The organism is Devosia sp. Root635 (genome assembly GCF_001427605.1).
Classification (GTDB): Bacteria; Pseudomonadota; Alphaproteobacteria; order Rhizobiales; family Devosiaceae; genus Devosia.
This window is the reverse complement of the sequence record NZ_LMGZ01000006.1, coordinates 1-57,671: the sequence shown is the minus strand read 5'-3', so window position 1 is coordinate 57,671 and position 57,671 is coordinate 1. Positions and strand designations below refer to the sequence as shown.

Sequence of the window (57,671 nt, the reverse complement as noted above, 5' to 3'; positions counted from 1 at the left end):
AATCCTCTTCGCGGATGGTGATGGCCTGGATGGCGGCAGTGCCGCCGGGCTTGAGGCGATCATGCACGGTCTGGAAATAACTGGGCCAATTGTCTTCGCCCACCGCCTCGATCATCTCGATGGAGCCGATATGGTCGAACTGGCCTTCGGTGTGGCGATAATCCTCGAAAACCAGGGTGGCAAATTTATCGAGACCCTGGCGGGCCAGGCGTTCGAGGCCGAATTTGAGCTGCTCGGCCGAGAGGGTGATGCCGCGCAGATGGGCCTTGTAGTCGCGGGCGACGGTTTCGGCGAAGCCGCCCCAGCCGCAGCCGATCTCGAGGACCGACGAGCCTTCGGTGACGCCGGCCATGTCGGCGACGCGGCGATATTTGGCGAGCTGGGCTTCCTCGAGACTCTGGTCGCCCGAGGTGAAGACCGCCGAGGAATAGGTCATGGAGGGATCGAGCCACTGGCCGTAGAAGTCGTTGCCGAGATCGTAGTGCTCGGCGATGTTCTTCTTGGAGCCTTCCAGCGTGTTGCGGCGCGACAGGTGGTAATGCAGGTCGGTCGCGGCGCGGCGGAAGAAGCCGGGATTGGCGTGCTCGAACATGTCGCGATTCTGCAGAAAGAAGCGGAACAGGGCGGTGAGGTCGTCGGCCTCGATATCGCCGGCCATATAGGCCGAGGCGAAGCCGACCGTACCGCGCTGCATGGCCTCGCTCAGGACGCGGAAATTGTTGAGCCGCAGCACGGCATGTTCACCGGTCGACGGATTGCCGACGGTGCGCGTGCGACCGTTGGGGAAGATGACTGTGAGGGCGCCATGCTGTGGCCTGCCAATCAGGGCGACGCCGATACGTTCGACTACCCAGGAGGCAAAACTGGTCCACGGCGTTGCGCCGGTACTGGTATTCTCTACTACGGACTTCGTCATTGGGCCGCTTCGTCCAAATTTATTAAACCTGGCGGCGACGCTTGCTCCGCCGCCTCAATTCAAGCGTTGGCGGCATGTCCCTGAGCTCAAAAACGGTGCTTCCGGACCACGCCTGAAGCCAGTTTATCCGCCATAAGAGGATATGCAAGCAGCAGTTTTCGGTGGCACGAGCTGGTTCGTCAGCCCTTGGGGCGGGCCAGATCGGTAAGGCGGAGCTGCACCTGCTCGCGGCCCTGGTAGTGATCGATGGAGAGTGCGCCGGCGAAGTGGAACGCCGAATCGCCATCGCGCAGCAGGGCATCGCCAATGGCGGTGCTGGCAGCGCGGAAGGCGATGGCCTTAAGGCGGGCGCCGTCCTCGGAGGTGAGGGTGAAGCTCACATGGCCGCCCTTGCCGACGACCTGGGCAAAGCGGGCGCGATGGGCGGGAAAGGCGAAGACCGGGCCGGGATTGCCTGATCCATAGGGCCCTGCCCGCTCCAGATCATGCACCAGATCGAGGCTGGCGCCGCGCGCTGTCAGAGCCGCGTCGATGGAGAGAGCCGTGGCAGCACGGGCGGCGGCGACATCGACCGAGAGGGCCCCGGCGAGGAAGGAGCGGAACGGGCCGAGCTGGCCCGGCAGAATCGTGACGCCGGCCGCCATAGCGTGGCCGCCACCCTTGGCGACGAGGCCAAGCTCCACGGCTTCGATAACGGCGCGACCGAGATCGACGCCGGGCATGGAGCGGCCCGAGCCGGTGCCGGTGCCATCGGGGCCAAGGGCGATGGCGAAGGTGGGCCGCTCGAATCGCTCGCGCAGGCGGGCGGCGATGAGGCCGGCCACGCCGGGATGCCAATTGGCCGAGGCGAGAACGAGGACCGGCGGTCCCTCACCGCTGCCGATTTCCATTTCGGCGACGGCGGCGGCTTCTTCCACCGCCTCGACCTCGATGCGCTGGCGTTCCGAATTGAGCTCGTCGAGCCGGGCGGCAATGGCGAGGGCGTGGTGTTCATCGTCCACGGTCAGCAGTTCGGTGCCCATGGCGGCATTGCCGATGCGGCCGCCGGCATTGATGCGCGGGCCGATGAGAAAGCCGAGATGGTAGGGATTGAGCGGGCCGCTGAGCCGGGCGGCGAGCGCCAAAGCCGCGATGCCCTTGTTGTCGCCACGGCGGGCGACTTCGAGGCCGCGGACGACGAAGGCGCGGTTGAGGCCGGTGAGCGGGACGACATCACAGATGGTGGCGAGGGCGACCAGGTCGAGCAGTTTCAGCAGATCGGGCAGACCGGTATCGCCGCGGTTACGCAAAGCGCGGTTGACGGCGACCAGCACCATGAAGGTGACGCCGGCAGCGCAGAGGTAGCCGAGGCCGGAAATGTCGTCGGGCCGGTTCGGATTGACCAATGCGGTGGCATCGGGGAGTTCGTGGTCGGACAGGTGGTGGTCGATGACCAGCACGTCGGCGCCCCGGCTGCGCGCATGGGCGATGGGAGCATCGCTGGTGGTGCCGCAATCGAGCGTGATGATGAGGCTGGCCCCGGAATCGATCAGCTTGTCCATGGCCGCGATATTGGGGCCGTAGCCCTCGAAGATGCGGTCGGGAATATGGACCTGCGGCTCGATGCCGAAGTGCCTGAGATAGCGGACCATGAGGGCGCAGGAACAGGCGCCGTCAACATCGTAGTCACCGAAGAGGGCGATGGCTTCGTTGTCGGTGATGGCTTTGGCGAGGCGCTCGGCCAAGCCATCCATGGCGATCAAAGTCGAGGGATCGGGCATGAGGCCGCGAATGGTGGGCTCGAGCCAGGTGGCGGCTTCATCGATGCTCACGCCGCGGGCGGCGATGATACGAGAGAGGATTTCGGAAATGCCCGAGCGCTGGGACATGGCGGTGGCGGTGCGGGTGGTCGTCGCGTCGAGCCGGTCAATCCAGGCGCGGCCGGTGACCGAGCGGGTGACGTCAAGGAAAGGGCGCGGCGCATCGAGCATGGGGGAGAGGTAGGCGATTTACGCAGTGGTGGGAAGGGCCGTGCCACGCCCTCCTTCGACAGGCTCAGGATGAGGGTGGTTCGAGGCGCTGAAGAAGCGCACCTCACCATGAGGGCTACTTTGAACTCAGCGCTACCAGTAGCCCTCATGGTGAGGCGGGAGCGTCGCGACCCTCGAACCACGAGGGCGTGACACTACCGCGCGTGCTGCGCCTTGATCCAGCGGACGGTCTGGCTCCAGCTGCGCATGACGATGGTGCTGGTTTCGACGGAGCGGCGGCGGAGGCGGATGCCTTCGAGCAAGGTGCCGTCGGTGACGCCGGTGGCGGCGACGAGCACGTCGCCGGCGGCCAGTTCTGACACGTCGTAGATGCGATTGGGATCGGTGATGCCCATGGCGATGGCGCGTTCGCGCTTGGGCGGGGTATCGAGGATGAGCTTGCCCTGCATCTGGCCGCCGATGCAGCGCAGGGCCGCTGCCGCGAGGACGCCTTCGGGGGCGCCGCCGGAGCCGAGATAGATGTCGATGCCGGTATCCTCGGTGTTGACGGCGTGCATGACGCCGGCAATGTCGCCGTCGCTGATCAGCTTGACGGCAACGCCGGTGGTGCGCAACTCCTCGATGAGGGCGGCGTGGCGGGGGCGATCGAGCACGATAGCGGTGATTTCGCTCAGCGGCACGCCCTTGGCCTTGGCCAATGCCTTGACGTTTTCGGTGGCGGTCCAGTCGATATGCACGGTGCCGGGGGCGTATTCGGCGCCGATGGCGATCTTGTGCATATAGACGTTGCGGGCAACGTTGAGCAGGCCACCGCGCTCGGCCATGGCCAGAACGACGATGGAATCCGGCTGGTTCTTGGCGCAGAGAGTGACGCCCTCGAGCGGATCGACGGCGATATCGACCTCGGGCCCCTGCCCGGCCCCGACGGCTTGGCCGATATAGAGGTTATCGCACTCGTTTTCTTCGCCCTCGCCGATGACGATGCGGCCGGAAATGGCGACGCGGTCGAGTTCGGCCTTCATGGCGAGGACTGCGGCTTCGTCGGCCGCCTGTTCATTGCCCTTGCCGCGCCATTCGGCAGCGGCGATGGCGGCGCGCTCGGTAACGCGCACCAGTTCCAGCGCCAGGCTGCGATGCAGGTTGGCGGGGGTTTTCTCGCCCTCGGCCTTCGATAATCTCATATTTCCTCCCGGAGCCCGGCTTGCCCCGGAGGGGTATCAGAGCGTTTCGATCCGGATCAATTGCGGTTCACCGACGATAAACCCGTCGGCGGCGATCTGCGCAAGCGATTCACGCACGGACGATTCCAAAGTCTGCTGGGTGATCATCACCACGGTCCGGGTGGGCGAGCCATCCGGCGCCACGGCTTTGGCGCCCAAATCGGACCGCTGGATGACGGAATCGATGGAAATGCTGCGCTCGCCCATGCGGGTAGCGATGGCCGCCAGAGCGCCGGGCACATCCTTGGCGTTGAGGCGGATATAGTAGCCGCCATCGTGAGCGCGCAGCGGCGCCTGCTTGTAAGGCAGCAATTCGTCGCTGGGCACGCCGAGCGGGGGAACGCGGGTGCCGCGGGCGATATCGAGGATATCCGACAGCACCGAGGAGGCCGTGGGCGGACCGCCAGCGCCGGGGCCGGCCAGCAGTAGTTCATGCACGTGGTCGGTTTCGAGCGCCACGGCATTCATCACGCCATCGACGCCGGCAATCGCCGAAGCCCTGGGCACGAAGGTCGGGTGTACGCGCTGCTCGATGCCCTGATCGGTGCGCTGGGCAATGCCCAGCAGCTTGATCTTGTAGCCGAGCTCGGCGGCGACCTTGATATCGTGCTGGGTGATGCGGGAAATGCCTTCGACGCGGATCTCGTCGGGCGCGATCTCGTAGCCGAAGCAGAGCGTGGCAAGGATGGAGAGCTTATGGGCGGTGTCGAAGCCTTCGACGTCGAAGGTGGGGTCGGCTTCGGCATAGCCGAGGGCCTGTGCATCCTTGAGGCAGTCGGCAAAGGAAATGTCCTCGTTGCCCATGCGGGTGAGGATGTAGTTGCAGGTGCCGTTCATGATGCCGAAGACCTTGGCGATGCGGGCCGAGCCCAGGCCCTCGCGCAGGGTCTTGATGACGGGGATGCCGCCGGCCACGGCGGCCTCGAAGCCGAGCTGGGCACCGGATTCCTCGGCGAGACGGGCGAGCGTGACGCCGTGCTTGGCGAGCAGCGCCTTGTTGGCGGTGACGACGGGGCGGCCGATTTCGAGGGCGGCTTTCACGGCAGCAAGGGCCGGGCCGTCTTCGCCGCCGATGAGTTCGACGAACAGATCGATGCCGTCGGACTTGGCAAGGGCCACCGGATCGTCGAACCAGTCGAGCCCGGAAATATCAATGCCGCGGTCGCGGGAACGCGAGCGCGCGGCAACGGCCGTCACCACCAGTTGGCGGCCCAGTTTTCGCGTGAGGTCGGCGGCGTCCTTTTGCAGGATGCGGACCAGGGTGGCGCCGACATTGCCGAGACCGGCAACACCGACGCGCAGGGGCGCCTGGGTTTCGCCATCACCGAAATCGGCCATGGCCTTGAGAATGCGGGCGCGGGTATCGGAGCGCGGTTCGCGGCCCTCGCGCAAGTCGAAGACGAAGAGCGGATCGCCGGCGACGGTGCGGCCGAACCGGGTCGGCGTCCAGCCACGGGCGGAGATGAAGGTTTCGACGGCTTGGCGGAAGGAAGCAATATCACTCATGGTGGCGCCATGTGCATAGGAATATGCCTAGCCGTCAATAGGAGTTTGATACGATGGCGGAGAGATCGCAGTACCCGATCTGTTCCTCCCCCTGGCAGGGGGAGGAACAGATCGGCGGTTTGGCAGCAGGTTGCCCCTACCAACCGCTATTTTCCGGCGGCCCTGGCGGCGTCGGCGATCAGCTTGATGTATTGAGGAAAGCCCCACTTGATCGAGAGTGCGGTGGGCGGGGAGACTGAATTGATCAGTTCGGCGCCGACGACGTGGGCGACGGCGCCGGATTTGACCTGGAGCTGCAGGGCGACGAGCGAATTGGCGAAGAAGGCGGCGTCGGTTTCCGGCGTTTCGAAATAGGAGATCAGGATGTCGCTGGTGAGCCGGTCGAAGGTTTCGTAGCTCAGTGAATAGAAGAAGCTTTCACCCTGGGCCAGTTCGGTGACGCTGGGAGCGAGGACCATGCCGAGATCCTCAAGGAAGCTCATGCGCGGGTCGAGCCCGGCATAGACGGCGACTTCGCCATTATATTCGGCAATGCCGGCAAAGGTGGTGCCCTGGACCTCGGGATATTTGGCGGTTTCGGCGACCATGAACTGTTCGAGGTCGGCGACCAGCGCCTCGGCTTCGGCAGGCTTGCCGATGGCCTTGCCCGTAGTGGTGATCACCTCCTGCCACGACGTGCTCCACGGCACTTCGGGATAGACGACGACCGGGGCGATGCCGCTCAGCACGTTGTATTCGTCCTCGGTCATGCCGGAATAGACGGCGATGATGAGGTCGGGTTGCAGGGCGGCGACGGCCTCGATCGGCACGTCATTGCCGGCCGGCAGGATGGTCGGGAAGGTGCCGCCAAGGGCCGCCACGGCGTCCTTGTCCCAGCCCAGGGCGCCGTTTTCATCGCCGCCATAGGCGAAATGGGGAATGCCGACCGGGATTTCGCCAAGGGCCAGCACGGCATCCTGGCTGGCCCAGCCCCAGGTGACGATGCGCTGCGGCTTGGCGGGGATGGTGGTTTCGCCGAAGGCGTGGGGAATCGTGACCGGGAAGGTCTGGGCGTGAACTGATGTGGCGAAAGCGGCGGTTGCCAGGATGGCGGCGGCTATGACGGATCTGACGAGATGATTCATGATTGTCTTCCAGGCATTTGGAACATCAGGGCTTTTCGGCGGCTTCGGCAGCGGCGCCGACGGCGGCCACCAGGTCGGGCAAGGCCCAGCGCAGGGACAGCGGCGTGACCGCACCGCCCACGGCCATGGTGGTGGAGGCACCATCGACCAGCACGAGGGCGCCCCTTTCGACCTGCGGCGCGCGGGCAGCGAAGGGTTGGGCGAAAAACGCTTCGGCCGCTTCGGGACTATCCATGAAGGCGACGAGAATGTCGGCATCGAGTGAGGCGAGGTTTTCGTAGCTCAGCAGGTAGTTGAACGCGGCGGGATCGCTGTTGTCGAGTTCGGGCGCCGGTAGCAGGCCGAAGGACAGCAGGAGCTTGGTGCGCGGATCGATGGCCTTGCGGATGGAGATGGAGCCTTCGCCGCTATCGACGAAGTTGATGACGGTCTTGCCGGCAATGGCGGGGTATTTGGCAACCTCATCGGCGATGAACTGCTCGGTATCGGCGATGAGCTGGGTGGCCTCGCCGGGCTTGCCAAGGGCCTCGCCGGTCAGGCGGACCACGTCCTGCCAGCTGGCGGTCCAGCGGATTTCGGGAAAGACGACGGTGGGCGCGATCTGGCTCAGGCGCGCATATTCGTCTTCGGTAATACCCGAATAGACGGCGATGATGACATCGGGGTCGAGCGCGGCGATGGCTTCGAAATTCGGGGCGCCGGCGCCATCGCCGAGAATTTCCGGCATGGGCTGGCCGCTCTGCTCGATCGCCGCGCGGGTCCAGGCCAGGAGGCCCTCCCCGTCGCCACCATAGGTCATCGACGGGATGCCGACGGGCACGACGCCCAGCGCCAGCACCGCATCCTGCGTGCCCCAGCCCCAGGTGACGACACGCTGCGGCGCGGCCTCGATGATGGTGGCGCCATAGGCATGGTCGACGGTGACGGGGAAGGCCTGGGCGAAAGCGGCGGTGGCGGTGAAGGCCACGGGGAGGACGAGGGCAAGCAGGCGGGTGATCATGACGGCACTCAGTGGATGGAGATGGCTCTCCATACAAAAGATGAGTTATCCTGTCATGTATTTATTTGAAGCGAAAAGACACCGGTGCGATAACAGTCGTCAAGCCTCGACACCCCCTCCCCAGCTCTGCCAAGGCCCTGCGGGCCAGGCGACGCTACCCTCCCCTCAAGGGGGAGGGTGAGCAGGAGCCGAGGATATCGCGCTCTAATAAGCGCTCGACCGATCAAGCCGGAGGATGACGCCCTACCCGACCAGAGGCACGACGTTCCCTGAGCCGGTCTTGGAGCCGAGGAGTTTCTTGATGTTGCGGGCGGCCTGGCGGATGCGCTGTTCGTTTTCGACGAAGGCGAGGCGGATATACTGATCGCCATATTCGCCGAAGCCGACGCCAGGGGCGACGCCGACGCCGGTTTCCTTGATCAGGAGCTTGGCGAATTCGAGCGAGCCGAGATGGGCGAACTGGGCCGGAATCGGGGCCCAGGCGAACATGGTGGCCTTTGGCACGGGAATGTCCCAGCCGGAGCGTGCAAAGCTCTCGACCATCACGTCGCGGCGCATCTTGTAGACCTTGCGGACCTCGTCGATGACATCGTCGCTGCCGTTGAGTGCGGCGGCGGCGGCGACCTGGATGGGGGTGAAGGCGCCGTAGTCGAGGTAGGATTTGACGCGGGCCAAAGCCGCGATCAGGCGCTCGTTGCCGACGGCAAAACCGACGCGCCAGCCGGGCATGGAATAGGTCTTGGACATGGAGGTGAATTCCACCGAGATATCCATGGCGCCGGGCACCTGCAAAACGGAGGGCGGCGGGTCATTCTCGTCGAAATAAATCTCGGAATAGGCGAGATCGGAGAGGATGAAGATGTCGTGCTCGCGGCAGTACTTGACCACCTCGGTATAAAAATCGAGCGAGGCCGTGTAGGCGGTCGGGTTGGCCGGGTAGTTCAGCACCAGCGCGATCGGCTTGGGGATCGAGTGGCGCACGGCGCGATCGAGCGAGCGCATGAAATCTTCATTCGGATCGGCGGGCATGGAGCGGACGACGCCGCCAGACATGATGAAGCCGAAGGAATGGATGGGATAGGTCGGGTTGGGCACCAGCACCACGTCGCCTGGAGCGGTGATGGCCGAGGCCATGTTGGCGAAGCCTTCCTTGGAGCCGAGCGTGGCCACGACCTGGGTATCGGGATTGAGCTTCACGCCGAAGCGGCGGCCGTAATAGCTGGCCTGGGCCTTGCGCAGGCCGGGAATGCCGCGCGAGGTGGAATAGCGGTGGGTGCGGCCGTCCTTGACCGTTTCCTGCAGCTTTTCGACGATGTGGGCCGGCGTGGGCATGTCGGGATTGCCCATGCCCAGATCGATGACATCGACGCCTTCGGCGCGGGCCTTGGCCTTTAGCGGGTCGATATGGGCAAAGACGTAAGGGGGAAGACGGCGGATTTTGTGGAAGTCGTCGCTCATGATTTCCTCGGCGGTCCCAACAAGGACCTGAACTGGCCGCGACGCGCTCAGAGCGCCACGCCTCTCATTGAGGCGGTGATTATCGCGGAATTATGGTTGTGAACGGGTTAAGTGACCCCGGTTTCGGGTCTGTCTCGTGTTCGGCTCTTCCCGGCCCCAGCAAGGCCATGCGGGAAGAGCTAGCGGGCGTTTGCCGCCGCCGCGAAGGCAAAAGCAGCCACTGCACCCGCGGCGAGCAATGCTCCAACCTCAGCAACAGTGTAGAGAGACTGCATGTCCCTTGCCCTTCAGATGCGATTTTTGTAAGGAAATCAGCTATCGACAGTCCGTTCATAAATCCTCCACAGGGTATTGTAAATGGTCCGAGGGACGCCAACCTTCGGCTCCAGACGGCATATGGTGAGGTAAGACTTTGAAGCGCATTGCCCTTGTCACGATCGGCACGCAAGGCGACGTTCAACCCTATCTGGCCCTTGCGATTGCGCTCAAGGAGCGCGGATATTCGGTTGTCCTGGGGGCCTCCGAAGAGTTCCAGGGCATGGTGGAAGGCTATGGAATCGAGTTCCACACGCTGGGCCCGTCGATCCAGTCGTTCCTGACGCAGCAGCGATTCGAGAATGCGATGAGCCAGTCCATGCTCATCAACGGGCCGAGCCTGTTGCGGCAGGGCCAGCAGATTGTCGATACGGCGGCGCGCCACGCCTGGCATATGTGCCAGGGCGCCGACATGCTGATCCTGAACATGAATACCAGCTTCGGCATCGACATTGCCGAGGCGCTGCATATTCCGGCCATCATGGTGGCCTTGCAGCCGCTGAACTCGACCAGCGAATTCCCGCTCTGCATCTATTACGGCGCCGATTTCGGCCCGGCCTTCAACAAGCTGACCTATACGGCGATGACCGTGCAGCAAATCTATTACAACCTGCCGCGCAACAAGCTGCGCCGCGAGCTGATGGGGCTGGATGCGCGCAAGAAGGGCGGCTTCTTCCGCAATACCGATGGCACATCGCTGACGACGCTCTATGCGTATTCGCCGATCGTGTCGCCGCGGCCGCGCGACTGGCCGAAAAGCGCGCTGGTGACAGGCTATTGGCAATTGCATGACCGGAGCGACTGGCAGCCGTCGGCCGAATTCCAGCAATTCCTCTCCGAGGGCGAGGCGCCGGTTTATATCGGGTTCGGCTCGATGCCGTTCGGGGCGGAGCGCAATACCAAGATTTTGAAGGAAGCCGTGGCCATGTGGGGTGGCCGCGCCGTGGTGGCCCGCGGCTGGGGCGGCATCAATCCGCAGGATCTGCCCGACAGCATCTTTGCCATCGAGAAGGCGCCGCACGACAAGCTGTTCAAATATGTCTCGGCCGTGGTCCATCATGGCGGCGCGGGCACGACATCGGCGGGGCTGCATCTGGGCCGGCCGACATTCGTGGTGCCGCAGACGGTGGACCAGCCCTATTGGGGCCGCCGCGTCTATGAGCTGGGCTGCGGACCCAAGCCGGTGCGCCTGCGCAAGCTGACCTCGGAAATCCTGGCCGGGGCGCTGGCGGACCTTTCCACCAACGAGGATTATCGCCGCAATGCCGCCGATGTGGCCGAGAAGCTGCATGCCGAGGACGGGGCGGAAAAGGCGATCAAGGTGATCGAGCGGGTGATGAGCAATTACGTGCCCCGCATGCCCAAGGCGAAGAAGGCGCGGAAGACGAAGAAGCCGGCGCTGAAGCTGGTGGGGTGAGACCTATTGGAGGCACGCCCTCGTGGTTCGAGGGTCGCTGCGCTCCCGCCTCACCATGAGGGCTACTGGTACACCGCATCAAGAGTAGCCCTCATGGTGAGGTGCGAGCTCTTCGCGAGCCTCGAACCACGAGGGCGTGCCTCCAATCCTATTCGTCGTTGCAGACCACTTCGAGATTGTTGCCGTCAGGATCGATGACGAAGGCGGCGTAGTAGGTCGGCGTGTAGTCGCGCAGGCCGGGGGCGCCGTTGTCCTTGCCGCCATGGGTGAGGGCGGCGGCGTGGAAGGCGTCCACTGCCTTGCGGTCATCGGTCTTGAAGGCCAGGTGGAGGTTGGAGCTGCCCTTGTCGTCGGCGCCGATCCAGAAATCGGGATAGGCGCGGCCCAGGCCGGCGGCGCCGGGATATTCCATCATCACGGAATAGCCAAGCGGTGCTAGTACCGCCTTGTAGAAGGCCATCAGGTTATCGAATTGCGTGGTGCGAAGGCCGACATGGTCCAGCATGGAATCTCTCCGGGTTCAGTTGCCCGGATGTCGTGCCACGCGCTGCTGACAGGGCGTGGCATGAGCCTTCAGCCGCTGCCGGGGCAAACAAAAGGGGAGGCTTTCGCCTCCCCTTTTCGTCTTGGCGATGGGCCCTGCCCTATTCGGCCGGAACCGCATCGGCGATGTCGAGCGAGTCGATGCTTTCGCCGGCGTCGTAGACGGACTGGTCGAGAATGCCCTGGCGCTTGGCGACGATGGTCGGGATCAGCGCCTGGCCGGCCACGTTGACGGCGGTGCGGCCCATGTCGAGGATCGGATCGACGGCGAGCAGCAGGCCGACGCCTTCGAGCGGCAGGCCGAGGGTGGAGAGCGTCAGCGTCAGCATGACGGTGGCGCCGGTGAGACCCGCAGTGGCGGACGAACCGATGACCGACACGAAGGCGATCAGCAGGTAGTGCTCGATGCCGAGCGGCACGCCGAAGAACTGAGCCACGAAGATGGCCGAGATCGCCGGGTAGATGGCGGCGCAACCGTCCATCTTGGTGGTGGCGCCGAGCGGCACGGCGAAGGCGGCATATTCACGCGGCACGCCCAGGTTCTTCTCCGTGATACGCTCGGTGACCGGCAGGGTGCCGATGGAGCTCCGCGAGACGAAGGCGAGCTGGATGGCCGGCCAGGCGCTCTGGAAGTAGCGGATGGGATTGAGCCCATTGCTCTGCAGCAGCACCGGATAGACCACGAAGAGAACCAAAGCCAGGCCGATATAGATGGCCGCCGAGTACCAGCCGAGCTGGGCCAGGGCATCCCAGCCATAGACGGCCACGGCATTGCCGAGCAGGCCGATGGTGCCGATGGGCGTGAGGCGAATGACCCACCACAGGATCTTGTGGACGATCTTGAGGAAGGAGCGGTTGAAGGCCAGGAACGTATCGGCGGCGGGGCCGACCTTGAGGGCGGCAATGCCGACCACGATGGAGATCACCAGGATCTGCAGCACGTTGAAGTTGAGGCTGGTGCTGGCGCCGCTATCGGTGACGCGGGTCGATGCCTGGAGGCCGAAGATGTTGGCGGGGATCAGGCCCTTGAGGAAATCGAGCCAGGAACCCGACGACGAAGGGGCGCGGGCCGCGGTTTCGGCGACGGCGGTATTGAGACCCGGCTGGATGATGAGGCCGAGGGCAATACCGATGGCCACGGCGATGAGCGCGGTGATGGCGAACCAGAGCAGGGTCTGCCAGACCAGCTTGGCCGCGTTCTGGAGTTCGCGGAGATTGGCGATCGAGGCCACGATGGCGGTGAAGACCAGCACCGGCACCAGAGCGCGCAGCAGCGACACGAAGGCGGAGCCGACGGTGGAGAGGGTCTGGACCAGCCAGTTGGCGCCGCCAGCGGCGTCAGGACCCATCTGGCGGGCGATGTAGCCCAGGATGAGGCCGATGACCATGGCTGCCAGGACCTGGAAGCCGAACGAGCGATAAAGCGGCTTCGGTGCGCGTGGCGCCCGAGCAGCAGAAACAGTGGTGGGTGACATGTGTTGACCTGCAATTAGCCGAGACGCCCGCCCAACAATTGGGCTGCACGCCTCGAAATTAAGCACGATTCTACTCGTTTGAACGATAATTTGCTGCGCAAGGCTTTTCGATTCCGCGCCGGGCCGGAAAAATTCCTGCCGAGGCGAAGCCATTCGCGGCAATGGCTATGCGGATCGGTCAGCTTCGGTCGAAAAGCAGCGTGGCGAGTCCGGCGACGAGAGCGGGCAACAGCAGCGCTGCGGCGAAGCCCAGGACGCGCGTGGCGAGCCCGGTATCGAACCAGGCCAGCGCCAGCAGGGCAAGGCCGGCCAGGCCATAGGCCAGGCCCGTGACGCGATGGACTATGCGCCAGGCGCGGTCGGAGCGCAGAGGCCAGGGCATCCGCAAGCCGGCATAGGTGTGCCGCTCGGCCTCGAAGAGGATGATGCCGAGCACGACCAGCACCACGCCAAGGGCAAAGGCGGTGACGCGGATGAAATCGAGATCGGAGCCTATGCCCGCCAGCAGCAGGCCGAGCTGGGTTGCGGCCACCACGCTCATCAGCGCGGTCAAAGCCGGATCGAGGATGTGCTGGGACTTGGCGTAGTGGTTTTTGGTCAGCAGGCGCCCGAGCAGGAAGAAGGTGGCCATGAGCAGGAGCTGGGCGACAGGCGCGACGAAGATGGTTTCGCGCGGCCAGAGCCAGTCGGCGGTATTGCCGGACCAGTGGGCGAGATAGATGAAGTCATCCGGAATGCGGAGGGCCCCTACGCCTGATATGGCCAGCGTGACCGTCAGCAGCAGGAGATGGAAACGGGTGACGAGGGTCTGCATGGGACGCATCCGGAAGCTGGCCACTTATAGGCGGCGATCGCTCGTTGGAAGACCACGCATAACTGGATCGTCACCCTCGGGCCTGACCCGAGGGCACTGTACTTACTGAGCGCTCCGCAAGTGCCCGAGGGTGACGGCCGGCGGCTTGGCGCGATCAGAACAGAAAAGGGCCGGTTTCCCGGCCCTTTGCAAATCGATCCGAAGCTTAGCGCTTGGAGAACTGGAACGAACGACGGGCCTTGGCCTTGCCGTACTTCTTGCGTTCGACGACGCGGCTGTCGCGGGTCAGGAAGCCGCCCTTCTTGAGGATGGGGCGCAGGGCCGGCTCGAAATAGTTCAGAGCCTTGGAGATGCCGTGACGCACGGCACCGGCCTGACCGGACAGGCCACCACCAGCGACGGTAACGACGACGTCATACTGGTCGGTGCGCTCGGTGGCGACGATCGGCTGCTTGACGATGAGCTGCAGAACGGGGCGCGCGAAGTAGGTGGCGAATTCACGACCGTTGACGACGACCTTGCCCTTGCCCGGCTTGATCCAGACGCGGGCGACGGCGTTCTTGCGCTTGCCGGTAGCATAGGCACGGCCCTGGGCGTCGAGCTTCTGCTCGTGCACCGGAGCGGTGTTGACGGCCGGAGCGACGGTGGTGGTGCCCAGGTCTTCGAGGGAGTTGATGGTTTCGGCCATATTACTTCACCCGCGCATTCTTGGAGTTCATCGCAGCGACGTCCAGCTTGGCCGGGTTCTGCGCTTCGTGGGGATGCTCGGCGCCCGAGTAGACGCGGAGGTTCTTGAGCTGGGCGCGGGTCAGCGGGCCGCCCGGCATCATGCGGCGGACGGCGTTCTCGAGCACGCGCTCGGGGAAACGGCCCTCCAGGATCTGACGGGCAGACCGGTCCTTGATGCCGCCGGGGAAGCCGGTGTGCCAGTAGAACTTGTGCTGGTCCAGCTTACGGCCGGTGAGCTTCACCTTGTCGGCATTGATGACAACGATGTTGTCGCCCATGTCCATGTGCGGGGTGAAGGTCGGCTTGTGCTTGCCGCGCAGACGCGAAGCGATGATCGAAGCGACGCGGCCCACCACGAGGCCATCGGCGTCGATCAGTATCCACTTCTTTTCAATCTCGCTCGGTTTTGCCGAGTAAGTGCTCATGCTAGAATTCCCTAGATTTCCTGGGGCTTGAAGCCTTCATCCAAGGAGGAAAGCAGCCCGTTCGGCCGCTCCACTAGAGCAGGATTCGATATGGGTCAAGCACCTTTAAAAGAACGTTGTATTTCAATGGCTTACGGATGCGGTATTATATTACCGCGCCGTGCCCAGTGAATGTGTCTTGGTGAGGTCGGCGAGATAGGCGCAGACGCTGGAAGCGAGGATGAAGGCCAGGCCCTGGTGGCTGACGGCCAGGTCGATCTGCACCATGGAGAGCAGCGTGGCGATGCCCAGCCCCACCTGCCCCAGCACCAGGATAGCGATGAGGACCAGCCAGCGATGCACACCGCCCAGCCCTGCCCTGCGGGCCTGCAGGAACAGCAGGACGGCGATCACGGCCGTAATGAAATAGGCCAGCATGCGGTGGTTGAACTGCACGGTCAGGCCATGCTCGAACATGGCGCGCCAGCCCGGTTCGTAGGCGCCCAGGCCATCGGGGATGAATTTGCCTTCCATCAGCGGCCAGGTGTTGTAGCCCATGCCGGCGTCGATGCCGGCCACGAAGCCGCCGGCGGCGATCTGGATCACCAGAAGCACGAGCAACAGGGCGATGGAGACCACGTTGAAGCGGGTGACTGTGCCCTCGGTGGGTTGCGGCCGCATGCGGCGGGCAACCCAGACCAGGGCCAGCAGCAGCAACAGGGCGGCGGTGAGGTGCGTGGCGAGGCGGTATTGCGACACTGAGGTCAGTTCGGTCAGGCCCGAAGAGACCATCCACCAGCCCAGAAAGCCCTGGAAGCCGCCGAGCAGGAACAGGCAGGCCAGCGGCACGGCCATGTCGCGGGTCAGGCGCTTTTGCAGCAGAAAGACCACGAAGGGAATGGCGAAGGCGAAGCCGATCATGCGGCCGAGGAATCGGTGCATCCACTCCCACCAGAAAATGCCCTTGAAGTCCTCCAGGGTCATCCAGTGATTGTAGACGTCATATTGCGGGATCAGCTTGTAGCCGGCGAATTCGGCCAGCCAGTCGGCTTCGTTGAGGGGCGGAATGATGCCGGAAATCGGGCGCCAGGTGGTGATGGAGAGGCCCGAACCGGTCAGCCGCGTCATGCCACCGACCATGACCATGCACAGCACCATGAGCGCGATAGCATAGAGCCAGATACGCACCGGACGCAGGCGGTCGCCGGCAATGGTGGTCTGGCTCAGTGCGGCATTTTGGACTGTTTTCACGGCGGTTTCCCGGTGTCGGTGGATGCGCGGGAGTGGTATGCCCGGCGAGACCTCCCTGCAATAGGCGCGATGCCGCACATGACCCAGCGTAACCGCAAAGCACTCGGAATCCTGCTGATCCTCGGCTCCATCGTGGCGTGGCTGTCGATCTTTACCTCGGTCTACCTGGCGTTTCCGCCCGGCCTGCCGATCTGGATCCTGATGCCCTATTTCATCGTGGCGGGCATGGGGTGGCTGTACCCGGCGATGTGGATCATCAGGTGGATGGCGAAGCCGGACGCTTAGGGGCACGCCCTCGTGGTTCGAGGCGCTGAAGAAGCGCACCTCACCATGAGGGCTACTGGAACACCGCGCCAGCAGTAGCCCTCATGGTGAGGCGGGAGCGCAGCGACCCTCGAACCACGAGGGCGTGGCACTTTATCCAGTCAATTTGCCCATAGCGGAGAAGATTGCTCCGGTAGCGAAAACATCGACATAGCGTCGGGACTGGAAGTATCCGTTTAAGGAAATACGCGGCAAAGCGTGTGGGACCTTGGCATGGCGGGCGTAGAGACCGCCGGGGCGGGTGGTGACGGCGGATTTGAAGCCGAGTTCGCGGGCGAGGTCGAATTCGCGCTGGCCGGCGGAGAGCGGGCCGCCAAGCGGGTAGGAGAAATGCGCCGGGCGCTGGCCGAACTGGGCCAGGAGAATATCGGCGGACTGAGCCATTTCGTTGCGCGCCTGTTCGGCGGGCAGCTTGGCCAGCTCGTAGTGATGCACGGTGTGGGCGCCGATAGTGCAGAGCGGGTCGCCGGCGAACAGGCGCAATTCCTGCCAATCCATGATCAGGTCGCGGCATTGCTTGTCGAGATCGTAGCCATAGGCGGTGGCGAAGCTGCGCATCAGCTTAACGCGGTCGGCTTCCGGCATCCTGCGCATCTGCCAGTAGAGCGTGTTGAAGGCCTCGTTCTTCTGCGCCGTGGTGCTGGTATCGACATAGTCGATCTGGCCGCCCGAGGTCATGGCGATGGCCTGCTGGCGGGCAATGATGTCCTCGATGGCCTGCCACCACAGTTCGCCGACGCCATCGACCAGGGCCGTGGGCACGTAGAGCGTGAACGGGACGTCGTGCCGGCGCAGGACGGGCAGAGCGTGGCGCAGGTTGTCCTTGTAGGCATCGTCGAAGGTCAGCACCACGAAGCGGCGGCCGGAAGTTGGCGCGGCGAGGCGTTCGAGGGCTTCGTCGAGGCTGACGATGTCGAGATCGAGGTCGCGGACCCGCTCGATGACATAGTCGAGAAAGTCCGGCCGCACCTGCAGGATCGCATTGGGCGAGAAATCGGCGGGTTCTTCGGGCAGTACGCGATGCAGGGTGAAGATCACCCCGCGCGACGACGACAGCGCCCGCACCAGGCCGGGCAGCCGCGACAGCCACAGAGCCTCGAACATGGCGCGGATGGCCGCATATCTGGCTGACATCACGTCTCCGGATCAGGCCGCAACGCGGGTGGGCGCGGCCGCGACCTCGCAGCGCTCGAAGCCGGCAGCCAGCAGATGTTCGCGCATCCCCGCGACAGCGGCCAGATCGTCGTCATCGCCGGCAACCAGCACCAGCCGTCCATCCAGGTCATCGAACATCGACAGGGTGGACGCCTTGCCGACGCGCCCGGTCATCAGCACCACCACTTCGTAGATGTCCCCCAGGGCCTCGATCAGGGTCAGGGGCTTGGTGGAACTGGCATCGATGATGCGCCCCTGCCCCCAGGACACTTCGGCAAAGCTGTTGTCGGCGGATTTCTGCACCACGTCGCCGAAGCTGGCGGTATCGAGGCTGAGGTCGGACAGGCCCGGCTCGTCGCCCGGCTGCACGCTGCCAGCATCGACCAGCGCCACGCTGAGGCCACGCGCCAGGGCGCCGGCCACGAGCTCTTCGGCGAGAGCGGCGCAATCGGCATTGTTGCGATGCGCGGCCAGGATCAGCAGGTGCGTGCGGCCCAGGACGAGGTCGGAGGACAGGTCGGCGAGGGCAACCAGGCTCGGAAGCTCGGGGGATGGCGCCTCCGGCAGCGGGGCCGGCTCGGCTGGTGGCGTGGCTGGAGGCACGGGCGCAAATGCCGGCTCCGGGACCGGATGGCCGACATAGGTCGCATCGGTCAGCGCCTGGATGAAGCGCTCGACGTTGGAGCGGGCCGAAGCCGCATCGGCCTCTGGACGCTCAGCAATGTCCTCGGTCACGACGGCCGGCGCTGCTTCGGCTTCAAGTTCCGTTTCGGGCTCGGGTTCAAGTTCCGGTTCGGATGCCGCTTCGGCGGGTAGCGCCATAGCGGCGAACGGTTCGGCTGGATCTTCCCAGCGCTGTTCGGGTTCGAGTTCGGCCTCGATGAAGGGAACCTCGTCCAGTTCATCCTGGAGACGTTCGGGCTGCTGGACGGGCACGATGGCGCGGCCGGACATCAGTTCGCCGAAGATGATGATGCCGAGTTGCGTCGCCAGCGCGACAATGCCGACGGCCAGCAGGATGAGCTGGGTCTTGGGCGAGGCGGGCGACACGGATGGCGCGGCGACGCTGACGACGCGGACATCGGGCAAGGCCGAATTGGACTCGGTGCGCGACACGGCTTCGCTGTAGCGCTGCAGGTAACCTTCGAGCAGGTCGCGCTGCGCCTTGGCTTCGCGCTCGAGACCATCGAGGGTAACGGTATCCTGGGTTGCGGTGGAGGCGGAGGACTTGGCATTGGCCAGGTCGGCCCGCAAAGACACTTCGAGATCGGCCTCGATCTGCGCTTCGGCTTCGAGCGCATTGGCGACGCGGCGGCCTTCGAGGGTGATCTGGTTGTTCAGCTCGGCGATCTGGGCGGTGAGCGCCAGGATGGTGGGGTGATTGCTGAGCAGGGTGGCGGAACGCTGGGCCTTTTCGCCCTGCAGACGCGCCTTTTCCTGGCTGAGCTGCTGGATGACCACCGACTCACGGACATCTGCGACGCCATCGATGGGCTGGCCCTGCTCGATCATGCCGCGAATAAGGGCAGCGCGGGACAGAGCGGTATTCTTGCGTTCCTGCGCAGCGCTGATCTGCGTAGCGATGGTGGAGAGCTGCTGATCGGCCAGGCTGGTATTGTTGGAGCCGATGAAGAGGTCGTTATCGACCTTGAAATTGGCGACGGCAGTCTCGGCGGCGGTGACCGAAACGCGCAGCTTGGCAATCTCGTCGGCCAGCCAGCCGGACGCCTCGGCGGTATCGGACAGCGACAGTTCGGCGCGGCGCGCCACATGCGCATTGGCGACGGCATTGGCAATATCGGCGGCCAGTTGCGGGCTGGTGGAGCGCACCAGCACAGAAATGATGCGCGAATCGCGCTCCTGGATGACCGTCAGGCGATCATAGAGGTTGTTGAGCACGACCTCATCGACGCTGACCGGCGTCGACCGGCGGCCGAGCAGTTGCGAGACGATGGCGAAGGGCGAAAAGCCGCCACCGCCGGCGCCGTTGAATTCAGGCACCGAGCGCAGGTCGAGCCCGTCGATGACCGGCAGCAGCGTGTCGCGCGACTTGATGAGTTCGATCTGGCTGGACACCACGCTGGCATCGCCGCCCGAAGCGCTGGGCACCTGCTCGTTGGAGGCGCGGAAATAGATGTTGCTGCGCGGCTCGACCAGAATGGAAGCCGACGATTCATAGAGGCGCGGCATGAACATGACGATCACGAATGTCACGGCCAGCAGGCCCGCCGTGACAATGGCCACGCGCGACAGCCGCTGCACCACAGCGCCAATAACCGCGCTGACATCGATCCGAGCGTCGCGCGCCATCTGCGACTCAAACGCCATTGCCATCCCTCGTCCTGTGGTCCGGTTTATCGCCTCGACGTGGTAATCAATCCGTTAACCCATTTGCAGATCGCAAGAATACGGTGTTGGCGGAAGGACTTTGTTAACCACGACGGCGTGACATTGGCGCAGCTTAATTGCCTGGGATTCTCATGCGCTGGCTGCCCATTCTCACGATCGCGCTGATGCTGCCGCTGGCAGCCTGCGCCTCCACGCGCCCGGCGACATACCTGGTCGAGACCAAGGGCCCCTATCAGCTCGATACCGGGGATGCGGTGCGGGTCACGGTGTATGGCGACACGGAATTGAGTGACACATACCGGATCGACGACAGCGGCGCGATCGCGTTTCCGCTGGTGGGGCCGGTGCAGGTGCGGGGCACAACCACCAATGTCGCTGCCGGACGGCTCGCCGCAGCGCTGGCGAACGGCTATATGCGCAACCCCGACGTGGCCGTGGAAGTGGCGGAATACCGGCCATTCTTCATCCAGGGCGAAATCAAGAATGCCGGGCAGTTCCAATATGTCTACGGCATGACCGTCAGGGCGGCCATCAGCACGTCGGGCGGATTCTCCGACACCGCCGACCGCGGCCGCGCCGTGGTCTATCGCCGGCAGGGCGACCAGATGGTCAAGGGCACAGTGGACCTCGACTTCCCCATCTATCCGGGCGATACCATCGTCATTCTCGAACGCTGGTTCTAGCAGGAGCAGATCGATGGCCGGGGGCAAGCTGCGCATCCTGCAGGTCATGCGCGCGCCGGTCGGGGGGCTGTTCCGGCATGTCGCGGACCTGACCCGCGCGCTGGCTGCCAATGGCCATGATGTGGGCCTGGTGGTCGACAGCCTTGCCAATGACGCGCAGACCGAAGGCAAGCTGGCCGAACTGCTGGCTCATGCCAGCCTCGGCATTCATCGCTTCGCCATGCCGCGCGTGCTGGGTGGCGGCGATCTCAGGACGCCCTTCGCCGTCCGTAGGCTGGCCCGCAGGCTCAATATCGACGTGATGCACGGACATGGCGCCAAGGGCGGCTTCTATGCGCGCCTGGCGCTGCTGGGGGGCGGCAAGGCCGTGGCGCTCTATACGCCGCATGGCGGGGTGCTGCATTTTTCCAGGGCCTCGACATCCGGGCGGCTGTTTCACCGGCTGGAGCGGTGGCTGATGGCCCGGACGGGCGCGATCATTTTCGAAAGCGCCTATGCGCAGGCGACCTATTCGGCGCTGGTCGGCGAGCCCACCTGCCCCGCCGAAGTCATCCACAATGGCCTGGCGCCCGAGGAATTCGTGCCGGTGCCGCCGGCCGATGACGCGGCGGACTTCGTGTTCGTGGGCGAATTGCGCGACCTCAAGGGCATTCACATCCTGGCCGACGCGCTGGCCGGGGTGAAGCGGGCCGATGGCAAGCCGGCCACGCTGGTCATGGCGGGCGACGGGCCCAGCCGGGCGGAACTGAAAGACCAGGTCGTGCGGTTGGGGCTGAGCCAACGCGTGACCATGCTCGGCGCGCAGCCGGCGCGGCCGACCTTTGCCAGGGGACGGGTGGCGGTGGTGCCCTCGCTGGCCGAGTCCCTGCCCTATGTGGTGCTGGAAGCCGCGGCCGCCCGGCTGCCGGTGATTTCCACCAGCGTCGGCGGTATTCCCGAGATTTTCGGCCCGACCTCCACCAGCCTGCTCCCGGCGGGGGATGCCGTAGCGCTCGGCGCGGCGATGCAGCGGGCCATCGACGACCCCGCAGAGGCACAGGCGGAGATGGCGGCGCGCCTTGCCCATATCGAAAGCCGCTTTTCGCTGGCCACCATGACCGACGGCATCGAGGCGCTTTATCGGGCAGTATTGGCGCGAGCTTGAGGGTTCGGCTTCATCGAGTTTAAACGCCTTGCGGCGACAATACCGGCGAGATTTTCGTCCTGGTAGCGTCCCATGTATCGAGTTGATCCCAAGCAGGCCGTGCTGGAGCACGCATCCAGGCAGAGCGTGGCAGACGAGTCGGGGCGACGGCTTTCCGACCAGGCGGAGGCCATTATTGCCGCGCCGGCGGAACGCAGCATTTCGGGGGCGGTGGTGGTGGGGCTGGCCCAGGTGGTCGAAGCCGTGCTGCTGGCCGCGCTGGGCTACGGGATCTACCAATATTACGTCGAGCCGGGGCAGCCGGCCTTCTACGTTCCCGTCATCCTGGCCGCATGCCTATTGGCCAATGTGCTGTTCAATTCGGCCCGCACCCATCGCATCGCGGCCTACCGCACCGTGTTCAATCAAACCGGCAGGGTGCTGATCGGCTGGACGCTGGTGATGACCGCGGTGACAGTGGGCATTTTCTTCTTCAAGGCGGGAGACGTGTTTTCCCGCGTCTGGCTGATCAGCTGGTTTCTCGGCGGCGCCGCGCTGCTGGTTGCCTTCCGCATCGGCCTGCGCGCTCTGGTACAAAACTGGACGGCCGCGGGACGGCTGCGCCGCCGCACCGTGATCGTGGGCGGCGGCAAGGATGCCGAGACGCTGATCGCGCAAATCGAGGCCGGCGCCAGCAACGATATCCGGCTGCTGGGCCTGTTCGACGACCGCATCGACGACCGGTCGCCCGATATGGTGGCCGGGTATGCCAAGCTGGGCAAGGTGGCCGACCTCATCGAATTCGCCCGGCGGACGCCGGTCGACCTGGTGATGGTGTCGATGCCGCTCTCGGCCGAAAAGCGGGTGCTCGACATGCTGACCCAGCTGTGGGTGCTGCCGGTGGACATTCGGCTGTCGGCGCATATGAGCAAGCTCAAATTCACCAACAAGGCTTATTCCTATGTCGGGGACATCGCTGTGTTCGACATGGCCGACCGGCCGATTTCGGACTGGAACCTGGTGTTCAAGTGGGTGTTCGACAAGCTGGTGGCACTGACGGCGCTGATCCTGCTGTCGCCGGTGATGGTGGCCGCCGCCATCGCGGTCAAGCTCGAGAGCAAGGGGCCGGTGTTCTTCATGCAGAACCGGCACGGCTTCAACAATGAGCTGATCAAGATCTACAAGTTCCGCTCGATGCGGACCGATATGCTCGATGCCGGGGCGGCCAAGCTGGTGACCAAGGGCGACCCGCGGGTGACGCGCGTCGGCAGGTTCATCCGCAAGACTTCCATCGACGAGCTGCCGCAACTGTTCAACGTACTCAAGGGCGAATTGTCCATCGTCGGCCCTCGCCCGCATGCCTTGCAGGCCAAGGCCGAGAACAAGCTCTATTACGAAGCCGTGGAAGGCTATTTCGCGCGCCATCGGGTGAAGCCGGGCATGACGGGCTGGGCGCAGGTTAACGGCTGGCGCGGGGAAACCGACACGATCGACAAGATCATGCAGCGGGTGAACCACGACCTCTATTACATCGAGCACTGGTCGATCCTGTTCGACCTCTACATCGTGGTGATGACGCCGGTGTCGCTCGTCGCCAAGAACGAGAACGCCTATTGAGCGCAGCCGGAACCCTTGATGGCCATGCAGGGGCCGGGTCCAGAGGACTCGGCCTTGCCGTCATTCGCCTGCGTGCCATGCGCCTGCTCGACGTGATGGTGGGGGTATGGATCTTCACCGGCGGGCTGGTGCTGTTCGAGCCCTCCCCGTACGAGTTGACCTTTCTCATCGTGCTGCCACTGGCCTTTGTGGCCGGCCTCGGGCTCTACCGGTCCACCTTCGGGCTGCTGGCGCTGCTGCTCGCCTTCGTTCCTTTCGCACTAATCGCCTGTTTCCAGGTGCGCTACACCCCGATCGGCAACGCGCTGATCTTTTCCATCGTCACCATCTTCCTGCTGCTGACCAGCTATTTCGTCGCCAATTACGTGGCGGAGGCCACCGAGCGGCGGATGCGGATCGTCATGAATGCCTATACGGCCATCGCGGTGATCTCGGCGCTGGTGGGCACGCTGGCCTATCTCGGCATCATGCCGGGTGCCGATATCTTCCTGCGCTACGGCCGGGCCAAGGCGGCGTTCAACGACCCCAATGTCTTCGGTCCGTTCCTGGTGCTGCCGGCCATGTATGCGCTGCAACGCATATTGCTGGCTTCGGGGCGCACGGCCGTCGTCGCCGCTATCATCTACATGGTGCTGTTCGTAGGGGTATTCGTCAGCTTTTCGCGCGCGGCATGGGGGCATTTCGCGCTGTCGTCGCTGATCGTGCTGGTGCTGTGCTTCTGGCTGGAAGCGGCGGCACGCGACAAGGTGCGCATCATGATCATGTCGCTGGTGGGCGCGGCAATGCTCGTCGTGGCGCTGGCGGGGCTGCTCAGCATCCCCCAGGTGGCCGACCTGTTCGAGACCCGCGCCGCCGGACAGAACTACGATTCAGGGGAAACCGGGCGCTTCGGCCGGCAGGGCTATGCGTTCGAGCTGGCTCTCGATCATCCGCTGGGCCTTGGCCCGAGCGAGTTCCACAACCTGCGCATCATCGAGGAGCCGCACAATGTCTATGTCACGGTGCTGCATGTCTATGGCTGGGGCGGCGGGGCGCTCTATTACCTGCTGATCGTCCTGACCCTGTGGCGCGGCATCGCGGCGCTCACCCGCCCCTCCCCCTACCGCCTCATGATGATCCCGTTGGTGGCGACCTTCGCCATGCTGGTGGGAGAGTCGGCGATCATCGATTCCGACCACTGGCGCCACTGGTACCTGCTGGTCGGGCTGATCTGGGGGATAGCCAGCGCCATCGGCAATGACGACCGCCGCGGTGCCCCCCGCGCGCAGATGCTGGTCTGACCGTCTACGGCCAGAGGGCGCCGCGCAGGTAGCGTTCGGCCAGTTGCGCCGTGCCATCGGCAAAGCCCTGCATGTGCTGGCGGGCCAGGCTGGTTTCGGCATGCGAGCCGATCCAGGCCAGCAGCGCCATGCGGCGCAGCATCACCATGGCGTCGATCGCCGCCAGGTCATCGGCGCTGAGCCGGCGCACCGACTGGTAGCCCTCCAGCCACGCGGCCTTGAGCGCCGGAACGGCCGGATTGGCCTCGTGGAAGGAGATGGCTGCGGCGAAATCGTAGGTAAACCAGCAGAAGCCGCAATCGTCGAAATCGATCAGCGTAACGTTGTCGCCATCGACCAGAACATTGCCCAGCCGCATGTCGGCATGGACAAGCCCATAGCGGTCGGGGCTGGTACCATAGGCGGCCAGGCGCAGCCAGAGTGCTGAATCCAGCCGGTCGAGAATGGGCCGGTTGTCGGTGTTGACACCCGGCGCCATGCGCCAGTCGCCCCAGGGCCCGTCGGAATCGAGAATGGTCGCGGCCTGCCAGACCTGCCGCTCGAAGCCGGGCGGACGCTGCCAGGTGGTGGCATGGTTGTGCATGGTAGCGGCATAGGTGCCGAGCGTGCCGAACAGCTCGCCCAGATTGCTGTCGGGCTGCGGCTCGCTGCCGGCAATATGGCGGAACAGCACGGCCATCCGCTCGCCGCGCGGGCTGTCGAAGCGCTGCAACAGGCGCCCGTCGCGGCCAGGAACCGGCTCGGGAATGGCGAGCGCGGTATCGCGGCGCAGGGCCATCAGCCAGGCCAGTTCGCTCTCGATAGAGCCCCGCGACTGGTAGCCGGCGCGATGCACCCGGAGCGTGAAGCTGCCCTGGCCCGGTGTATCGAGCTGGAAGGTCTGGTTCTCGGAATGGTTGATAAGGCGGGCGGAGCCGCCTGCAACCTCTGCCCAGGCTGACAGTGCGGGCTCGACTTCAAGCGCCGTCAGCGGCATCGGCAAGGCTCCACACTGGCAGCGCCGCGCCGATGCCGGCGCAACGCAACGAATACAAGAGTGAAAATGGTCGGAGCGGCCGGATTTGAACCGACGACCCTTTGTCCCCCAGACAAATGCGCTACCAGGCTGCGCTACGCCCCGACTGCGCGGACAGATAGAGATTCCGGGGTTTTGGTGCAACCCCGATTTTAGAGAAAAGGGAACAAACTACGCTTTTGTGGCCTCCGGCGACGGGCCCAGGCGTTGCATATCAGGGTCGGCGCGCCAGCATGGTCAGAATGGCGGAAACCGCCGTGGCGTAGCCTTCGGCGCCCAGTCCGGCCATGACGGCATCGGCGCGCATCGAGACATAGGAGCGGTGGTAGATCGGCTCGCGCCGGTGGATGTTGGAGATGTGGAACTCGATCACCGGGCCCTCGAACATCTTGAGGGCATCGAGGAGGGCGAGCGAGGTAAAGGTGAAGGCGGCAGGGTTTATGATGATCCCGGCGCCCTCGTCGATGGCCTCGTGGACGAGGTCGATCAGCTTTTCCTCGCTGTTGGTCTGGTGGAACGCGATGGGCCGGTCGCCGGCGGCGGCGCGGCAAATCTGCTCCACCTCCGCCAGCGTCGTGGTGCCGTAGATGGATGGCTCGCGCTTGCCGAGCCGGTTGAGGTTGGGGCCGTTGAGGACATAGAGCGGTTTCATAGGCCAGCCCCGCCATAGCCGAACATCCTGGGCAGAAACAGCACCACGTCGGGCACGAAGGTAAAGAGCAGCAGCGACGCGATCAGGCCCAACAGGAAGGGCAGGACGTCGGCGACGATATCCTTCATCGGCGCGCCCGATATACGCGTCATGATGAAGAGCAGCAGGCCATAGGGCGGCGTCACCAGGCCGAGCATGATGTTGACCACCACGACCACGCCGAAATGCACCATGTCGATGCCCAGCGCCTGCGCGGTGGGGATCAGCACCGGCACGATGACCAGCAGGATGGTGGTACCTTCGAGCAGGCAACCCAGGATCAGCAGCAGGATGTTGACCGCGATCAGGAAGGTGATCGGGTTGAGATCCCAGGCGAGCAGGACGGCGCTGAGGCTGTGCGGGATGTTCTCGACGGTGACCACGTAGTTGAACACCAGCGCGCCGGCGATCAGCATACCGATGGACGCGGTGGTCTTGGCGCTGGTCAGCAGCGCCGCATAGAGGTCGGGCAGGTTGACGCTGCGATAGACCACGATGGAGACGACCAGCGCGTAGAAGGCGGCGACGGCGGCCGCTTCGGTCGGCGTGGTGATGCCGCCATAGATGCCATACATCAAGACGATCGGCATGAAGAGCACCGGCAGCGCCTGCCAGGTCATCTTGGGCAACTGGCGCAAAGGCACCGGCTTTTCGACCGGGAAATTGCGCGTGCGGGCGGTGACGGCCACCTGGATCATCATGACGCCAGCCATCAACAGGCCCGGAACAACGCCAGCCAGGAACAGGTAGCCGATGGAGGCATCGGCGACCAGCGCATAGAGCACCATGGGAATGGAGGGCGGGATGATCGGCCCGACCACGGCGGTGACGGCGGTCAGCGCGGCGGCGAAGCTGGGCGTATACTTGTTATCCTGCGTCATCATGTGCTGCATCATCTTGCCCGAGCCGGCCGCATCGGCGATGGCCGAGCCGGACATGCCGGCAAAGACGATGGATTGCAGGATGTTGACCTGGGCCAGGCCGCCCCGGAAGCGGCCAACCACGGCGTCGCACCACTTCAGCAACCGTTCGGACAGGGTGCCTGAATTCATGATCTCGGCGGCGAGGATGAACAGCGGCACGGCCAGCATGATGTAGTTGGAATACATGCCGTTGAGAAACTGCTCGGCAACGATCCCCATGTCCTGCCCGCGCATCAGCAGGTAGAGCACAGAAGCGCAGATCATGGAGAGGCCCATGGGCAGGCCGAACACCGACAGCACGATGATCAGGCCGAGGGCGAGGGTGAAAGCAAGAGAGAGGGTCATACGCCGGAGCTCGCCTTGGTGGGATCGAACGCGCCGGGACCCCTGCCCCATATCGCCTGGCAGCCGAGCCAGAACTGGCGGATGATCGTTGCCACCGCAAAGATGGCGTAGATGGAATAGAGCCAGTCGAACCGGATCTTGAGATAGGCGGTCTTCTCGACCTTCATGAACGTCACGTAGTCGATAACCGCCGGCAGCGAGATGACGAAGAAGAAGATGAGCGTGATGGCGGTGATCGCCACCATGGCCCGCCGCCAGCGGTCGCTGACTGCCGAATAGAGGATGTCGAAGCGGATTTCCTCGCTGTCGCGCACCACGAAGGCGGTGCCGAACAGCACCATCCACAACCACATGACGACGCTGATTTCATGCGTCCAGCCGATGGGAAAGTTGAGGATGTAGCGGAAGACGATCTGCAGGATGAACACCGAGAACATCACGGCGAGCATGGCTGCGAGGACGTTTTCGGCGCGCGCATGCAACCACGCGCCGAGGCCGGCAAGTCGGGAATTCATCAGCAGTCTCCGAGGCGGAGGTCTCGCCGGATGCGGCGGCACCGGAGTATCGGTACCGCCGCACCCGAAGATCAGTCTAGAGGGCGTTGATGCGATCGATCACGCCTTCCGGCCAGTCCTTGGCCAGGTCGGAGTCCAGATACATCTGCTGGGCATGGCTGCGGAACGCTTCCAGGTCCGGCTCGTAGATGTCGAGGCCGACGGTCTTGAACTGTTCCAGCAGCTCGGCTTCGCGGTCGAGATGGGCCTGCTGGCTGAAGTCGATAGCGGCCGTCGCGGCGGTCTGCACCTTCTCCTGCTGTTCAGGTGTCATCGCATTCCAGGCATCGCCCGAAATGACCAGCAGGTCATAGCCCACCAGATGCGAGGTCAGCACGATCTGGTCCATCACTTCATAGAACTTCATGTTCTCGACGTTGGGGAGCGGATTGTCCTGGCCGTCGATGGCGCCCGTCTGCAGGCCCGTATAGACCTCGGCATAGGCCATCGGCGTGGGGTTGGCGCCCAGTGCCTCGCCCAGGAACTGCCAGGCGTCGCCGCCGGGCATGCGCAGCTTGATGCCGGCCATGTCGGCGGGCGTCATGATTTTCTTGTCGCCGCGCAGGCCGACCTGGCGGGCGCCGAAGTAAGTCGGCCCCAGAATGTGGATGCCGAGCTGGTCTTCGGCCATCGCCTTGAACTCGGCGCCGACGTCGCTGTCGAAGAAGGTGCGCAGGTGGGCCGCATCGCGGAACAGATAGGCCGAAGTCAGCACCGACCAGGCCGGAATCTGGTTGGAGACGTCCTGCGGGGCGATATTGCCCATTTCAAGATTGCCGCGCTGCAGCGCCACCAGCTCGGTGCCCTGCTTGAACAGGTTGCCGCCGTAGTAGGGTTCGAGAGTGAAATCCTCGATGATCTGGCCGGCGAACAGGTCCATCATTTCGGCGCGGATATCTTCGGCCGAGAACACCGCCGAGAACCGCAGCACGGGCTTATCCTGAGCCATGGCGGGCATTGCAGCCGCCAGCATCAGGCTACCGAGCAGCACCGCGCGGCGCGTAAATCCAAAACGCATTGTCATCCTCCCAATTGTCGCCTGTGATCCAGGCTTCCTCACCGGACGCACAGCTCTGCCGCTGTCGTTTTCCGTCCTGATGCACAATGTACGAAACAGTTCGTTCAAGTCAATGGCCGTTTCCGATCGATGGAAAATTAGCTGCGCATTTCCTATTTGTCATGTGTTTTTTGTTTTATATGACATTTCTCTATTGCTTTGACGTTGGCCGCTTTCGCGGGTTAAATGACTTGAGCAACGGAGGCCAGCGTGGCGGACGACAAGCAGATCGTGGAAGAAGGCGTTGGTGATATCGCCTTCCGGCACATTCGGGATGACATCGTGGCGGGCATTTTGCAGCCGGGGATAAAACTCAAGCTGGACGCGCTCAAGACCCAGTATGGCGCCAGCGTCAGCACGCTGCGCGAAATCCTCAACCGGCTGGCGAGCGAGCATCTGGTGGTAGCCGAGGGCCAGCGCGGCTTCGAGGTAGCGCCCGCGACGGCCGACAATCTGCGCGAGGTGGCTGACCTGCGCCTGCTGCTGGAAAGCCACGCCATCCGCCTGTCGCTGCAGACCGGCGATCTCGACTGGGAAGGGCGCGTCGTGGCGGCACACCACAAGCTGTCGGTGGTCGAGGCGCAGTTACTGGCCGGCGAGATCGATCGCACCGCCCAATGGGTGCGCTACGACTTCGCCTTCCACAATGCGCTGATCTCGGCCTGCGGCTCGCGCACGCTGCTCGACCTGCATGCCTCCGTGTTCGACCGCTTCATCCGCTACCACATGCTGGCGGCCAGCTTCCGCGGCTCGGCGGTGATGGACGACCACCGGGCACTGTTCGAGTTGGCCATGCGACGCGATGTCGGGGGGATCGTCGACAAACTGACGGGGCATATCCGGAGCGGGGTGGATTACGTGCTGAGCACGGGGCGTATCTAGGTCCGGGGCTATCCCTTCACGGCGACCCGAAAAGTCGCGGCCATGGCGGGAGCATCGGGCTGCAGGCCGGTGAACAGCTCGAACGCTCGCACGGCCTGGTAGACCGCCATGCCGCCGCCGGGCAGCACGCGGCAGCCGCGGCTGCGGGACTGCCGAATCAGCTCGGTTTCGAGCGGGAAATAAATCACGTCGGCTACCCAGTGCCGTTTATCGAGCAGCGCCGCAGCGATAGGTAGACCGGGATGCCTGACCATGCCGACCGGGGTGGCATTGACGATGCCATCGGCCTCCATCGCAGCGGCGGCAACATCGGCCACCGCGTGGACATCGGCGCCGCGCAGGCGTCGCAGCCGCGCTGCGGTGTCCTCTGCCCTGGTGACGTCGGTGTCGTAGATATCAAGCCGCTCCACGCCGCATTGCAGCAGCGCCTGCGACACCGCAGCGCCGGCGCCGCCCGAACCGATCTGCAGCACCCTGCCCCGCGCCACATCGGGCAATTCCCGCCGGAAGCTTTCGGCAAAGCCCCAGCAATCGGTGTTGTGCCCAATGGTGCGCCTGTCGCCGAAGACCACGGTGTTGACGGCGCCGATTGCGGCAGCATCCGGCGCGAGATCCTCAAGCAGCGGCAATATTGCCTGCTTGAACGGATAGGTGATGTTGAGGCCCGCAAAGCCGAGGTCGCGGGCCTCGGCGAGTATCAGAGGCAAATGGGAATCGTCGAGGTCCAGGCGATCGAAATCGATCAGGTGATAGCGGTAGTCGAGGCTCTGTCGCGCCCCTTCCTGCTCGTGCATCAGCGGCGAGAGCGACGCGCCGATACCCCGGCCCACCAGCCCGATGGTGATGCCATCGGCGTGGGGTAAGCGATTGTGCAGGACCGAGACGCGAAGCGGCTGCGCGGACTGGCTGCTGGCGATGGGCAAGGCGGGTCTCCCTGGCGCCGCCTGCTGCTGGAAAAGCGGCGGCGGCCTTGTCTTTCCCTCGCGGCACCCGATAAATGCTGCAAGGCGATTTGCGGCAAAATGTACGAACTGGTTAGTTTAGTCAATTGCCGCCGAGGAAGGCGACGACGGCATGAGTACTCCAGTTTCGACATCCCGCACCAAATCCCGGGACGGAGCTTCGCGCGTCCAGGACCCTGAGGGCACGAAACAGAACATCATCGAAGTGGCGGCGCAGGAATTCGCGCTCAATGGGCTGTCCGGCGCGCGGATCGACGAAATCGCTGCCAAGACGCGCTCGTCCAAGCGGATGATCTATTATTATTTCGGCAGCAAGGAAGGGCTCTATGTCAGCGCCCTCGAAAACGCCTATCGCCAGGTGCGCGAAGGCGAAGCCAAGCTCGATATCGAAGGCCTGCCGCCGCTGGATGCGCTGAAACGCCTGGTGGAATTCACCTTCGACCACCATCACCAGCATGAGGAATTCATCCGCATGGTGATGATCGAGAATATCCACCATGGCGAATTTCTCGAACGCAGCGGGGTGATCCGCGACCTCAACGTTACGGCCATCGGCAGTATCGAGGCGATCTATGCCAAGGGCCTCGCCGATGGCGTGTTCCGCGCCGGGCTCGACCCGCTGGAAATTCACTGGCAGATCAGCGCGCTGTGCTTCTTCAACGTGTCCAACCGGGCCACGTTTTCGAAGATTTTCGGCAAGGATGTGGGGAGCGCCGCGTACCAGGAATCACTGCGGCGGCAGACCGTGGAGATGGTGCTGCGGTTTGTGGTGAAGGCTGAGAAGCTGGGCGGGGTGTAGGCGCGGCCTAAATTAGGGGACGTGGTAGCGGCGGTTTGTCGTTCTCTGGGTGCGGAACGTGCATATTGATGCCGTGTAAAACCATGATACTCAGGAAGTAGCGCCGACGCGGCGAGGCTAGTTCCTCATCTAGATTTTCTATCCACGTCATACTCGAAACCTCTTCGGGGATGCTTGCCTCGGGAGTACCCGTCTGGAACAGATGCTTTTCTATGAGCAAGAGCGCGTTGCACATGGGAGCAATTTCAGGGTGCTCGAAGTAACTTCTCCCTCAACCGGGAACCGAAGCCCAACTAAACGCCCCAAACAGTCTTCGACAATTGCAGCTCCAACGATTGCTGTCGTCCGCGCGGATTGAGTGTTGAACTCTTTTATGGCGTCCGATGTGACCTTACTGCCGCTGGATAGTATCCACATAGTAATCCTCTGATTGAAATGGCAGAACGTTGTTCAACGAGAGCATCATCACCTTCTGGCGGTGTGTCAGCAACGATTACCAAGGTCTCTCGGTACCTTTACCCCGCAGCATCCACACGCCGACCTCCTCCTTGCAAATGTACTAACTAGTTCGTACTCTTTGTGCGAACAGGAGGACTCGCCTTGAAAACCTCGATAGCCACCGTGTCGATCAGCGGCGATCTGCGAGAGAAGCTGGAAGCCATTGCGGCGGCGGGCTTCGATGGCGTCGAGATTTTCGAGAACGACTTTCTGGCCTATGACCGCTCGCCGCGCGACGTGGCGGAGATGGTGGCCGATCTTGGGCTGACCATTACCCTGTTCCAGCCATTCCGCGATTTCGAGGGGCTGCCGGAGCCACAGCGCAGCCAGGCCTTCGAGCGTGCGGAGCGCAAGTTCGACCTGATGGGGGAATTGGGGACCGAGCTTATGCTGGTCTGTTCCAGCGTGTCGCCGCTGGCGCTGGGCGGGATTGACCGGGCGGCCGCCGACCTGCGGGAACTGGGTGAGCGGGCCGCCAGGCGCAACCTCCGCGTCGGCTATGAGGCGCTGGCCTGGGGCCGGCATGTCAATGACCACCGGGACGCCTGGGAGATCGTGCGGCGGGCGGATCACGCCAATATCGGCATCATTGTCGACAGTTTTCACACGCTGGCGCGGGGAATCGATCCCAATTCGATCCGCGCCATTCCCGGCGACAAGATCTTCATCGTGCAACTGGCCGATGCGCCCCGCATCGATATGGACCTGCTCTATTGGAGCCGCCATTTCCGCAATATGCCGGGTGAGGGTGACCTCGACGTCACCGACTTCATGCGGGCGGTGGCGGCTACCGGCTATAATGGTCCGATTTCGCTGGAAATCTTCAACGACCAGTTCCGCTCCGGCTCGCCGCGCACCATTGCGGCGGATGGCCATCGCTCGCTGGTCTATCTGATGGACCAGGTGCGCAACAGCGAGCCCGACATTGCCATCGATGTGCCCGTGCTGCCGCCGCGCGTCGATGTGCAGGGCGTGGCCTTTGTGGAATTCGCGGCCGACGAGGCCGAAGCACAGGCACTGGCGGGCCATCTGCGCCGGCTCGGCTTTCGGCTGACCGGGCGGCACAAGAGCAAGGCGGTGGAGCGGTTTACGCAGGGCGAGATCAATATCGTCATCAATACCGAACGCGAGGGGCTGGCGCATTCGGCCTATCTCACACATGGCACGTCGGCCTATGCACTGGGGCTGATGGTGGATGATGCTGCGGCCACTGTCGATCGCGCGCGGGCCCTGGGGGCGCAGTTGTTCAGCCAGCGAGTCGGGCCGGACCAACTCAGCATTCCGGCCATTCGCGGCATTGGCGGCGGAGTGATCTATTTCCTCGATGAGAGAAGCCCGCTGGGCCGTGTCTGGGATATCGAGTTCGAACCGGTGAGCGATCCCGAGCCGAGCCGCGATGCCGGATTGCGGCGCGTCGATCATGTGGCGCAGACGATGAATTACGAGGAGATGCTGACCTGGATCCTGTTCTACCGGTCCATCTTCGTGGCCGAGAAGAGCCCCATGGTGGATGTGGTCGATCCCTCGGGGCTGGTGCGCAGCCAGGTGATCGAGAATGCGGCGGGATCGCTGCGACTGACGCTCAATGGCGCGGAGAGCCACCGCACGCTGGCGGGGCATTTCATTGCCGAAACCTTCGGCTCAAGCATCCAGCATCTGGCCTTTGCCAGCGACGATATTTTCGCTACCGCCGATGCCTTGCGGAACAATGGCATGAAGACGCTGGAGATTTCGCCGAATTATTACAGCGACCTGCAGGCACGGCTCGGCCTCGATTCCGACCTGATCGAGCGGCTGCGGGCGGGTAACATCCTTTATGACCGCGACGCCGGCGGGGAATTCTTCCAGCTTTACTCGACCAATGTGGGTGAGGGCTTTTTCTTCGAAGTGGTGCAGCGGGCGGGCGACTACGGCGGCTACGGCGCTGCCAATGCGCCCTTCCGCATCGCCGCGCAGAAGCGCAGCCTGCCGCCTGCTACAATGCCGCGGTAATAGCGGGTCAATTGTCGGCAGCTTCTATCGGCTCCTGCCCACCCTCCCCCTTGAGGGGAGGGTAGCGAAGCTGGGCCAGCAGGCCCTAGCGTAGCTTGGGAGGGGGTCCTTCAGTGACCTACAGGATTACCCCCTCCCCAGCTTTGCCACGGCCCTACGGGCCAGGCGCCGCTACCCTCCCCTCAAGGGGGAGGGTGGGCAGGAGCCGATAGCGCAGCGCTACTGTTGCGTCCGAAGTGAACACTTACCCACCAGTGGGGACGCTCTTGCCCTGCCCTACAGCGTCGCTAGTTCGCGGTTGCTCAACGTGCCGCGATAACCCTTCTTGATTTCAACCTTCCGTTCCAGGGCCTCCACCACGCTCATGGGGAAATCGACCTCGTACATCTGGCTGAGATTGTTGAGCCCGCCGGGGGTGAAGACGTTGATCTCCAGCAGCTTGTCGCCGACGATATCGAGGCCGACGAGGAACATGCCGTCCTGCACCAGTTTGGGGCGCACGGTTTCGGCTATGGTCAACATGGTGTCGGTGACCTCGATGGCCACGGCGCTGCCGCCGGCATGGATGTTGGAGCGGATTTCGCCCTTGGCGGGCGCGCGTCGGAAGGCGGCGAATTTGCCCTCGCGCTGCAAGGGCACCCCGTTCATCAGGAAGAAGCGTACGTCGCCTTCGGATGCCTCGGGCATGAAGCTCTGGGCGATCAGGTAGCCCTCCTCGCTCACCGCCTCGAAAATCTGCTTGATGTTGGATTCCTTGGGCGAGGCGATCTTGAACACGTTCTTGCCGCCCGAGCCCTGCAGGGGTTTCAGGATCACGCCCTTTTTCTGCTGTTCGATGAAGCCGCGGATTTCATCGAGGCTTTTCGCGATCAAGGTCTCGGGGCGCACCGAGGCCGGAAAATCCTGGAAATAGAGCTTGTTCTGCGCCCGGGCGAGGCCATCGGGGTCATTGAGTACGATGACCCCGCGCGCGGCCGCCAGGCGCCCGAAAATCGCCCCGACCTGGGCGGCCCAGGGCCGGTCGGCCGAATCTTCGGACGGGTCATTGCGCAGCAGCAGGATGTCGATCTCGGAAACGTCGAGCGTTTCCACCTTGGTCTCCTTGCCCTGCAGGTCCTTGAACAGGGTTTCGGCCTTCTTGTAGTTGCTCGCCGGCAGGGTCAGCGCCCGCACCAGCAGGCTGTCGTCCGGCCGCAGCACAAAATCACCGGGGGTCAGGTAGCAGATATCGTGGCCCCGGCTGAGCGCGGCCAGCGCCAGGTGGGTGGTCGAGTAATTGACCGTTTCGCCTTTGATGGAATTGACAAAAAACGCAATGCGCATGGGGTGACGCTCCTAGTTGGCCGACATTTCTATTGGGGTGATGCCGGCATAAGCTGCCTTGAGCCGTTTATCGGCCTCGGGGTGGGACAGAAACTGGGGCAGCAGGCGCGGTGCCTTGAGCAGGCCGCGGGTGCCCAATTCCTGCATGACGCCGAAATGGCTGGCCGCGATCTTGCCCATCCAGAATGGATCGAGCGAACCACCGGCCCGAAGATGGGCGAGCACTTCGAGCAGACCCCGCAGATAGACAGCGTCCTTGGGCAGGCCGCCGCCGCGATAGACGCGCAAGGCCAGGTTGAAGGCCGCAGAATCGGAAAAGCCGAGGTCGCGCACCAGAAGGCGATAGCAATCGACGAAGGTGGCGCCATCGAGCATGTCGGCGCAGGCAACGACCCGCGCCGCGATGAGCCGCAGCCGGGCAATGGTCATGCCGCCGACGAGGTATTCGGCCAGCACGGCCAAGCCTTCCTGCACGCCTTCATAGCCGGCGAGACCCGAGCGGAAGAGGCGCAGGCCCTGGGCCGAGCCGTTGAAATAGGTCAGCAGATGCACGCCGACTTCGTGGCTCAGCAGCGCCTCGACGCGTTGGCGGGCCATGGTGGTATTGCTCGATATCAGCAGTCGTCCGCCTGATACCATCAGACCGGAAGGCAGGTCGTCACGCAGTTCGACGCTGGCGGAAAAGCCGTCATAGTCACCGGCATAGGTCTTGATCATCGCGCGGGCGCGGCGTTCCACGAAGGCGACATCGGCATCTTCGCCATCACCCTTGCGCCTGCCGCGGCGGGGTTTGGTTTCGTCGAGGATTTTCCGGGCGGCCTTGAGCAGGCTGGGCTCGACCGGACCATAGAGGGCGCGGCCGAATTCGACATAACGCGGGGTCTCGCGAGCCGACAGCAGGGAGAGTTGCAGGTCGAGCTCCTGCTGTTTTTCGCGATAAAGCGTGGTCAGCACCGGGTCTTCGAAATGGTCCAGCGCGACGGAAAACAGTGCCTTTTTCTGCCTGGATATATCGATGGTGAGCGGGCGGTAGAGAAAACGCGGTGCGCGTTCACTGCCGTTCTCGGCGAATTCGGCGCGGGCCGCCAAGGCATTGATCGGCGTTACGGCCAGCAGGAAATCGAAGGACTGGGCGACCTCGTCGATAGCGCGGTCGGCGCGGGTCACCGCATCGACAAAGGCCCGGCGCCCGAGCGCGCGGTGGGACGAGAGCGCCAGGCTACCGGTGAGGTCGGTAAAGCGGGCGACCGCGCGCAGGCCGGCATCGACGATATTGGCGACCAGCCGCTCGAGCAGCTCAGGGTAGACCGCATCCGATTCCGGCATCCGGTAGATGGGGGCGAAGCGCACGGTCAACGCCGCCAGACCGGGCAGTTGGCGGGCCAGCTTCGCCGCCGGATCGTCGGCGGTTTTCGGCCGGGCGATCTGGGGGGCACGATATTTCGTTTCGACCTGCTCGACGGCAGCCGAAAAGGCGAGCAGCGCCTGTTTGGTGGGGCCGTTGCCCGAGGCCGACACGCTCATTTCGAACGGCGGGAGGTAATCGGCGTCACTGGCCAGGCGGTCTCGCGCCAATTCGCCGATATCGAGCAGGATGAAGGCGCCGAACCGCGCGGTCATCGCCTCGGCGACCAGCTTGATGATATCAGTGGCAGTGCCGAGATTGCGGACCAGCAGATAGGACGAATTGGCGGTGACGACATCGAGCGCGGCCGGCTCGCGGCGACGGCGGACATGTACGACGAGGAAGGGCAGCGGCCGGTCGATATGCAGGCGCTCGCCGCGGCCGAAATCGCGCCGGATGGGCTCGCCGGCCTCCAGCGCCTTGGCGAATTCGGCCAGCAGCTTGTCGTCGGCCGCCGTCATGTCGAGGCCCTGAGACTGTCCAGTAGCACCGGCAGCGAGGCCGCGAGCATGGCGCGCATGGCGGCCAGGGCTTCGGGATCGGGCGCACCTGTCCATTCGTCCATGAAGAATTTCTTGAACTCGATGGCGATGGCGCAGCCGCTGTCGGGGAAATTGGCGTGGACGAAGCGGGTCTGCTCGCCCCTGCCCTCGAAGGCGATATTTTCGCGCACATCCATCGGGCGGCCGCGGAAGGAGAAGCCGCGCAGGCTGTCCATGAAGGGATCGACGACATGAGCCCAGCGGGCGCGGTCCATGGAAATGGTACCGATATTGATCTGCGGGGCCTCGGCTTCCGGGGTCGGACCGGCGTCGGGGCCGGCGCGGCGATGATTGTAGCTGTGGATGTCGAGCAGCACGAAGCGGCCATGCTCGGCGGCGATGGCGGTCAGCGTCTGGCCCAGCATGGCGTAGTAGGCCGCGTGCACGTCGAGCGAGCGGCGGACCAGGTCATCGGCCGGTCGTTTGGCCCAGACGTCGAGACCCCAGGCCTGGTCGGGTCGCAGATAGACCGCACCTTCGGCCCCGCGGTTGAGGTCGATCTCGAAGCGCGAGCGGTGGAAGACGATGCGGTTGGGCACATCGCTTATGGCATAGGCGGTGAACGGGTCTTCCTCGCGCAGGCGCCCGGCCGCGTCGAGGCCCATGACGGCGGCGACCTCGTCGCGCAGCGCATGGCCGTTGTGGATGGCGGTGCCGATGAGCGGCGACGCCGCCCGCTCGACCGACCAGAGGGCGTTGCCGGCGACAGGCGCAGCGAGATCGGCCGCGGTCGGGAGACTGTGAGAGGCAATATCGGGCATAGGACGCTTTGTTTGGAGCCCGGCAAGCGGGCGACCTCACAGTAACGGCCATTGCCCGTTGCAGTTCCGACAGGGTGGATTGATGTCTGGGCCATCCGCGCTTAGACACGAGACCATGCGCGTCCATGTCATCCATGCCCATCCGGTCGAGAGCAGCCTCAATCGCGCGCTGTTTCATACCGTCGTCGCGGCCCTGACCGAGGCCGGGCACGCGGTCGATGCGCTCAGCCTCTATGATGCCGGGTTCGATGCCGTGCTCAGCCGCGCGGAACGGCTCAACTATCACGACGTGCCTGACAACGTGACGCCGCTGGTCCGGCCCTATGTAGAGCGCCTGCTGGCCGCCGAGGCGCTGGTCTTCGTGCATCCGGTGTGGAATTACGGCTATCCGGCCATCCTCAAGGGCTATTTCGACCGCATCTTCCTGCCCGGCGTATCGTTCACGCTCGATGGCGGCGGCGATCGCGGCCGGGTGGTGTCCAACCTCCACAGGATCCGCAAGGTCGCCTTCGTCACCACCTATGGTGGTAGCCGCTGGCGCACCATGATCATGGGCGATCCACCGCGCCGGCTGGCTCGCCGCTGGGCCTGGGTCACCTTCGGCACGCGCCTGCCACCGAAATTCATGGCGCTCTATGACGTCAACAATTGTACGCCCGAACGTCTTGGGGGGTTTGTCGACAGGGTCCGGCGGACGATGCGTCAGTTTTAGGCGCGTCACCCCCTCCCTCGAGGGAGCGGTGAAGAGGTCTCAGGCGGTTGCGGGCTGCGAGCTTTGGAAATCGGCGCTTCTCGTCAGCCCGGCATCGTAGAAGTCGATGAGGCGGGGATCGATAGACGTGGCCAGGATGCGGCAGCGTTCGAAGACCGGTTCGGCAGCCGCGCCGCCGGCCCAAGTCGCCAGCAGCGCTTCGTGGGCTGCGGCCAGCGTGGTGAAGGCTTCCGAATCCGCCAGGACTTCATCGCCGACCAGCAGGTGGATGGGTTCGGGCTGGCTGATGCCCTTGAGTACGACCGAGCCAGCGGCGAGAAAGGCCAGTTCCGGCGCGGCCGCCCGCGTTTCGGCGGTGACGAGAATGTCGTAACCCACGCTCCGGCAGGCGCCTTCGAGGCGGCTGGCCACATTCACCGTGTCGCCGATGCAGGAGTAGTCGAAGCGGGCTTCGAACCCCATATTGCCCACCAAAGCCGGTCCGGTGGAAATGCCGATGCCGATGGCGACCGGTTCGGCCTGCTGGGCATTGAGCGCGCGCAGGGCCGCCCGCATGTCCAGCGCCGCCTCGCAGGCATGGCGGGCGTGGCGCGGCACGTCGACCGGGGCATTCCAGAAAGCCATGATGGCGTCACCCATGAATTTGTCGATGGTGCCGTGATGGGCAACGATGGCCGCTCCGAGCCCGGCAAACAGCCGATTGAGCATGGTCACCAGGTCCGCCGGGGCGGTGCGCTCGCTGAGGGCGGTGAAGTTGCGCACATCCGAGAACATCACCGTCATCTCGCGCACGTCGCCGCCCAGCTTGAGCAGGCCGGCATTGGCCTCGATCTGGGTCAGCAGCGAGGGTTCGACATAATGGGCGAAGGCCTTGCGGATACGGCGCTTGTCGGCGTCGGTCACGGCGAAGCGGAAAAAGGCCATGGCAGCGTAAGTCACGAGGGCGGCAAACAGGGCGAAGCTGGGATCGAGCAGCACGCCGAACTGGCTGAAAGCCAGCCAGCTTCCCGCCGTCGCCAGAGCCGCGATCATCAAGGAAAACGCTAGCCCCACCAGTGGCCCGGTCAGCAGCAGGACCAGCACCACTGCGAACCCGCTTACCGCGATGATGAGTAATTCCAGCCCGCCGACCCAGTCGGCCCGGTGCAGGAAGGTGCCGGTCAGCATCTGTTCGAGCGCCTGCAGGTGGATGGACACGCCCGGCACCGCCTCGCCCAGCGCGCTGGCGCGAATATCGAGCAGGCCGGCTGCGGAAGCGCCGACGAGGACGATATGACCCGATAGCAGCGGGCCGAGGCTGCTGTAGCCTTCGCCCAGCACTTGCGCGGCCGACACGTAAGTCGATGGCGGCAGGTCGCGATAATAGAGCCACATGTCGCCGTCTGGCCCGGTCGGTATGTCGAACTGACCCACCCGCAATCCGGCCACGGTGCCGGCGCCGGCCGTGTCCCCCAGCACGACCAGCGTCGAGGCGCCCTGGGCTACGCGCAGGGCCTCCACTGCCAGGGTCGGCAGCGGCGCCGTGCCGTTGGACCACAGCAGCGGCAGGCGGCGCGCCACCCCTGCCCCTTCACGGTCGAGGCTCGCGACGCCCAGGCCCATGGCGGCATCGGCCAGCGCCGGCAGCGGCGCGGCAACGCCATTGAGCGAGGGCAGGCTGGCAAGGATGTCATTGCCGGTGATGGCGAAACCCGCCTTGGGCGCCGGCGGCTGGCTTCCACCCATGGCGCGGCTCATCACCAGGACGGTCGGGCCGGACGACAGCGCGCTGGCGAACGTGGCGTCATAGTCGGCCCCCGCCCCCGTGATGGCGGCGGGCGACCAACGGTCGGGCTCGGAGAACAGCACGTCGAACACCACCACGGCCGCGCCGAGCTCGATCAGGCGGGTGGCGATCTGCGCCATGTCGCGCCGCGGCCAGGGCCATTGTCCGATGGCGGCGAGCGAGGCCTCGTCGATATCGACGATACGCACCGGCAGGTCGGCGGGGGCGGTTCGGGGCCTGATCTGCTGGAAGGTATCGAAGGTGGTCTCGCGCACCACCCGCACGGCATAGGGGTCGGCAGCGCGCAGCAGGACCAGCGCAATGACGATGGCGGCGCCCAACACCAATGCCGCCAGTCGCCGCGTCAGCATGGTTCAGTTCATCGGCGCGGTGGCGTGGGCGCGGACCATCGGCATGCTGGGCCGGCAGCGCACATCGCGCCGGAAATCGGTCGGCGACATGCCGGCGATCTTGCGGAACGATTTATTGAATGCACTGAGTGAACCAAAGCCGCTATCCATGGCTACCTGCAACACATTCGCGTCGTCCTGCATCAGCAAGGCCTGGGCGTAGCTGAGCCGCATCAGGTTTACATAATCGTTGAGCGTCATACCCGTCGATTTCTTGAACACGTTCATCGCGTATTTGGGGTGGATATCCGCGGCCGAGGCGATATCGGCGGAGTCGATCTCCTCGCGGAAATTGTCGGCGATGAAATCGCAGATGCGCACCACGATGGGCGAGGAATGATGGTCCAGCCCATCGACGGCATTGACCACGTCGGCAGGGCCAGGCAGTAATTCATAGGGGTCGAAGCGAACGCGCTCGATGCGCAGCAGCAGTTCGTCCACGGCCATGCTGGCCTTCATCGGATCGCCTGACCGCGCATAGCTGTTCCAGCGCTCGAAGTTGTAAGGGTCGGCCGCATCCGTCGATCGCGACACCAACGTCGCTCCCTGCATCAACCGCGACTGCACGTCCTGCGGCAGGCGCAGCCGGAAGAAATGCACCAGTGGCAGGTGCCCGCCGGCATAGATCAGATCATCGGAGGCGTCATAGAGCTGGTGGGGCAATCCGCCCCAGAACAGGGCCATATCGCCGGCATCGAAACGGGCCTCGTGACCGCTCATCCGGTAGTGGGCCCAGCCCCGCACGATATAGTTGACCTCGACCTGCGCATGCCAATGCGCCGCCCGCATGACCAGCGGGCTAGCATGAAACATGGACAAGGCCGTCGGTAGCCGCTCCACCCCGTTGGCCTCGGGTTCGTAATACGCCCTTTGTGCCATCTTACTTTCCGCCAACTCTGCATGCCCTTTGTGAGGGACGCCACGCGTCAGGTCGATAGCTTAGGAAGCGCTCGGCATAAGAGCAAATGAAAAGGGAGGACTACAATGAACCGCATCGTTTCGCGGCATGGACGCATGCTCGGTCTGGCTTTGGCCGGAATCAGCTTTCTGAGCATCACTGCCGCATCGGCCGGCGACGTCACCGTCTGGGCATGGGACCCGAACTTCAACGGCGCCACCATGAAGGAAGCGGCCAGCCGCTACACCGCCATCAACCCCGACGCCAACATCATCGTCGATGACTCGGCCAGCCAGGACGATATCCGCGCCAAACTGCAGACCCAGCTCCTCGCCGGCAGCACCGACGGCCTGCCCGATATCGTGCTGATCCAGGACGACGTGGCCCAGAAATACCTGCAGTCCTTCCCCGGCGCGTTCGAGCCGCTGTCGGACTCGATCGATATGTCGGTCTTCGCGCAGTACAAGGTTGCCGCCGCCACGCTGGACGGAAAATCCTACTCGCTGCCCTTCGACTCCGGCGTCACGGGCCTGTTCTACCGCTCCGACATGCTCGAGGAAGCCGGATTCACCCCCGCCGACCTCGAAAACATCACCTGGGATCGCCTGGTCGAAATCGGCACCCAGGTCAAGGAGAAGACCGGCAAGCCGCTGCTCGACCTAGACCTCAACGATACCGGCCTCATCCGCATGATGATGCAGTCGGCCGGCGCCTGGTATTTCAATGAGGATGGCAGCCTCAACATCGTCGACAACGCCCCGCTGCGGAAGGCGCTCGAAACCTACGCCAAGTTCTACCAGGCCGACCTGGTCAAGCCCGTCTCCGGCTGGGCCGAATATACCGGCGCCTTCACCTCGGGCGAAGTCGCCATGGTTCCCGTCGGCGTGTGGATCACCGGCACCATCAAGGCCAATGCCGACCAGTCGGGCCTGTGGGGCGTCGCTCCGATCCCGCGTCTCGATGTCGAAGGCTCGGTCAACGCGTCCAACCAGGGCGGCTCGAGCTGGTATGTGCTGGCTTCCTCGGACAACAAGGAAGAGGCCATCGACTTCCTCAAGACCGTCTGGGGCAGCGATGTCGACTTCTACCAGAAAATCCTGACCGCTCAGGGCGCAGTGGGCTCGCTGCTCGCCGCGCGCGAAGGCGAAGCCTACCAGGCTACCGACGACTTCTTCGGCGGCGCCCCGGTGTGGCAGAACTTCTCCACCTGGCTGAGCCAGATTCCAAGCGTCGACTACGGCACCTTCACCGCCGAAGTGGACTCCGCGGTCCAGGCCCAACTCCCCACGATCATCCAGGGTGGCGACATGGACGCCGCGCTGCAGGCGATCAACGACCAGGCCCAGCAGCAGATGCAATAATCTGTCGGCGGAAAGCGGGGCCCGCTCTGCTTTCCGGTCGGGCGCCGCAGTCGCGGCTCTGCTTTCCGGTCGGGCGCCGCAGTCGCGGCGCCTGGCACTATCGGGCATGATGACGCTGCACCATCGGGGAGGACGATAGTTTGGCACAGGCGAGACTGGCTCGCAGGGAGCATCTTACAGGCTGGGCGTTCATCGCCCCTGCCCTCATCCTGCTCGGATTGTTCATGATCTATCCGATCGTCTGGTCGCTCTGGATGAGCTTCCAGGTCGGCAAGGGCATGAATCTCAGTTTTGGCGGCTTCGCCAATATCGAGCGGCTGACCAAGGATCCGGTGTTCCTGCGCGCGCTGGGCAACACGTTCACCTTCTTCATCATCCAGGTGCCGATCATGATCACGCTGGCGCTGCTTTTTGCGGTGGCGCTCAACGATGCCACGCTGCGCTTCCGGGGCCTGTTCCGCACCGCCATCTTCCTGCCCTGCGTCGCCTCGCTGATCGCCTATTCGACCCTGTTCAAGTCGATGTTCGCCAATGACGGGGTGGTCAACCAGGCGCTGATGGCGCTGCATGTCATCGGCGGGCCGATCGCCTGGTTCAGCGATCCATTCTGGGCCAAGGTGGTTGTCATCCTCGCCATCACCTGGCGGTGGACCGGCTACAACATGGTCTTCTACCTGGCCGCATTGCAGAATATCGACCGCTCGATCTACGAGGCGGCGCGCATCGATGGCGTCCCGGCCTGGGCGCGGTTCCGCTATCTCACCATTCCGATGCTGAAGCCGGTGATCCTGTTTACCACGGTGATTTCCACCATCGGCACGCTGCAACTGTTCGACGAGGTCTACAACTTCACCGCCGGCACCGGCGGCCCGTCGGATTCGACGCTGACCCTGTCGCTCTACATCTACAACCTGACCTTCAAGTTCATGCCCAGCTTCGGCTATTCGGCAACCGTCTCCTGGGTCATCGTGGTCGTGGTCGGCATCCTCAGCCTCATCCAGTTCCTCATCGCCCGCGACCGGAGATCGTCATGACCGATACCCCCATGACTTCGGCCCCGGCGCGGCCCGTGGCCGCCACGTCGATCCTGCCAGGCAACCCCTGGGCGCTGATCCGGCGCGGCATCGTCTATCTGCTGCTTTCGTTTGCGGCCTTCGTCTCGGTGTTTCCGTTCTTCTGGATGCTTGTCGGCACGACCAACACGTCGGCCGACATCATCAAGGGCAAGGCGAGCTTCGGCGGCGCGTTCTTTGACAATGCCACCACCTTCTTCACCCAGGTCGATGTGCTGCGCGTGTTCTGGAACTCGGGCTTCATCGCCATTGTCGGAACGGTGCTGACGCTCGCGGTCTCGTCGCTGGCCGGTTATGGCTTCGAAATGTTCCGGTCGCGGGTGCGGGAGCGCATTTTCGCCCTGCTGCTGCTGCTGCTCTCCATTCCCTTCGCGGCGATGATGGTGCCGCTGTTCGTGATGTTCGCGCAGGCCAAGCTGGTGAATACCTATGTGGCGGTGATCCTGCCGACGGTCGCTTCGATCTTCATCATCTTCTACTTCCGCCAGGCCACCAAAGCCTTTCCCAGCGAGTTGCGCGATGCCGCCAAGATCGACGGCCTCAAGGAGTGGCAAATCTTCCTCTATGTCTACATGCCGGTGATGCGCCCGACCTATGCGGCGGCGACGATCATCGTATTCATGGCGAACTGGAACAACTACCTGTGGCCGCTCATCGTGCTGCAGACCGAGGACAACAGGACCATCACGCTGATCGTTTCGGCCCTGACCTCGGCCTATGTTCCCGATTACGGCATGACGCTATTCGCCACGGTGCTGGCCACCCTGCCCACCCTCATCATTTTCTTTCTGCTCCAGCGTCGCTTCGTCGAAGGCATGCTGGGCGCGGTAAAATAAGGACCAGAACCATGAGCAGCTTGACACTCAGAGGCGTGCGCAAGTCCTACGGCAATGTCGAGGTCATCAAGGGCGTCGACCTCGACATCGACTCCAAGCAATTCGTGGTCTTTGTCGGCCCCTCGGGCTGCGGCAAGTCCACCCTGCTGCGAATGATCGCCGGGCTTGAGCACATCACCGCCGGTGACCTCGAAATCGGCGGCCAGCGCATGAACGATGTCGATCCGTCCAAGCGCGGCATCGCCATGGTGTTCCAGTCCTACGCGCTCTATCCGCATATGACGGTGCGCGAGAATATGGGCTTCGCGCTGCGCTTTGCCGGCGTCGCCAAGGACCAGATCGCCAGACAGGTGGGCGACGCGGCGCGCATCCTGGCGCTGGAGCCGCTGCTCGACCGCTTTCCCAAGGAACTCTCGGGTGGCCAGCGGCAGCGCGTCGCCATCGGTCGCGCCATCGTGCGCAATCCGCAGGTGTTCCTGTTCGACGAACCGCTCAGCAACCTCGATGCCGAATTGCGCGTGCATATGCGCATCGAGATCGCGCGGCTGCACAAGGAATTGCAGACCACCATCATCTACGTGACCCACGACCAGGTCGAGGCCATGACGCTTGCCGATAAGATCGTGGTGCTGCGCGATGGCATCATCGAACAGGTCGGCCGCCCGCTCGACCTCTACGACGATCCGGCCAACCAGTTCGTTGCCGGCTTCATCGGCTCGCCGCGGATGAATTTCCTCGCTGGCTCCATCGTGGAAAAGGGCGTGGATACGGTCACCATCGAGCTCGCCAACCATGGCGGCACCCGCCTCACCCTGCCCGCTGGCGGCGGCGCCGTGGGCGACCAGGTTGCATTGGGGATTCGCGCCGAGCATCTGGGCCTTCCCGGCACCGGCACGGCCGATATCACGCTGGATGTAGACGTGGCCGAGCATCTGGGGTCCACCAGCTACGTCTATGCCAATGCCGGCGGCGAAGCGGTGGTGATCGAGCGCGAGGAGTCGCGCCACGAAACCGGCAAGGACCGGATCACCGTCTCGATCAGCGCCGACAAGGCCTATCTGTTCGACAGCAAGGGCCAGCGCCTGCGCTGACCATATTTACCACAACCACGGTGTCGTTCCCGCGAAAGTGGGAACCTCTGCCGGCCGCGCAACGGAGGTTCCCGCTTCGCGGGAATGGCACGGGAATAGAACGACACGTTCACAAGGACCACTTTCATGTCTGAAAAAATCCGCTGGGGCATTATCGGGCCGGGCAGCATTGCCAAGGCTTTCCGGGGAGGCGTTGCCGGCAGCAAGCATGGCGTGCTGGCCGCCATCGCTACGCGCGATCCCAACAAGCCGAACCTGGCCGAGGACTTCCCCGGCGTGCGGGTGGTCCAGGGCTATGGGGCGCTGCTGGCTGATCCGGGTATCGACGCTGTCTATATCGCGGTGCCCCATACCGGCCACGCCGAATGGGCCATCAAGGCGGCCGAGGCCGGCAAGCATGTGCTGGTGGAAAAGCCCTTCGCGCTCTCGGCCTTCGAGATCGACGCGGTGTTCCATGCCCACCGCAAGGCCGGCACCTTTGCCGGCGAGGCCTTCATGTATCGGCTGCATCCGCAGGCCGCCAAGCTCGCGGAACTTATCCGCTCGGGTGTTATCGGCGAAGTGCGCATGATCCAGTCGAGCTTCGGCTTCTCGATGGGCAAGTTCCAGCCGCAGCACCGCCTGTTCGCCTCTGACCTGGCCGGCGGCGGCATTCTCGATGTCGGCGGCTATCCGGTGTCGATGGCCCGCTTCATTGCCGGCGCCGCCATGGGCAAGCCGTTTGCCGACCCGGTCAAGGTGGCGGGAACAGCCAAGCTCAATGCCGAGGGAACCGATGACTGGGCTGCAGCTATCCTCACCTTCGAGAATGGCATCGTCGCCCAGGTGTCGTGCGCCGTGATGGCCAATCTCGACAACGTGCTGCGCATTCACGGGTCGGACGGCCGTATCGAAGTGCCCGACTTCTGGTTCGCCAATGGCAACCGCGACCAGGGCCTGGGCAAGATCGACATCATCAAGCAGGGCAAGATCGAGACGGTCAGCGTCAACGAAACTGCCCATGTCTACTCGTTCGAGGCGGATGCCGCTGCCGAAGCGATCTTCGCCAAGCGGCAGGAACTGGCGGCGCCTGGCATGAGCTGGGCCGACAGCCTCGGCAATGCTCGCGTGCTCGACGCCTGGCGCAAGGATGCCGGCATCGAGTTCTCGGTCGAGAGATCGACCAAGCGCGTCAACACGCTGGATAACCGCAAGCTCGGCCTCAATAGTGGCGTCATCCCCAAGCGGAGCATTCCGGGGCTGGGCAAGGCGGCCTCGGCCGTAGCCCTGGGCTTCGAGGATTTCCGCAGCTTCGCCTCGGGCGCCATCCTGCTCGATGCCTTCTGGGAAAAGGGCGGCAATATCTTCGATACCGCCTTCGTCTATGGCGCCGGCTATACCGAAAAACTGTTCGGCGAATGGCACAAGAACCGGGGCACGCGCGAGGGCGCGGTGCTGATCGGCAAGGGGGCGCACAGCCCGCTCTGCTATCCTGACGTCATCGCGAAGCAGCTCACCCAGTCGCTCGACCGGCTGCAGACCGACTATGTCGATGTCTATTTCATGCACCGCGACAATCTCGACGTGCCGGTGGGCGAATTCGTCGATGCGATGGATGCCGAGGTGAAGAAGGGCCGCATTCGCGGACCGTTCGGCGGTTCCAACTGGACCAGGGAGCGCTTCGACGAGGCTGTGGCCTATGCCGAGCGCACGGGCAAAACCAAGCCGATGGCACTCAGCAATAATTTCGCGCTCAGCGAAATGCTGGTACCGATCTGGGATGGCTGCGTGACGTCGTCGACCGACGAATGGAAACAGTGGCTCAAGGACAAGCAGGTCACCAATTTTTCCTGGTCGAGCCAGGGCCGCGGCTTCTTCACCGACCGGGCCGGACGGGACAAGACCGACAATGAGGAACTGGTACGCTGCTGGTATAATGACAAGAACTTCGCGCGTCGTGACAGGGCTATCGAATTGGCGCAGAAACTCGGCCACAGCCCGATCCACGTCGCGCTGGCCTTCGTGCTGGCGCAGGACTTCCCGAGCATCCCGTTGATCGGCCCGCGCACGCTGGGCGAGCTGGATGACAGCCTGAAGGCGTTCGAGATCAAGCTGACGCCGGAACAGGTGGCGTGGCTGGATCGGGGGTAGGCTGGCTGGCGCCTTCGTCGCTCACCGTCTACGGAGCGTCACCCTTGGGCCCGACCCGATGGCAGTTTCCTTAGCCGAGGCCCCGCAAGTGCAACGCCCTCGAGTCAAGCCCGAGGGTGACGGCTGGTGGGAAGTGGCATGATCCCACCTTGCCCACGATGTCATCCCGGCCTTGAGCCGGGATGACATCGCGTATGGGGAAACGTGGCGCCACCGTCTTCTCTTCCTCCTTTGGCCTCCTGAACAGATTTTCCTCATCGTTCGCGAAAGACGCACAGTTACATCTTTGTATCTACTTGCCCGCATCGCCCCCCCTCCCTATGTTCATCGTCGTCGGACGATAGTCCGGCATAGTTCTCAGGGCGGGGTGCGATTCCCCACCGGCGGTAAAGGCGGTGACGCCAAGCCCGCGAGCGCTTTTGGACCTAGGTCCGAAGGGTCAGCAGATCCGGTGTAATTCCGGAGCCGACGGTATAGTCCGGATGAAAGAGAACGGGACCAACGCTGGCTTGCCGGTGTCCGCATTCATTTTCGGGCCGGGCGTGGCCTCAGCGAGACTTCCCGTAACCCTGAGGAAACTGGTTACGGAAAGGACGTCTCATGAGCCAGGTTTCCTCTACTCCAAGCAACGGCGCCGCTACGGGCGCTTTCTTCATGATCGCGGCAAGCCTCGCCTTCGCCGGGAGCAATCTGCTGCAATCGGCGCTGCCGACCCCGGTGGAATATGGCGGCTACGGCATGAGTTCCACTGGCATGGCCTTCTGGCAATATGTCATCGCCTCGCTGCTGGCTTTGCCGCTGATCTTGCGTATCGGGCTCGGCAACCTGCGCAGCGCCCATCCCATCGCCCACGAAATCCGCGCCTTCGTCTCGGCGCTGGGCGTGCATGTCTTCGTCTATGGCTTCGCCACCGGCGTTCCGATCTGGCAGATGGTGACGCTCCTGGCCACCGGCCCGCTCTTCATCATCCTCGGCTCGACGCTATTCCTCGGCGAACGCGCCTCCGCCGTCCGGATCGGGGCAGCTCTGGTCGGCTTTGCCGGTGCCATCATCGTTTCGGGCGTGGGTGCCGAGGGCCTGGGCTGGTCGACGCTCATTCCGATTGCAGCGGCGGCGCTCTGGGCCACGACCGACGTGTTGACCAAGTATCTCAGCAAGCAAAGCGAGCGCCCCGAAACGCTGACCATCTCGCTGCTGGTGCTGGTGACGCCGAACCACCTGCTGATCCTGCTTGCCGTCTGGGCCCTGGGCGGGCTTGCGCCGGGCCTGCTACCGGCGGGGCTGACCGACAATGTCTTCGCCCTGCCCGGCGGCAATGCCCTGGCGCTGCTGGTCCTGCTGGGCGCGCTGACCGCCGCCGCGCAATACCTGCTCGCCGTGGCCTACAAGGCGGCAGATGCCACCTATCTGCAGCCTTTTGGCGATCTCAAGGTGCCGCTCAGCGGGCTGCTGGGGTGGTTATTCCTGTCGCAGGTGCCGTCGGTCTGGTTCTGGCCCGGCGCGGCCCTGATCCTGGCGGCGTCCAGCTTCATCTTCTGGGTGGAATCCAGCCAGCGGCGCACGCTCAGCATGGCCTGATGCCTCGCTGCTCCCGGCATCTGCCGGGGGCAGCCGACCTTGGCGTCGTTCTATATACGGAATAAAATTTCCAATTTTCCTTGATCGCCGGCGCGGATTGAGGATTAGTGACCGAAAGCCGGAGCGCGCCATGTCCGAGATCACAGCCAAAATCACCCCGCCCCAGGATTTCGATACGCTGCGCGCGGCGATATTGGAGCGCAAGGGCGAGTTGCCCAAGCGGCTGACCCAGGTGGCGGCCTATGCGCTGGACAACCCGGACGAGATCGCCTTCGGCACCGCGGCCAGCATCGCGCAATCGGCCGACGTGCAGCCTTCCACGCTGGTCCGCTTCGCCCAGCAATTCGGCTTTGACGGCTTTTCCGGCCTGCAACTGCTGTTCCGCGCCCGGTTGCGCGAACGCACCTCGTCCTACGAGGAACGACTGCGGGCGCTGGAGCAGGATGGCGCGGCGCTGGCGGAAAGCACCACTATTTTCAACGGTTTCATCGCCGCCGCTCATCGCTCGGTCGACGCGATCGCGGCCGCGGTCGAGCCCGATGCCTTCGAGCGCGCGGTAACGCTGCTGGCCAATGCTGCAACCATTTACCTCATCGCCAAGCGCCGCTCCTACCCGATCAGCAGCTACATGGCCTATGCCTTCGGCAAGCTGAAAGTCCGCTGCCAACTCGTCGGCACTTCGGCGGGCATCGATGACGACCTATTGGCCATGGCCACGCCCGATGATGCCGCCTTCGCCATCAGTTTTTCGCCCTATGCCTCTGAAAGCGCCGCACAGGCGCGGACGCTGGCGGCGCGCGGGATTCCGGTGGTGTCGCTGACCGACTCCGCCTTTTCTCCGCTGGCCGAATGCTCGCGGGAATGGTTCGAAGTGGTGGAAGCCGACCATGCCGGATTCCGCTCTCTTTCGGCCAGCATGGCCTTCGCCATGGCGCTGACGGTCAGCATCGCGGAGAAACGCCGGCGCGGCTGAGCAACTGTGATGCCGAGTTCCGCAATTGGAATGAACATTCCACATTGACGAATAGTCGGAACTTATGTTTCGTATTGGGCAGGCTGGGAACTGGCCAAGAGGAGACCCGCGTGACGAATGTGCATCAGCAGCAGCAGGAAATGCTGCCGCTCGACGTCATCACCATCGGTCGCGCCTCGGTTGACCTCTATGGCCAGCAGATCGGTACGCGGCTGGAAGATGTCGGGAGCTTTGCCAAATCGGTGGGCGGCTGCCCGACCAATATCGCTGTCGGCACCGCCCGGCTGGGGCTCAAATCTGGCCTGATCACCCGTGTCGGCAATGAGCAGATGGGCCGCTTCATTCGCGAACAGTTGGTCCGTGAAGGCGTCGAAACCAAGGGGATCGCCACCGACCCGGACCGGCTCACGGCGCTGGTGCTGCTGTCGGTGGAAGCCGAAGGCGTTTCGCCGATGATCTTCTATCGCACCGACTGCGCCGACATGGCGCTCGATGAAAGCGATATCGATGAAAACCTGATCCGCTCGGCCCGCGCCATAGTGGTGACCGGAACGCATTTCAGCCGCGCCAACAGCGCAGCCGCGCAGAAAAAGGCGATCCGCATCGCCAAAGCCAATGGGGCGCTGGTCGCCTTCGACATCGACTACCGCCCCAATCTATGGGGGCTGGCGGGGCATGAAGCGGGCTTTTCGCGCTATGTCGCCTCGGACGTGGTATCGCAGACATACCAGTCCGTCCTGCCCGATTGCGACCTCATCGTCGGCACCGAGGAAGAAGTGCTCATCGCTTCCGGTCAAGCCGACCTGCTCTCCGCGCTCAGGGCGATCCGCAAGCTGTCCTCCGGCACGATCGTCCTGAAGCGCGGGCCCATGGGCTGCATCGTCTATGACGGTCCGATCCCCAACGACCTGGAACAGGGCATTGTCGGCAAGGGCTTTCCCATCGAAGTCTATAATGTGCTGGGCGCCGGCGACGCTTTCATGAGCGGCTGGCTGCGCGGCTGGCTGCGTGGCGAAAAGCACGCCACCAGCGCGACATGGGCCAATGCCTGCGGTGCCTTCGCCGTCAGCCGCCTGCTCTGCGCCCCGGAATATCCGAGCTGGCCGGAACTCAATTACTTCCTCCAGCATGGCAGCAAGGAGCGGGCGCTGCGCAAGGACGAAGCGCTCAACCACATCCACTGGGCTACCAATCGTCGGCGGGAGATTCCCAGCCTCATGGCCCTGGCCATCGACCATCGCAGCCAGCTCGAAGAGCTCGCCGACGGTGATGCGCAAGTGTTGGCGCGCATCCCGGCCTTCAAGGCATTGGCCGTCAAGGCGGCCGCAAGCGTGGCTAACGGTCGGCCCGGCTTCGGCATGTTGCTCGACGACAAATATGGCCGCGACGCCCTGTTTGCGGCCGAAGCACAGCCGGATTTCTGGATCGGCAAGCCGATCGAACTGCCCGGCTCGCGGCCGCTGCAGTTCGAATTCAACCAGGATTTGGGCTCGCGGCTGGTGGATTGGCCGGTGGATCATTGCATCAAGGTGCTGTGCTTCTATCACCCGGATGATGCCGCCGACCTGAAACACATGCAGATCGACAAGCTGCGCACGGCCTATGAAGCGGCCCGCAAGGTGGGCCGCGAATTGCTGATCGAGATCATCGCCAGCCGGCATGGCGCGCTGGGCGACGACACGGTGGCGCGCGTGCTGGGCGAGATCTACGATGCCGGCATCAAGCCAGACTGGTGGAAGCTCGAGCCGCAGGCCAGCCGCGCCGCCTGGGCCGCCATCGACGCCGTCATCGAGACGCGCGACGCGCTGTGCCGTGGCGTGGTGCTGCTGGGGCTGGAAGCGCCGCAGGCGGCGCTAGAGGCCGGCTTTGCCGCCGCCCGTACCGCGCGCAGCGTCAAGGGTTTTGCCGTGGGCCGCACCATATTTGCCGATTCGGCAAAGGCCTGGCTGGCGGGTAGGATCGGCGACGAGCAGGCCGTGGCCGAAATGGCGCGCAAGTTCGGAGCGCTGGTCGAGATATGGGAACGGCTGGGCAAGAGCGAAGCGGCTTGAGGTGGGCCGCGCCGCTATAGGGAACTCGATGTCGCCCCCGGCGAAGGCCGGGGTCCATCCTGAGTTATGCGAGCGGCGATGTATCTCAAGATGGATTGCGGCCTTCGGGAAAATTGACATGCTGGCGCATAGTCGCCGCTGATGAGGAATGAGCCTATGAGCCAGAAGACTGTTCGATTGACGATGGCGCAGGCCGTGGCGCGGTTCATGACCATGCAGAAGACGGTGATCGACGGTGAGACCGTGCCGATCTTCGGCGGTGTCTTCGCTATTTTCGGCCATGGCAACGTGGCCGGCATTGGCGAGGCGCTGCACGGCGTCAAGGACACGCTGCCGACCTATCGGGCGCAGAACGAGCAGGGCATGGCTCATGCCGCCATCGCCTATGCCAAGGCCAGTTTCCGCCGCCGTTTCATGGCCTGTACTTCCTCCATCGGACCGGGCGCGCTCAACATGGTGACGGCGGCGGCGCTGGCGCATGTGAACCGCCTGCCGGTGCTGCTACTGCCGGGCGATGTGTTCGCCAATCGCCTGCCCGATCCGGTGTTGCAACAGGTGGAAAATTTCGGTGACGGCACGGTTTCGGCTAATGACTGCTTCCGGCCGGTCAGCCGCTATTTCGACCGCATCATGCGGCCAGAACAGATCATCCCTGCTTTGCGGCGCGCCATGGCCGTGCTGACGGACCCGGCCGAATGTGGCCCCGTAACGCTGAGCCTTTGTCAGGACGTCCAGGCGGAGGCCTATGACTATCCCGAGAGCTTCTTTGCCGAGAAGGTCTGGACCGTCAGGCGGATTATGCCGGACGCCGACGAATTCGCCACGGCGGCGGCGGCGCTGCTCAAGGCCAGCAAGCCGGTCATCATTGCCGGTGGCGGCGTGCTCTATTCCGAGGCGTCCGATACGCTGCGCAAGTTTGCCGAAATCCATGGCGTGCCGGTGCTGGAAACGCAGGCAGGCAAATCCAGCCTGCCGCATGACCACCCGCTCAATATGGGTTCGGTGGGGGTGACCGGCACTTCCGCCTCCAATGCGCTGGCCGAAGAGGCCGATGTGGTGCTGGCGGTGGGTACGCGGCTGCAAGACTTTACTACGGGCTCGTGGGCGCTGTTCAAGAATGACGATCTGCGGATCATCGGTCTCAACGTGCAGCCCTTTGATGCACACAAGCACCAGGCCCTGCCCCTCGTCGCCGATGCGCGGGCCGGGCTCGAGGCGCTCAATGCGGCGTTGACCGGCTGGCGGGCCAACGAGGACTGGACCGACAAGGCCAAGGACGGAAAGGACGACTGGCTGGTCGACGCCGACAAGGCGACCGCCAGCAGCAATGCCGAACTGCCCTCTGATGCACAGGTGATCGGCGCGGTGCAGCGAGCCCGGCAGAATGCGACCCTGGTCTGCGCCGCCGGCGGTCTGCCGGGCGAGTTGCACAAGCTGTGGAAGGCTGATGCGCCGGGCAGCTATCACCTCGAATATGGTTTTTCGACCATGGGCTACGAGATTGCCGGCGGGCTCGGCGTCAAGCTGGCGCGGCCCAAGGACGATGTGGTCGTGATGGTGGGCGATGGCAGCTACATGATGCTGAACTCGGAAATTGCCAGCTCGATCATGCTGGGCGCCAAGCTGACTATCGTGCTGCTCGACAATGCCGGCTATGGCTGCATCAACCGGCTGCAGATGGCCACCGGCGGAGCCAACTTCAACAATCTGTTGAAGGATACGCAGCATATCACTCTGCCGGGAATAGATTTTGCTGCTCATGCTGCATCCATGGGCGCGGTGGCGCGCAAGGTGGGTTCCATCGCCGAGCTGGAAACGGCGCTGCAGGAAACCGAAAGCGTAGACCGCACCGTTGTCATCGTCATCGACACCGACCCGCTCATCACCACCGATGCCGGTGGGCACTGGTGGGACGTGGCGGTGCCGGAGGTGTCGGATCGACCGCAGGTGAATGCGGCGCGAGAGGCTTATGTGGCGGCACTGAAGGCGCAGCGGGCGGGATAGTGCCACGCCCCTCTTGGTTCGAGGCTCGCGAAGGGCTCGCACGTCACCATGAGGGCTGTTTTGAACCCAGTGTTCCCAGTAGCCTCATGGTGAGGTGGGAGCGCAGCGACCCTCGAACCACGAGGCGTGGCAATTGTGGAGCAGCAAATGAAAGCCAAACTTGGCATGTCGCCCATCGCGTGGTGGAACGACGATCTGGTGGAACTGAGCGACGACGTATCGCTGGAAGAATGCCTGCGCCAATCTCGCTCGGCGGGCTTTACCGGCATGGAGAAAGGTCGTCGTTTTCCTGACGATCCCGCTGTCATGCTGCCTATTCTTCGGGCGGCAGACGTGACGCTGTGCGGTGGCTGGTTCTCGGGCACGCTGGTCGATGAGGAACTGGCGGCCAACAAGGACCGCATCGCGCCGATGATTGCGCTGTTCAAGGCGGTCAATGCGCCCTGCATCGTCTATGGCGAGGTGGGGCGTTCCATTCAGGGCAAGCGCGAGATTCCGTTGGCGCAGAAACCAAAACTCTCCGATGACGAGATGAAGGCCTATGCACGGAAGGTGACGGCCTTCGGCGAGTGGTGCGCGGAACAGGGCATGCCCCTCGCCTATCATCACCACATGGCGGCGGTGGTCGAGACCGAGCCCGAGCTCGACGCTTTCATGCGCCATTCGGGCGAAGGCATTCCGCTGTTGCTCGATGCCGGGCACCTGGCTTTTGCCGGGGGCGATGCGCTGCGCGCCATCGACAATCATCACAAGCGCATTACCCATGTGCATGTGAAGGATATCCGCCGTTCGGTGGTCGATGGGCTGGATCGCAGCCGGCAGAGCTTTCTCGATGCGGTGGCGCTGGGCGCCTTCACCGTGCCGGGCGACGGATCGCTGGATTTCGGCGCCATCGTGCAGAAATTCGCCGATTACGGCTATGAGGGCTGGTTCGTGGTCGAGGCCGAGCAGGATCCGGTCAAGAACCCGCCGCTGCGCATGGCGCAGGTGGGCCACAAGGAACTCATGCGCGTGATGACGGCGGCGGGCTATACCGTGGAGACCGAGGGCTTTCCCAAGGGGTGAGGCGTTCGGGGGTTGCGCCAGGACTTTGTTGTGTTCTAGTCCCACCCACGATGTCACCCCGGCCTTGAGCCGGGGCCTACCCCCCGATCATGCCCGGACAGCCATCTCAGGATGGATCCCGGCTCAAGGTCGGGATGACACCGCGTTTTTGGATGTTGCAAGGAACACAATGGCGCTCAAGCAAAATGATCTGAACTGGTTCCGGCCGCTGTGGCGGCGCCTGGCCGTCGTGGTGTTCCTGGCGGCATGGCTGGGCTGGGAACTGCTGTGGAGCGGCGACATGTTCTGGGCGCTGCTGGTGGGGGCTGCCCTGGCCTATTCGCTCTACAATTTCTTCTATGCCTTTCCCAAGGAGGAGCCGGCCAATGAGCAAATCCAACCTTCGAATACGCCCGAAGGGGACGACGGGTCTCGTCCATGAGGTGACGCCGGCTTCGGCCGGCTGGGCCTATGTGGGTTTTGCCCTGCACAAGCTGGCCGCTGGCGAGGTAACGGGCGGCGAGACCGGGACGCAGGAATTGTGCCTGGTGCTGGTCGGCGGCAAGGCGCGGATTGCCGTGGATGGCGAGGATTTCGGCGAACTGGGCGAGCGCATGACGCCGTTCGAGGGCGCGCCATGGGCAGTCTATGTGCCGGCCGGAAGCGAATGGGCCGTAGACGCTACAACAGTGGTGGAACTGGCCGTCTGCGCCGCGCCGGGTGGCGGCGACTACAAGGCCAGGGTCATTCCGCCGGGCACGCATCCGCGCATCACCCGTGGCAAGGGCGCCAATGTGCGCCATGTCTACAATATCATGCCCGAGGATGACGGCGCCGCCCATTCGCTGCTGGTGGTGGAAGTCATCACCCCGCAGGGCAATACGTCGTCCTATCCACCGCACAAGCATGACCAGGACAACCTGCCGCATGAGAGCCAGTTGGAGGAGACGTATTTCCACCGGCTCAACCCGCCACAGGGTTTTGCCTTCCAACGGGTCTATACCGACGATCGGAGCCTCGACGAGGCGATGGCGGTGGAGGATGGCGACGTGACGCTGGTGCCGAGGGGCTATCACCCGGTGGCAACCACGGCTGGATATGATCTCTACTATCTCAACGTCATGGCCGGGCCGAAGCGGGTGTGGAAATTCCACAATGCGGCCGAGCATGAGTGGTTGTTGAAGTAGGACACGCCCTCTGGGTTGCCCGCCAGCCGTCACCCTCGGGCTTGACCCGAGGGCTCTGTACTTGCCGTAGGCGCAGCAAGTGAAACGCCCTCGGGTCAAGCAACTGTCGATTGTTTGACGATAGCATTGAGGATGG

Annotated in this window: 48 protein-coding genes, 1 tRNA gene and 1 riboswitch (1 of these 50 running past the window's edge); of the genes, 22 read left to right on the top strand and 27 right to left on the bottom strand. The window is 64.0% G+C overall.

Translation table 11 applies throughout. The features are described 5' to 3' along the window. The 7 genes from ASD80_RS04470 to ASD80_RS04440 form a co-directional block, all read right to left on the bottom strand. On the bottom strand, positions 1-916 hold the 5' portion of the coding sequence (locus tag ASD80_RS04470; RefSeq protein WP_082555050.1) for an SAM-dependent methyltransferase. The gene continues 320 nt to the left of window position 1, outside the view; 916 of the gene's 1,236 nt are visible here — the first part of the coding sequence; it begins with the start codon at positions 914-916; its stop codon lies beyond the left edge, outside the window. Positions 917-1,095: 179 nt separating this feature from the next. Beyond that, complete coding sequence (gene recJ, locus ASD80_RS04465; protein ID WP_056229558.1) at positions 1,096-2,886, bottom strand: single-stranded-DNA-specific exonuclease RecJ; 1,791 nt, start codon at positions 2,884-2,886, stop codon at positions 1,096-1,098. 194 nt (positions 2,887-3,080) lie between these two features. Next, complete coding sequence (glpX, locus tag ASD80_RS04460) at positions 3,081-4,067, bottom strand: class II fructose-bisphosphatase (protein ID WP_056229555.1); 987 nt, start codon at positions 4,065-4,067, stop codon at positions 3,081-3,083. Positions 4,068-4,103: 36 nt separating this feature from the next. Then, entirely contained in the window at positions 4,104-5,444 is a 1,341-nt protein-coding gene (locus ASD80_RS04455) for a homoserine dehydrogenase (protein ID WP_056229682.1), read from the bottom strand. Between the two features lie 314 nt (positions 5,445-5,758). Further along, the gene (locus tag ASD80_RS04450; RefSeq protein ID WP_056229553.1) at positions 5,759-6,736 is read right to left on the bottom strand and encodes an ABC transporter substrate-binding protein; all 978 of its coding nucleotides are present in this window, start codon (positions 6,734-6,736) and stop codon (positions 5,759-5,761) included. A 25-nt stretch (positions 6,737-6,761) separates the two neighbouring features. After that, positions 6,762-7,736 (bottom strand): iron-siderophore ABC transporter substrate-binding protein, encoded by a 975-nt coding sequence (locus ASD80_RS04445; RefSeq protein WP_056229551.1) that lies wholly within the window; start codon positions 7,734-7,736, stop codon positions 6,762-6,764. Positions 7,737-7,979: 243 nt separating this feature from the next. After that, positions 7,980-9,194 carry an LL-diaminopimelate aminotransferase gene (locus tag ASD80_RS04440; RefSeq protein WP_056229550.1) on the bottom strand — a complete coding sequence of 405 codons (1,215 nt, stop codon included), beginning with the start codon at positions 9,192-9,194 and terminating at the stop codon, positions 7,980-7,982. A 412-nt stretch (positions 9,195-9,606) separates the two neighbouring features. Here ASD80_RS04440 and ASD80_RS04435 point away from each other — a divergent pair, with 412 nt between their 5' ends. Next, positions 9,607-10,926 carry a glycosyltransferase gene (locus ASD80_RS04435; protein ID WP_056229547.1) on the top strand — a complete coding sequence of 440 codons (1,320 nt, stop codon included), beginning with the start codon at positions 9,607-9,609 and terminating at the stop codon, positions 10,924-10,926. A gap of 148 nt (positions 10,927-11,074) precedes the next feature. On the opposite strand, the gene ASD80_RS04430 is transcribed toward ASD80_RS04435, so the two are convergent. The 6 genes from ASD80_RS04430 to ASD80_RS04405 all read right to left on the bottom strand — a co-directional run bounded on the left by ASD80_RS04430 (position 11,075) and on the right by ASD80_RS04405 (position 16,142). After that, complete coding sequence (locus ASD80_RS04430) at positions 11,075-11,431, bottom strand: VOC family protein (RefSeq protein WP_056229544.1); 357 nt, start codon at positions 11,429-11,431, stop codon at positions 11,075-11,077. A gap of 139 nt (positions 11,432-11,570) precedes the next feature. Next, complete coding sequence (locus ASD80_RS04425; protein WP_056229541.1) at positions 11,571-12,944, bottom strand: dicarboxylate/amino acid:cation symporter; 1,374 nt, start codon at positions 12,942-12,944, stop codon at positions 11,571-11,573. 178 nt (positions 12,945-13,122) lie between these two features. Further along, entirely contained in the window at positions 13,123-13,758 is a 636-nt protein-coding gene (locus ASD80_RS04420) for an SdpI family protein (RefSeq protein ID WP_056229539.1), read from the bottom strand. Between the two features lie 205 nt (positions 13,759-13,963). Further along, positions 13,964-14,446 (bottom strand): 30S ribosomal protein S9, encoded by a 483-nt coding sequence (rpsI, locus tag ASD80_RS04415; RefSeq protein ID WP_056229536.1) that lies wholly within the window; start codon positions 14,444-14,446, stop codon positions 13,964-13,966. A gap of 1 nt (position 14,447) precedes the next feature. Next, positions 14,448-14,912 carry a 50S ribosomal protein L13 gene (gene rplM / locus ASD80_RS04410; protein WP_056229535.1) on the bottom strand — a complete coding sequence of 155 codons (465 nt, stop codon included), beginning with the start codon at positions 14,910-14,912 and terminating at the stop codon, positions 14,448-14,450. Between the two features lie 150 nt (positions 14,913-15,062). Next, complete coding sequence (locus ASD80_RS04405; protein ID WP_056229531.1) at positions 15,063-16,142, bottom strand: COX15/CtaA family protein; 1,080 nt, start codon at positions 16,140-16,142, stop codon at positions 15,063-15,065. A gap of 78 nt (positions 16,143-16,220) precedes the next feature. On the opposite strand from ASD80_RS04405, the gene ASD80_RS04400 reads away from it, so the two are divergent. After that, entirely contained in the window at positions 16,221-16,427 is a 207-nt protein-coding gene (locus ASD80_RS04400; protein ID WP_162247313.1) for a DUF2842 domain-containing protein, read from the top strand. 132 nt (positions 16,428-16,559) lie between these two features. Here ASD80_RS04400 and ASD80_RS04395 read toward each other — a convergent pair whose 3' ends face one another. Both ASD80_RS04395 and ASD80_RS04390 read right to left on the bottom strand, forming a co-directional pair. After that, complete coding sequence (locus ASD80_RS04395) at positions 16,560-17,600, bottom strand: polysaccharide deacetylase family protein (protein WP_082555046.1); 1,041 nt, start codon at positions 17,598-17,600, stop codon at positions 16,560-16,562. A 12-nt stretch (positions 17,601-17,612) separates the two neighbouring features. Then, complete coding sequence (locus ASD80_RS04390) at positions 17,613-19,949, bottom strand: GumC family protein (protein WP_162247312.1); 2,337 nt, start codon at positions 19,947-19,949, stop codon at positions 17,613-17,615. A gap of 152 nt (positions 19,950-20,101) precedes the next feature. Between ASD80_RS04390 and ASD80_RS04385 the strand changes: the two genes are divergently transcribed. The 4 genes from ASD80_RS04385 (at position 20,102) to ASD80_RS04370 (ending at position 24,673) form a co-directional block, all read left to right on the top strand. Next, entirely contained in the window at positions 20,102-20,653 is a 552-nt protein-coding gene (locus ASD80_RS04385) for a polysaccharide biosynthesis/export family protein (RefSeq protein ID WP_056229520.1), read from the top strand. 13 nt (positions 20,654-20,666) lie between these two features. Continuing rightward, positions 20,667-21,797, top strand: coding sequence for a glycosyltransferase family 4 protein (locus tag ASD80_RS04380; protein ID WP_056229519.1), 1,131 nt, complete (start codon positions 20,667-20,669; stop codon positions 21,795-21,797). A 72-nt stretch (positions 21,798-21,869) separates the two neighbouring features. After that, positions 21,870-23,393, top strand: coding sequence for an undecaprenyl-phosphate glucose phosphotransferase (locus ASD80_RS04375; protein WP_056229516.1), 1,524 nt, complete (start codon positions 21,870-21,872; stop codon positions 23,391-23,393). Further along, positions 23,390-24,673, top strand: coding sequence for an O-antigen ligase family protein (locus tag ASD80_RS04370; protein ID WP_156460324.1), 1,284 nt, complete (start codon positions 23,390-23,392; stop codon positions 24,671-24,673). Before ASD80_RS04375 ends, ASD80_RS04370 begins: the two co-directional genes overlap by 4 nt. A 4-nt stretch (positions 24,674-24,677) precedes the next feature. On the opposite strand, the gene ASD80_RS04365 is transcribed toward ASD80_RS04370, so the two are convergent. From ASD80_RS04365 to ASD80_RS04340, 6 genes are all read right to left on the bottom strand, one after another. Continuing rightward, a complete protein-coding gene (locus ASD80_RS04365) occupies positions 24,678-25,649 on the bottom strand; it encodes a phosphotransferase enzyme family protein (RefSeq protein ID WP_056229511.1) in 972 nt (323 codons plus the stop codon). Between the two features lie 67 nt (positions 25,650-25,716). Then, positions 25,717-25,793: transfer RNA gene (locus ASD80_RS04360), tRNA-Pro, on the bottom strand. A gap of 109 nt (positions 25,794-25,902) precedes the next feature. Further along, positions 25,903-26,340 (bottom strand): type II 3-dehydroquinate dehydratase, encoded by a 438-nt coding sequence (locus ASD80_RS04355; protein ID WP_056229508.1) that lies wholly within the window; start codon positions 26,338-26,340, stop codon positions 25,903-25,905. Continuing rightward, positions 26,337-27,647 (bottom strand): TRAP transporter large permease, encoded by a 1,311-nt coding sequence (locus ASD80_RS04350; RefSeq protein WP_056229505.1) that lies wholly within the window; start codon positions 27,645-27,647, stop codon positions 26,337-26,339. Before ASD80_RS04350 ends, ASD80_RS04355 begins: the two co-directional genes overlap by 4 nt. Next, positions 27,644-28,162, bottom strand: a complete 519-nt coding sequence (locus ASD80_RS04345) for a TRAP transporter small permease (protein WP_056229503.1) — start codon at positions 28,160-28,162, stop codon at positions 27,644-27,646. The genes ASD80_RS04350 and ASD80_RS04345 overlap by 4 nt, the downstream gene beginning before the upstream one ends. Before the next feature lie 76 nt (positions 28,163-28,238). Beyond that, positions 28,239-29,219 (bottom strand): sialic acid TRAP transporter substrate-binding protein SiaP, encoded by a 981-nt coding sequence (locus tag ASD80_RS04340; RefSeq protein WP_056229500.1) that lies wholly within the window; start codon positions 29,217-29,219, stop codon positions 28,239-28,241. Between the two features lie 249 nt (positions 29,220-29,468). On the opposite strand from ASD80_RS04340, the gene ASD80_RS04335 reads away from it, so the two are divergent. Beyond that, on the top strand, positions 29,469-30,140 hold the full coding sequence (locus ASD80_RS04335) for a GntR family transcriptional regulator (protein WP_056229497.1): 672 nt from the start codon (positions 29,469-29,471) through the stop codon (positions 30,138-30,140). Positions 30,141-30,148: 8 nt separating this feature from the next. Here ASD80_RS04335 and ASD80_RS04330 read toward each other — a convergent pair whose 3' ends face one another. Further along, positions 30,149-31,063, bottom strand: a complete 915-nt coding sequence (locus ASD80_RS04330; RefSeq protein WP_320410339.1) for a shikimate dehydrogenase — start codon at positions 31,061-31,063, stop codon at positions 30,149-30,151. A 151-nt stretch (positions 31,064-31,214) separates the two neighbouring features. On the opposite strand from ASD80_RS04330, the gene ASD80_RS04325 reads away from it, so the two are divergent. Together ASD80_RS04325 and ASD80_RS04315 are read left to right on the top strand one after the other, a co-directional pair. Then, positions 31,215-31,901, top strand: a complete 687-nt coding sequence (locus ASD80_RS04325; RefSeq protein WP_056229494.1) for a TetR/AcrR family transcriptional regulator — start codon at positions 31,215-31,217, stop codon at positions 31,899-31,901. A gap of 600 nt (positions 31,902-32,501) precedes the next feature. Continuing rightward, complete coding sequence (locus ASD80_RS04315) at positions 32,502-34,391, top strand: bifunctional sugar phosphate isomerase/epimerase/4-hydroxyphenylpyruvate dioxygenase family protein (RefSeq protein ID WP_056229488.1); 1,890 nt, start codon at positions 32,502-32,504, stop codon at positions 34,389-34,391. A 276-nt stretch (positions 34,392-34,667) separates the two neighbouring features. On the opposite strand, the gene ASD80_RS04310 is transcribed toward ASD80_RS04315, so the two are convergent. The 3 genes from ASD80_RS04310 to ASD80_RS04300 are packed head-to-tail and all read right to left on the bottom strand — an operon-like array spanning position 34,668 to position 38,422. After that, positions 34,668-35,714, bottom strand: coding sequence for a glutathione synthetase (locus ASD80_RS04310; RefSeq protein WP_056229485.1), 1,047 nt, complete (start codon positions 35,712-35,714; stop codon positions 34,668-34,670). Positions 35,715-35,726: 12 nt separating this feature from the next. Continuing rightward, entirely contained in the window at positions 35,727-37,580 is a 1,854-nt protein-coding gene (locus tag ASD80_RS04305) for a flavohemoglobin expression-modulating QEGLA motif protein (protein WP_056229482.1), read from the bottom strand. Beyond that, positions 37,577-38,422, bottom strand: a complete 846-nt coding sequence (locus ASD80_RS04300) for an N-formylglutamate amidohydrolase (RefSeq protein ID WP_056229480.1) — start codon at positions 38,420-38,422, stop codon at positions 37,577-37,579. The genes ASD80_RS04305 and ASD80_RS04300 overlap by 4 nt, the downstream gene beginning before the upstream one ends. Before the next feature lie 115 nt (positions 38,423-38,537). Between ASD80_RS04300 and ASD80_RS04295 the strand changes: the two genes are divergently transcribed. After that, complete coding sequence (locus tag ASD80_RS04295; protein WP_056229478.1) at positions 38,538-39,134, top strand: NAD(P)H-dependent oxidoreductase; 597 nt, start codon at positions 38,538-38,540, stop codon at positions 39,132-39,134. A gap of 39 nt (positions 39,135-39,173) precedes the next feature. Here ASD80_RS04295 and ASD80_RS04290 read toward each other — a convergent pair whose 3' ends face one another. Beyond that, the gene (locus tag ASD80_RS04290) at positions 39,174-41,270 is read right to left on the bottom strand and encodes a CHASE2 domain-containing protein (protein WP_056229475.1); all 2,097 of its coding nucleotides are present in this window, start codon (positions 41,268-41,270) and stop codon (positions 39,174-39,176) included. Between the two features lie 3 nt (positions 41,271-41,273). Further along, positions 41,274-42,188 carry a helix-turn-helix domain-containing protein gene (locus tag ASD80_RS04285; protein ID WP_056229472.1) on the bottom strand — a complete coding sequence of 305 codons (915 nt, stop codon included), beginning with the start codon at positions 42,186-42,188 and terminating at the stop codon, positions 41,274-41,276. Between the two features lie 105 nt (positions 42,189-42,293). Between ASD80_RS04285 and ASD80_RS04280 the strand changes: the two genes are divergently transcribed. From ASD80_RS04280 to iolB, 12 genes are all read left to right on the top strand, one after another. Continuing rightward, complete coding sequence (locus tag ASD80_RS04280) at positions 42,294-43,568, top strand: ABC transporter substrate-binding protein (RefSeq protein WP_056229469.1); 1,275 nt, start codon at positions 42,294-42,296, stop codon at positions 43,566-43,568. Positions 43,569-43,792: 224 nt separating this feature from the next. Next, entirely contained in the window at positions 43,793-44,602 is an 810-nt protein-coding gene (locus ASD80_RS04275; protein WP_156460323.1) for a carbohydrate ABC transporter permease, read from the top strand. Next, a complete protein-coding gene (locus ASD80_RS04270) occupies positions 44,599-45,477 on the top strand; it encodes a carbohydrate ABC transporter permease (protein ID WP_082555044.1) in 879 nt (292 codons plus the stop codon). The genes ASD80_RS04275 and ASD80_RS04270 overlap by 4 nt, the downstream gene beginning before the upstream one ends. Before the next feature lie 11 nt (positions 45,478-45,488). Further along, positions 45,489-46,568 (top strand): ABC transporter ATP-binding protein, encoded by a 1,080-nt coding sequence (locus ASD80_RS04265; RefSeq protein WP_056229463.1) that lies wholly within the window; start codon positions 45,489-45,491, stop codon positions 46,566-46,568. A 126-nt stretch (positions 46,569-46,694) separates the two neighbouring features. Continuing rightward, on the top strand, positions 46,695-48,698 hold the full coding sequence (locus tag ASD80_RS04260; RefSeq protein ID WP_056229460.1) for an aldo/keto reductase: 2,004 nt from the start codon (positions 46,695-46,697) through the stop codon (positions 48,696-48,698). Between the two features lie 349 nt (positions 48,699-49,047). Beyond that, a riboswitch (FMN riboswitch) is annotated at positions 49,048-49,196 on the top strand. A 102-nt stretch (positions 49,197-49,298) separates the two neighbouring features. Beyond that, positions 49,299-50,276, top strand: coding sequence for a DMT family transporter (locus ASD80_RS04255; RefSeq protein ID WP_056229457.1), 978 nt, complete (start codon positions 49,299-49,301; stop codon positions 50,274-50,276). Positions 50,277-50,406: 130 nt separating this feature from the next. Next, entirely contained in the window at positions 50,407-51,249 is an 843-nt protein-coding gene (locus ASD80_RS04250) for a MurR/RpiR family transcriptional regulator (protein ID WP_056229455.1), read from the top strand. A 140-nt stretch (positions 51,250-51,389) separates the two neighbouring features. Next, on the top strand, positions 51,390-53,300 hold the full coding sequence (locus ASD80_RS04245) for a bifunctional 5-dehydro-2-deoxygluconokinase/5-dehydro-2-deoxyphosphogluconate aldolase (RefSeq protein WP_056229674.1): 1,911 nt from the start codon (positions 51,390-51,392) through the stop codon (positions 53,298-53,300). 156 nt (positions 53,301-53,456) lie between these two features. Continuing rightward, complete coding sequence (iolD, locus tag ASD80_RS04240) at positions 53,457-55,304, top strand: 3D-(3,5/4)-trihydroxycyclohexane-1,2-dione acylhydrolase (decyclizing) (protein WP_056229452.1); 1,848 nt, start codon at positions 53,457-53,459, stop codon at positions 55,302-55,304. A 147-nt stretch (positions 55,305-55,451) separates the two neighbouring features. Further along, positions 55,452-56,369: a myo-inosose-2 dehydratase gene (gene iolE / locus ASD80_RS04235; protein ID WP_056229451.1), complete on the top strand. Its 918-nt coding sequence runs from the start codon at positions 55,452-55,454 to the stop codon at positions 56,367-56,369. A 169-nt stretch (positions 56,370-56,538) separates the two neighbouring features. Beyond that, entirely contained in the window at positions 56,539-56,790 is a 252-nt protein-coding gene (locus ASD80_RS04230) for a hypothetical protein (RefSeq protein WP_200950229.1), read from the top strand. After that, complete coding sequence (iolB, locus tag ASD80_RS04225) at positions 56,735-57,535, top strand: 5-deoxy-glucuronate isomerase (RefSeq protein WP_056229448.1); 801 nt, start codon at positions 56,735-56,737, stop codon at positions 57,533-57,535. The genes ASD80_RS04230 and iolB overlap by 56 nt, the downstream gene beginning before the upstream one ends. Positions 57,536-57,671 lie beyond the last annotated feature (136 nt).

Bases quoted from the DNA above. Each gene is read 5' to 3' on its own strand.
- recJ (WP_056229558.1), bottom strand. From the start codon at position 2,886: ATGCTCGATGCGCCGCGCCCTTTCCTTGACGTCACCCGCTCGGTCACC.
- glpX (WP_056229555.1), bottom strand. From the start codon at position 4,067: ATGAGATTATCGAAGGCCGAGGGCGAGAAAACCCCCGCCAACCTGCAT.
- ASD80_RS04455 (WP_056229682.1), bottom strand. From the start codon at position 5,444: ATGGCCGATTTCGGTGATGGCGAAACCCAGGCGCCCCTGCGCGTCGGT.
- ASD80_RS04450 (WP_056229553.1), bottom strand. From the start codon at position 6,736: ATGAATCATCTCGTCAGATCCGTCATAGCCGCCGCCATCCTGGCAACC.
- ASD80_RS04445 (WP_056229551.1), bottom strand. From the start codon at position 7,736: ATGATCACCCGCCTGCTTGCCCTCGTCCTCCCCGTGGCCTTCACCGCC.
- ASD80_RS04440 (WP_056229550.1), bottom strand. From the start codon at position 9,194: ATGAGCGACGACTTCCACAAAATCCGCCGTCTTCCCCCTTACGTCTTT.
- ASD80_RS04430 (WP_056229544.1), bottom strand. From the start codon at position 11,431: ATGCTGGACCATGTCGGCCTTCGCACCACGCAATTCGATAACCTGATG.
- ASD80_RS04425 (WP_056229541.1), bottom strand. From the start codon at position 12,944: ATGTCACCCACCACTGTTTCTGCTGCTCGGGCGCCACGCGCACCGAAG.
- ASD80_RS04420 (WP_056229539.1), bottom strand. From the start codon at position 13,758: ATGCAGACCCTCGTCACCCGTTTCCATCTCCTGCTGCTGACGGTCACG.
- rpsI (WP_056229536.1), bottom strand. From the start codon at position 14,446: ATGGCCGAAACCATCAACTCCCTCGAAGACCTGGGCACCACCACCGTC.
- rplM (WP_056229535.1), bottom strand. From the start codon at position 14,912: ATGAGCACTTACTCGGCAAAACCGAGCGAGATTGAAAAGAAGTGGATA.
- ASD80_RS04400 (WP_162247313.1), top strand. From the start codon at position 16,221: ATGACCCAGCGTAACCGCAAAGCACTCGGAATCCTGCTGATCCTCGGC.
- ASD80_RS04395 (WP_082555046.1), bottom strand. From the start codon at position 17,600: ATGTCAGCCAGATATGCGGCCATCCGCGCCATGTTCGAGGCTCTGTGG.
- ASD80_RS04390 (WP_162247312.1), bottom strand. From the start codon at position 19,949: ATGGCGTTTGAGTCGCAGATGGCGCGCGACGCTCGGATCGATGTCAGC.
- ASD80_RS04385 (WP_056229520.1), top strand. From the start codon at position 20,102: ATGCGCTGGCTGCCCATTCTCACGATCGCGCTGATGCTGCCGCTGGCA.
- ASD80_RS04380 (WP_056229519.1), top strand. From the start codon at position 20,667: ATGGCCGGGGGCAAGCTGCGCATCCTGCAGGTCATGCGCGCGCCGGTC.
- ASD80_RS04375 (WP_056229516.1), top strand. From the start codon at position 21,870: ATGTATCGAGTTGATCCCAAGCAGGCCGTGCTGGAGCACGCATCCAGG.
- ASD80_RS04365 (WP_056229511.1), bottom strand. From the start codon at position 25,649: ATGCCGCTGACGGCGCTTGAAGTCGAGCCCGCACTGTCAGCCTGGGCA.
- ASD80_RS04355 (WP_056229508.1), bottom strand. From the start codon at position 26,340: ATGAAACCGCTCTATGTCCTCAACGGCCCCAACCTCAACCGGCTCGGC.
- ASD80_RS04350 (WP_056229505.1), bottom strand. From the start codon at position 27,647: ATGACCCTCTCTCTTGCTTTCACCCTCGCCCTCGGCCTGATCATCGTG.
- ASD80_RS04345 (WP_056229503.1), bottom strand. From the start codon at position 28,162: ATGAATTCCCGACTTGCCGGCCTCGGCGCGTGGTTGCATGCGCGCGCC.
- ASD80_RS04340 (WP_056229500.1), bottom strand. From the start codon at position 29,219: ATGCGTTTTGGATTTACGCGCCGCGCGGTGCTGCTCGGTAGCCTGATG.
- ASD80_RS04325 (WP_056229494.1), top strand. From the start codon at position 31,215: ATGAGTACTCCAGTTTCGACATCCCGCACCAAATCCCGGGACGGAGCT.
- ASD80_RS04310 (WP_056229485.1), bottom strand. From the start codon at position 35,714: ATGCGCATTGCGTTTTTTGTCAATTCCATCAAAGGCGAAACGGTCAAT.
- ASD80_RS04305 (WP_056229482.1), bottom strand. From the start codon at position 37,580: ATGACGGCGGCCGACGACAAGCTGCTGGCCGAATTCGCCAAGGCGCTG.
- ASD80_RS04300 (WP_056229480.1), bottom strand. From the start codon at position 38,422: ATGCCCGATATTGCCTCTCACAGTCTCCCGACCGCGGCCGATCTCGCT.
- ASD80_RS04295 (WP_056229478.1), top strand. From the start codon at position 38,538: ATGCGCGTCCATGTCATCCATGCCCATCCGGTCGAGAGCAGCCTCAAT.
- ASD80_RS04290 (WP_056229475.1), bottom strand. From the start codon at position 41,270: ATGCTGACGCGGCGACTGGCGGCATTGGTGTTGGGCGCCGCCATCGTC.
- ASD80_RS04285 (WP_056229472.1), bottom strand. From the start codon at position 42,188: ATGGCACAAAGGGCGTATTACGAACCCGAGGCCAACGGGGTGGAGCGG.
- ASD80_RS04280 (WP_056229469.1), top strand. From the start codon at position 42,294: ATGAACCGCATCGTTTCGCGGCATGGACGCATGCTCGGTCTGGCTTTG.
- ASD80_RS04275 (WP_156460323.1), top strand. From the start codon at position 43,793: ATGATCTATCCGATCGTCTGGTCGCTCTGGATGAGCTTCCAGGTCGGC.
- ASD80_RS04270 (WP_082555044.1), top strand. From the start codon at position 44,599: ATGACCGATACCCCCATGACTTCGGCCCCGGCGCGGCCCGTGGCCGCC.
- ASD80_RS04265 (WP_056229463.1), top strand. From the start codon at position 45,489: ATGAGCAGCTTGACACTCAGAGGCGTGCGCAAGTCCTACGGCAATGTC.
- ASD80_RS04260 (WP_056229460.1), top strand. From the start codon at position 46,695: ATGTCTGAAAAAATCCGCTGGGGCATTATCGGGCCGGGCAGCATTGCC.
- ASD80_RS04255 (WP_056229457.1), top strand. From the start codon at position 49,299: ATGAGCCAGGTTTCCTCTACTCCAAGCAACGGCGCCGCTACGGGCGCT.
- ASD80_RS04250 (WP_056229455.1), top strand. From the start codon at position 50,407: ATGTCCGAGATCACAGCCAAAATCACCCCGCCCCAGGATTTCGATACG.
- ASD80_RS04245 (WP_056229674.1), top strand. From the start codon at position 51,390: ATGCTGCCGCTCGACGTCATCACCATCGGTCGCGCCTCGGTTGACCTC.
- iolD (WP_056229452.1), top strand. From the start codon at position 53,457: ATGAGCCAGAAGACTGTTCGATTGACGATGGCGCAGGCCGTGGCGCGG.
- iolE (WP_056229451.1), top strand. From the start codon at position 55,452: ATGAAAGCCAAACTTGGCATGTCGCCCATCGCGTGGTGGAACGACGAT.
- ASD80_RS04230 (WP_200950229.1), top strand. From the start codon at position 56,539: ATGGCGCTCAAGCAAAATGATCTGAACTGGTTCCGGCCGCTGTGGCGG.
- iolB (WP_056229448.1), top strand. From the start codon at position 56,735: ATGAGCAAATCCAACCTTCGAATACGCCCGAAGGGGACGACGGGTCTC.